The sequence below is a fragment of the Brevibacterium sp. LE-L genome (assembly GCF_050214925.1).
Lineage (GTDB): Bacteria > Actinomycetota > Actinomycetes > Actinomycetales > Brevibacteriaceae > Brevibacterium.
In genome coordinates this window covers 747,256-804,926 of the sequence record NZ_CP189759.1, presented here as the reverse complement: position 1 = coordinate 804,926, position 57,671 = coordinate 747,256, and the positions used below count along the sequence as shown (strand labels likewise).

The following is a 57,671-nucleotide window of genomic DNA, read 5'->3' as shown; positions in this document are numbered from 1 at the left end:
ATCAGCCATTGCCGCGGCGATTTCATCGCGTGCGCGGAAAAGAAACTCCTCGGGAGCTGCCACCACAATTGTGGAGGCGACTCCCGAGGAGAGGGTCGTCTCGAGGCTGCGGGCCAGAAGGCTCCGCCCGTGAAGACGGACGAAGGCCTTCGGCTCATTGCAACCCAGACGCGATCCCGACCCTGCGGCCGGGATGATGACACAGGTGCTCAGGATGCGAGCACTTCGTCCAGCAGCGCTTCCGCCTCGGACTCTTCCTTCTTCTCAGCCAGGGCGAGTTCGGAGACGAGAATCTGACGAGCCTTCGAGAGCATGCGCTTCTCCCCGGTCGACAGGCCGCGGTCCTGCTCGCGGCGCCAGAGATCACGCACAACCTCGGCGACCTTGATGACGTCACCGGACTGCAGCTTCTCCAGATTCGCTTTGTAACGGCGCGACCAGTTCGCGGGCTCTTCGACGAACTCTGCGCGGAGGACATTGAAGACCTTCTCCACGCCTTCCTCGCCGACGACGTCTCGCACACCGACGAGGTCGCAGTTCTCAGCGGGAACCTCGATCACTAGATCACCATGGGCGACCTGGAGCTTGAGATACAGTTTCTCCTCACCTTTGATGGATCGCTTCTTGATTTCTTGGATTGTCGCTGCACCGTGATGTGGATAGACAACAGTGTCGCCGACCTGGAAACTCATATTCTCTTCAAACCCCTTTCGCGGAATCCCAGTTTACCATGAGGCGCGCCACAGAAATCGTTCAGGGTAACGAATCTTCATGCTAGGCTCCGCCTCCCGAGGCTCGCGGGAATCGCCGATCGGCGGCCTCGCCAGCGCGAATATCGGCATCGGGCGCATTGCCGTCATCACGGATCGAGCAGGTGAGCCGATCCCGTCGGGAAATGAACTTCCCATGAACTCGCCCCACGCCACGGCGCCATGAGGCTCCGTTTCCTCAGCAGGCTTTCGTCCGCACCCGGGATGCGGTTCTACAGCGGGTCAAAAACCGGGTAGTATACAGACTGATCTTGTATTGCCACTTCAAGGAGCATAATGAAACGGCACAACCGCGCGGCCCTCGCCGTTGCCGCACTCGCTCTCGTTATCCCCGTCAGCGGATGTGCAAGCCTGCTGTCTCCCCATCAGACCGCCGAATACCATTACAACGGCGGCGATGGAGCCTCGGGCACAGTTGGTGACGTCGAACTCCGTGGGCTCATGCTCATCACGGACAAGTCCGGCAGCGGTCCGGCACAGCTGTTCTTCACTCTGATCAACAAGGGCGAGGACAACGCCAAGGTGTCCATCGATGTCGCCGGCACATCGGTGAGCGAATCGGTCAAGGCGGGCGACACCTTCGTCCAGGACCCGAACAGCCCCGAGACCTCGGCGAAGGAAGTCATCACGGTCGACGGTCTCGATGCCGAGCCCGGTGACCTCGTCGACGTCACTGTGAAGAGCGGCAGCGACGAGAAGACGATCCAAACTCAGCTGCTCAGCGATGTGCTCCCGTACTACAAGGAGTACGTGCCGTCCGAGTCGCCGTCGAGTGTGCCCAGCGAAAGCGCTGACGCCGCCGAAGGAACCGGCAGCGTCAACGGCTGACCTCCTCCCTCCGCGAACACGAAGGAGCCGCTCACTCGAAGTGAGCGGCTCCTTTCGCATTCACTGCCGAATCGCCGACCGAGTGCGGGCCCGGCCCGCCGACCAGGTCCAGCCGGTCCCGGCCCGCCGGCTGGTTCAGGCCTCGAACTTGTACCCGAGTCCGCGCACGGTCGTGAGCAGGCGCGGTTCGGAGGGATTCTCCTCGACTTTCGCGCGCAGGCGTTTGACGTGGACGTCGAGGGTCTTCGTATCGCCGACATAGTCTTCGCCCCAGATCCGGTCGATGAGCTGACCGCGGGTCATCACCCGTCCGGAGTTGCGCACGAGGATCTCGAGCAGCTCGAATTCCTTCAGCGGCATCGACAGCTCCTCACCACGGACCGACACGACGTGGCGTTCGACGTCGATGCGCACTCCCCCGGCTTCAAGCACGGACTCGTCCTCGAAGTCATCGGTTTCGACATTGCGACGCAGCACCGCACGCACTCGGGCCAGCAGCTCACGCGAGGAGTACGGCTTCGTCACATAGTCATCGGCGCCGAGCTCGAGCCCCACGACCTTGTCGATCTCCGAATCCTTGGCCGTGAGCATGATGATCGGCACGTTCGACTTCGCGCGCAGCTCGCGGCAGACCTCGGTGCCGGACGCCCCGGGGAGCATGAGGTCGAGCAGGACCAGGTCGGCGCCGCTGCGGTCGAATTCCGCCAGAGCCCTGAGCCCGTCATCGGCGACCGTCACCTCGTACCCTTCCTTACCGAGCAGATACGACAGCGGGTCCGAGAACGATTCCTCGTCCTCGACAAGCAGAATACGAGTCACGTTGTGAGCTTCCTTTGTTCGCTTTCATCGGTCAGTTCTTCGGGTGAGCCGGTCTTCTCGGCTCGGGTGGCGTCGCCGCCGTTTCCATTATCACCAGCACCGGGCGTCGTGTCGTCCACGGCGTCATTGTGCGCATCGTCGCCGGCATTCGCCGAGGCGGTGCTGTCGTCGGCATCAACCGCCGAGCCTGTCCTGCCCCGCACCGAGGCGGTGCCCGCCGGATTCGCGGAATGTTCGATGAGCACGCCCTCGGGGGCCGAATCGCTCGCCGAGTGCTCGGGCGCGGTTCCGGCCAGCGGGAGCACGATCGTGAAGGTCGATCCCTTTCCGAGCCGGCTCCACACCCGGACTTCACCGCCGTGGGTGGCGATGATGTGCTTGACGATGCTCAGTCCCAGCCCGGTGCCGCCGGTGATCCGCGACCGGGCCGGATCGACGCGGTAGAAGCGTTCGAAGACGCGTTCGGTGTCCTGCGCAGACATGCCGATGCCTTGGTCGGTCACGGCGATCTCGACGCGTTCGTCGACGAGGTCGACCCCGACCCCGACGCGGGTGCCGTCGGGTGAGTAGTTGATGGCGTTGTCGATGAGGTTGCGCACGGCGTTGACGAGCAGTTCGTAGTTGCCCTCGATGAGCAGGTCCCGGGGCGGGGAGATCTCGATGTGGATGTTCTTGCCTTCCGCACGCGTGCGGGCCCGGTCGGCGGCGTCGTCGACCACCTCGGCGGCGGAGATCTTCTCTGTCGTCGCGGGCGCCGCGTGGTCCTGGACGCGGGAGAGGTCGATGATCTCCTGGACGAGCTGGGTCAACCGCTTCGACTCTCGCTGCATCCGCCCGCCGAAGCGTTCGACGGCGGCGGGGTCGTCGGCGAAGTCGGTGACCGCCTCGGCGAGGAGCGCCATCGCTCCGATCGGGGTCTTGAGTTCATGGGAGACGTTGGCGACGAAGTCGCGGCGGACGGCGTCGACGCGTTTGGATTCGGTCTGGTCATCGCAGAGGACGAGGACGAAGGACGTGCCCAAGGGCGCGACGCGGGCGTGCAGGAAGCGAAGCACGGAGTCGGAGTTCTCGCGCTTCTGCTCGAGGTCGATCTCTTCGATGAGGCCCCGGGCGCGGACGCGGCCGACGACGCCCAGCATCTCCGATGATGCCAGCGAATGGCCTCTGACCAGGCCGAATGTGTACGCGGCGGGTGAGGCTTTGACGACGTCGTCGCCGGCGTCGACGACGATCGCGGCCGAGGGCAGGACGGCGAGGACTTCGGCGATGCCTTCGGGCAGGTCGTCTTCGGAATGCAGATCGGCAGCATCGCGGGAGCGTTCGCTGAAACGGAACGCGAGAATGCCCGCTATGCCCAGGCCCAGGCCGACGACGCCGGTCAGGACCGCCACTACTAAGAGATCCACAGTCTCAAGCTTAGGCGCTGTCCATCGTCTCGGTGCACCGAATTCACCGACGCGTGACCTATTTGCCGAGGAATTCACCTTCCCGACAAGCGACGTTCACCCGTCTCTGCGAAGCTGACGTCTGTGTGCCTGCGCTCCCCCACCCGAATCTGCCCGCTTCCGGGCGCAGACCCGAAAGCACAGCACCCGAAAGCACAGCACCCGAAGGCACAGCCCCGGAAGCGCAGACCCGAACGCACAGATCGGGCACGCACACCCACCGACGTTCCGATGAGGAACTCCTCGCACGACCGAGAGTAAGGATCCGCCGCCAATGCGCGAAGTCTTCAGAAACGAACTGGACGATCTGGCCACCCAGCTGGTCGGCATGTCCACCAAGTCCCTCGATGCGATCCGTCTGGCCAACCAGGCGCTGCATGCGAATGACCTGGAGCTGGCTGAGCAGGTCATCGAGGCCGACGCCGTCATCGACAACATGCAGTTCACCCTCGACCAGCAGGCCGCTGAGATGCTCGCCCTGCAGGCTCCGGTGGCCGCCGATCTGCGTGCCGTCATCGGATCGCTGCGGATGTCGGCATCGCTCGAGCGGATGGGCGACCTCGCCCGTCACATCGCTCAGCAGGTGCGCATCCGCTACCCGGAATCGGCGATCCCGGAGGTCTTCGAGTCGACGTTCGCGCGCATGGGCGAGTCCGGTGAGAAGATCGCCGAGGCGACACAGCGGCTGCTGTCGAACCCTGGCCTGACCGATGTGCCCACTATCAACGCCATCGACGAGGAGCTCGACGAACTGCACCTGAGCGTGTTCGCCAAGCTCGCCGAGGTGCCTGCAGGCTCGCTGGCCCCGCGCCACATCGCCGATGTCACGCTGCTCTCGCGCTACTACGAGCGCTTCGGCGATCACGCGGTGTCGGTGTCGCAGAAGGTCGAATACCTGCTCACCGGCAATTGGGAGCCGCATCTGTCGAAGAAGTGACGGCGCCGCGAACGCAAACGATGATCGCCGAGGTGGGGCTTCCACCTCTGCGATCATCGTTTGCGTTCGGGCCGGCCAGGCGGCCGAGACGGCAGGTCTCAGCGGCCCTGGTTGGCCACTTGGCCGATGGCGGCAGCAGCGGCCTCGGGATCGAGGTAGGTGCCGCCGGGCGTGACCGGGGTGAAATCCTCGGTCAGTTCGTAGTGCAGCGGGATGCCGGTGGGGATATTGAGTCCCGTGATATCGGCATCGGAGATTCCGTCGAGGTGCTTGACCAGCGCGCGCAGCGAGTTGCCGTGAGCGGCGACGAGCACGGTCTTGCCGACGGTGAGTTCGGGGACGAGGACGTCGTACCAGTAGGGCAGGAGGCGGTCGATGACATCGGCGAGGCACTCGGTGCGGGGCATCGAATCACCGAGGTTGGCGTAGCGAGCCTCACCGGCCTGCGAGAATTCCGAGCTGTCGGCCAGCGCCGGCGGCGGAGTGTCGAACGAGCGGCGCCAGGTCATGAACTGCTCTTCGCCGAACTCCTCGCGGATCTCCTTCTTGTTCTTGCCCTGCAGCGCACCGTAGTGGCGTTCGTTGAGGCGCCAGCTGCGGTGAACGTCGAGCCAGGACAGGTCAGCGGCCTCGAGCGCGAGGTTCGCGGTGAGGATCGCCCGCTTGAGACGGGAGGTGTGGACGACGTCGGGGATGAGGCCCTTTTCGCGCAGCAGCTCACCGGCGCGCTGGCCTTCTGCACGGCCTTTGTCGGTGAGGGTCACATCGACCCACCCGGTGAACAGATTCTTCTGGTTCCATTCGCTCTCGCCGTGGCGCAGCAGGATGAGGTTATACATCATGGCACCATTTTGGCACGAGAGCGCTCGGGCGTCTCTCGGGCTCGTCACACGAGCAATTCCCGGGCCCGTCGCACGAGCGCTGCGCGGACCTGACCGGTGTCTCATCATTCGGCTCAGTGTCTCGCATCACAAAACGCCGAGAGTAGTCTGAGCGCATGTCTGACGCACCGATACACCAGTCCCCCGCGAGCTCTGACGCTCCCGCCGCCGACCGCAGCTCGATCATCGCGGTCACGGCACTGCCGGTCCTCGTCATCATCGCAGGCGTCCTCGGATTCCTCCTCCCCGAGGCGTTCACGCCTCTTGCGCCGTCGATCACTTGGGCTCTCGGCGTCGTCATGTTCTTCATGGGACTGACGCTGACCCTGCCGGACTTCACCCGCATCGCCAAGCGCCCGTGGATCGCGGTCCTCGGCGTCGTCACGCAGTTCGTGGCGATGCCGCTGCTCGGCCTCCTCGTCGTCACCGTCTATTCGCTTCCCGCCGAGATCGCCGTCGGCGTCATCCTCGTCGGCTGCGCGCCCGGCGGCACGGCGTCGAATGTCGTCACCTATCTGGCCAAGGGCGATACGGCTCTGTCGGTGTCGATCACGACTCTGTCGACGCTGTGTGCACCGATCCTCACCCCGCTGCTGACCCTGTGGCTGGCCGGTTCCTACATGGATGTGCCGTTCTGGTCGATGTTCGTCTCGATCTGTCAGACCGTGCTCGTGCCGGTCATCGTCGGCGTGATCATCCGCATATTCGCCTCGAAGTTCGTCGACCTGATCGCGCCCGTGCTGCCGTGGCTGGCGTCGGTGTCGATCGCCTACATCGTCGCCATCGTCGTCGCCGGTTCGGCCGCTTCGATCGCGACCGCCGGGGTGCTCGTGCTGCTGGCCGTGGTCACACACAATCTGCTCGGACTCGGCGTCGGCTACGGCGTGGCCGCCGCCTGCCGCCTCGACACTCCGACCCGCCGGGCTCTGTCGTTCGAGGTCGGGCTCCAGAACTCCGGGCTCGCCTCGACCCTGGCCACGACCTACTTCTCGCCGCTGGCGGCTCTGCCCGGCGCGGTCTTCAGTGTGTGGCACAACGTCTCCGGTGCCCTGCTCGCCTCGGTCTTCGCCCGCCGCCCCTACGGCAAGCCCCCGGTCGGGGCCGCTCATCGCGAAACGGCGTCGGTCGGCACCGGCCCCACCGAGGAGACCCGGGGTTGAGCACCGAGGCGGCTCCGGGCCGAGGCTTCGACTCCTTCCGTCCCGAGGTCCTCGAGGTGTCGGGACGGACGTTCACGGTCCGTCGGGCCGCCGAATCCGATGTGCCCGCCCTCATCGCGCTGCTGCGCGATGACGTCCTCGGCGCCTCTCGAGAAGCTCCTGCCAGCACAGACGCGGCCGCCTACCATCGCGCGTTCGCGCTCATCGCAGCCGACCCGAATCAGCTGCTCGTGGCCGTGGAGGAGGATTCCACTGTGGTCGGGACCTTGCAGCTGAGCCTCATTCCCAGCCTGTCCAGGCGAGGCACGCTGCGGCTGCAGATCGAGGCGGTGCGCGTCGGTGCGGCCGCGCAGGGAATCGGACTCGGCACGGCGGTCTTCGAATGGGCGCACGCCTGCGGTCGTCGCGTCGGGGCAGGCATCGCACAGCTGACGACTGACCGCTCACGCACCGATGCGCACCGCTTCTATGCTCGGCTCGGCTATGTCGCCAGCCACGAGGGTCTCAAACTCTCCCTCGATTGAGTGAGCTGCGGTTCGGATCGGGCCTGGCCGCTCTCGCCGTCAGCGTCCGTGCTCGTCCTGCGCCCTATCGGATTCCCCGCTCGACTCCGCGCTCTGCTCATCCGCGCCGTCTTCGCTCGTGGTCCGCGGGCTGCCGGCGATCGCCGTCGTCTCGGGCAGCTGCGTCTGAGAATCGTCGAAGGTGCCGAGGAATTCATTGTCCTCTCCGCTGAGCACCTTCTCGAACGCGGCGAGATTCCGCGTCGATTCTCCGCGGCTGACCCGCCACGCCCATTCCTTCTTCATCCCGGTGATGAAGCCGATGAGGAGGAGTTCGTTGAATGAGGAATCCGCCGTCGAGAGCATCGCGGCGAGCAGCGTGTCGAGCTCGTCGAGCAGATGGTCCCTGGGCACGCTCGCCCGCAGATACACATCGCCGAGGCTGTCGATCGCGAAGGCCACCGGTCCGGGCCTGAGGTTCTTCTGCAGCAGCCACCGGTTGAATGCGGCCGGGTTCTCATCGGGGTGGCGGATGACGAAGGCCTGCAGGTGAGCGGTGCGGGCGAAGACGCTGATCGCGACGTTCGTCTTGAGCTTCTTCTCCCCCGGCAGGGTCACGACGATCTCCGCGTCCTCCACCGAGTCGACGGGAACATCGTTGGCCTCGGCCCAGGTGCGCACACCTTCCAGGATCGCCTCGGTGTCGGTGCTCATGCTCTCACGCCTTTCGCTCGGCCTTCATGCTCACCGCCGACTCTAGTCCTTCAGCACGCTCCGAGGGCTTCCGACCGCCGTGATGCCGCTTCGGGCAGCTCGGATCGGCTGGAGCGACCGGTCGATTCGGGCAGTGCGTCGAGGACGGCCGCGACGGTGCGGGACCAGTCGAAGCGTTCGGCGCGCGCCGTGGCGTGGCCGGCGAGTTCGGTGCGCAGATCCGCATCGCGCAGCAGGGTTTCGATCGCCGTCGCCCAGTGGTGCGGGTTGTGGTCGGCGATGAGCAGCCCCGAATGGCCGTGTTCGACGATTTCGGGCAGTCCTCCCACCGCCGAGGCGATCGCCGGCAGTCCCGACGCCGCCGCTTCCGCGGCAACGAGTCCGAACGACTCGCTGCGAGAGGGCACGATGAGCACATCGGCGGCCCGGTAGTAGTCGACGAGGATGTGCGAGGGCACGGGCGGGCGGACTTCGACGCTGGGCTCGGAGGCGATCGCCGAGTTCAGCCCTCGCAGGTACGACGAGGACGCACCGCCGGCCCGCGGCGCCGCGGGCTGCGGCATCGCGGGCTGCGGCTTCGCGGGTTGCGGCGTCGCGGGTTGCGCTGTTGAGATCGTCGTCGCGGGCTGCGACATCGCAGGGTGCACTGACGAGATCTGCGCCGTACGTCCGGTGTCGATCCCGGAGACCGCGCCGAGGAGGATTCCGCGGGTCCGCGCGGCCAGGTGCGGGTCCCGTTCGCGCAGGTCGGCCAGGGCGTCGACGGCGACATCGGTGCCCTTGATGAACTGCATCCGCCCGACGTAGAGGACGATGGCTTCGTCGTCGGAGAAGCCGAGTCGTTCGCGGGCCGCCGATTTCGCTCCGGGTACATAGAGGGCATGGTCGACGCCGGGACGGGCGACGACCACGGTGTCCGGCTCGGCGCGCAGTTCGGTGATGAGGTCACGGCGTTCAACGGGTGTCGCGGCGACGAGCAGGTCCGCCTCCGCGGCGATCCGCTCTTCGGCTTCCAGCCGCTGGGGCCGTTCGTGGCTGGTTTCGGAGTCGCGGTTCTTCACCGCGCCGATCGTGTGCATGCTCACCGCGATGGGGGCTCCACCTGCAGTCCCACCTGTGGCCCCACCTGCAATCTCGTCTGCGACCTCACCGGCGATCTCACGGGTGCGCAGGGCCGCCTCGGCGGAGATCCAATAGTGGGCCCACACGAACTCCGCGGCGCGAAAATCCGGATGGTCGATGAGCAGCTGCGCGAGTTCGTCAATGGCATCGGCGAGCTCGTCCTTCGTCGTCGCGCCGACGGAAAGATGGTGGATGGTGATGGATTCGGAGAGTTCCATCCGCTCTCCCACGGTGCCGGCTGCATCACCCGCGCCCGTGCCGTCGAGTCCGCCCGGGTCGGCGGTGAACACGTCGACACGGTGACCGGCGGCGGAGAGCGCGCGCACCGTCTGGTCGACGTAGACGTTCATTCCACCGGCGTCACCCTGGCCCGGTTGGGCCGCGGGAGAGGTGTGGAGGGAGAGGACACAGATGCGCACGGAGACAGTCTAGCCAACGACCTCGGTCTGGTGACTATCCGAAGAATTCGCCGAGGATGCGCCGCACCTCGTGACGCCCGCGCCACAGGATCGAACCGGCCGGCAGCACCTCGAGGCGGGAGTTCGGGATCGCACGATGGATCGCCTCGGCGATGGCGACCGGATGAGCGGAATCGTCTTCGTGGGTGAGGATCAGGATCTCGCCGGGGAAGGCCCGCAGGTTCTCGGCGGCCTCGGCTGTGTCGTCGACGGCCGTTTCGAGGGCGAGTCCGAGGCCGTCGGACATGTCGGTGCCGATGAGGTTCTCGGCCTTCGCCTTCGTCCACGCCCGGGCGGGAAGCATCTGGGCCACCTCGGCGGGTTCGCGGGAGAGCATGAGATCGACGATGCCGTCGATGTCCTCGTCGGCGACCAAGCCGCGCAATTGCTCCAGGTAGGAGCGGTTGGCGGTGGCCACCTCGGCGGGGAATCCGGTGAACGAGGCGGGGAGGACGAGAGCGACCTTCTCGAGGCCGCGCACGGTTGGGTGGGCGGTGCTCAGCAGGTGGAGCAGACCCCCGGCGGACATCGACACGCCCAGGGCGCGGCTCGCCGAGGTGGTCTCCACGGCTTCGGCGAGGACCCTGCCGATCTGCGGGTAGGTCCACCCGGGACCGGGTGAGGGACGGCCGCCGTGTCCGGGCAGGTGGAGGAAGTGGCGGGTGCCGCTGATACCGGTGCCGAAAGGACGGGTGTCGCGGATCGCGCCGGCGAATCCGTGGCCCAACAGGGTGCGCGGTTCGCCGGATCCGAACGTGGCGATGTAGCCGGATTCGGGACCCGGAAGGTTGAGGTCTGGGCTCATGCGATGCGGGGGCTCAGCGGTTGCGGTAACGCGGGTCGACGGCGCGGACCTTCGGACGCACATCGGTGAGGTACACGATGCCGGCCACGAGGGCGATGATGTTGAGGAAGATCATGCTCATGCCCATCGGCGGGAGTGCGATGAGGGCGAGCGCGAGTCCGACGCCGAGGAGGATGACCCAGAACTTCTTGCTCTGCTTGTCCACGGCGCGGTAGTTCTCATCCTTGAAGCGGAGGCAGTCGATGAACGCCCACAGTTGGACGACGAATGCGGCCACCGTCAGAGCGAGAAAGACGAGACGCTGAAAGCCCGCGATGTATTCCATCCCCACAGCCTAGCAATCGCACTCGTCGAGGTCAGGCCCCGGAGGCGAATCCTCGGCGAGTGCCCACCCGCGTCCCACCGGTCTCTCAGCGCGACTGCGCGTCGATGGGCAGCAGGGCCGCATCTGGGCCGCCTCGAGCTGACCGACGGGGCTGAGGCACAGGTGGACAGCGGGGCAGACAGCCTCAGAGGACGCCGGTCATGCGGATGACCGCGCACACGGCCATGCCGATGGCGACGGCGAGCAGCATCGGCACGCGCACGATTGCGGCGAACACACCGACCCCGACACCGATGAGCCGGGCCGGGTCGGCGATGTCCTTGCCGTCGAAGATCGCGGTGGTCGCGAAGACGGCGCCGATGAGCACGACCGTGGCCCGATCCATCCACTTGGTCACCCGTTCGGTCGAGTCGGCGGGGGCGGCGTTCTCGACAGCGGCAGGGCCCGCGCCTCCGGCAGCGGTGGCGGAGTCTCCACCACCGGCGGCAGGTGCATCCGCACCAGTCGGATCCCTCTCCGCTCCCACCGAGGCGGTCACCGGAGTGCGGCGGCGACCCTTCGTGGCGATGGCCGCGCCGAGTTTCACCCCGGCAAACCGCATGAGGTAGGTTCCGATGCTCAGCGCCGCCAGAGCGATGAGGAAGTCTCCAGCGTTCATCGGCGGTCCTCCCCTGCAGTGCTGGACTGGTCGGTTCCGCGGCTGACGGTGCTGGGCCGATCGGTTCCGGGGCCGGCGGTGCTGGTGGTGGGTTGGGACGGATCCTGCCGAACAGCGGAACGCTCTGCCCCATTGCGGTCACCATCGCGCGCATGTTGTGTCTCACGACGGCGACGCAGCGTCGAACGCACGGCCCAACCGGCCGCGACGAGCACGAACACGGACAGCGAGGTCACCGCGCCCAGGCCGAGCGGCAGCACCGGGGTCAGACAGACCGCGACGAGGATGCCGACGAGAGTCAGTGACAGCGTCGCGCGGTTCTTCAGGTCTCCGCGGATGAGGCAGAAGAGGATGATCGGGAATGCGGCGTCGAGGCCGAGCAGATCGGCGTCGATGACGTTGCCGAGCCACTGCCCGACCATGGCACCGCTGGGCCACATGAGAGCGATCGAGGCGCCCATGAGAAGGAAGGCATGCCATTTCGCACGGTCGTTTCTCCCGGTGCGCGAGATCGCGGTCGACTCGTCATTGATCCAGTGGGAGGCGATGAGGGCGCGCCAATCCTGCGGGAAATAGGGTCCGACGGCGACGCCGAAGGCGAAGTTGCGGGTGTTGACGAGCAGCCCGGCGAGGACCGCGAGGATCGGCGCACCGCCAGCGGCGATGACGCCGACGAAGGTGAATTCCGCGGCACCGCCGAGGGCGAACATCGCCAGCAGAAGAGTCTGCCACCACGCGAACCCGGAGACCGCAGAGATCGCGCCGTACGACAACGCAACCGCGATGATCGTGACGGTGACGATGGCGACGGCCCGATAAATCGAACCCGGAAGCGTCCGCTCGACGCGGCGCGCTCCGAACCGATTCCGAGTCCGCGGAAGCGCCCGCTCAGCCGTACGAAATAATGAACCCATGTTCTATACAGTGCACTCCATGCTGTTGTTCGTCAACCCGAACGATCTTGCCGCTATAGTGAACGTATGAGTTCTCGACGCCACGACTCCACGCCCGATGATCTCTCGGCCGATGTGTCGATCCGTCCGTCGGCCGATGCTCCGGCGGATCTGCCGGATGCGTCGGCCGGTCGGTCGGCAGATCCCGCACCCGGACTGTCGCCGAGTGAACAGATCGCGGCCGCGCTCAAGCGCGAACGCGTTCGTGCCGGGCTGTCGCTTTCGGAGGTCGCACGGCGGGCGGGGATCGGCAAGTCGACGATGTCCGGGCTCGAAACCGGTACCGGCAATCCGAGCTTGGAGACCATGTGGGCGCTGGCTGCCGCACTCGACATCCCCTTGGCCCGCCTGCTCGACCCGCCCCCGCACGAAGTGGCCCTGCAGCACGTCGGCGAAATGCCCAGCCTGCCGTCGACGACGGCGAACTATGTGGCCACGCTGCTGTCACCGTCTCCGGCGCACTCCCGACGCGACATCTACTTCATCCAGGCCGAACCCGGCGAGCCGAGGGAGTCTCAACCGCACCCGCAGGGAACGATCGAGCACGTCATCCTCGGCAACGGGGCAGCGCGCATCGAGGTGCTCGGGCAGTCTTTCGAACTCGGCGTCGGCGACTATCTCACCCATCCCGGTGACCAGCCGCATCGCTTCACGGCACTCGCACCCGGCACGAACGCCGTCTTCGTCGTCGAAAGCACCTGAGGGATCGGACCGCAGGCCGAGCCCGGCTCGGATTTCCGGCGCACCCTGACGACCCGTCGCCGAGGCACGTACGCCTTCTACTCGACGATCGGGCCTTCGTCGGCCTCGGCGGCCGTATCGTCCAGCGGCGGCAGCCGCGACTGGGCCTCGTCTCGAGTCAGCCCGGCCGCTTGGAGCAGGTCGACGGCGACGGTGCGCAGGAGCAGGACGAGGGATTCGTCGTGGATGTCCCAATCGGAGTTCGCACGCGGATCCAGGGCGCCCGCCGCTTCGGACAGGGCCGCCTCGGCGAGGGAGCGATCGGTGCCGCGCCGCAGCGCGATCTCGAGCTTCTTGGCCCCTTCGGCCAAGGAACCGACGTAAACGGCGATGACGGGTTTGTCGACGCCGAGCTCGGTGATGCCGACAACGCGGCGGGCGATCACGCGCATGGTGCGCATCGCGCGGTCGGAGAAGGTATGGGCGCGGGCGAGTCGGGTCACCTCGGCGGCGTGCCGGCGCGCGCGGGCGTTGATCTTCGCGGCTTCGCGGGAGATCCGCAGCGATGACCCCCAGGAGTCGATGATGTTCTGGGTTTCGCGGGCACGTTCGAGGGCGCGGCCGGCCATGGAGGTGTCGGCGTCCTGGAGTGCGCGTTTCATCATCGTGAGGACGTCGTCGATCTCCTCGAGCATGTCCGCGGCCAGACGCCTGGGGACCTTCCTCGCGTCGCGCGGGATGAGGAAGGCGAGCAGGATCGCGCACACCGACCCCGTCAGAGCATCAAGGGTGCGAGGGAACGGCATGGACGTGGCGGTGGCCGGAACCACGACGACGTAGACGGATTGGACGGCGATCTGGGTGATGAAGATGCCGCCGGAGTTGAGGATCGTGCCGATGACCAGCCCGATGACCAGGGTCAGCGCGAGCTGCCAGATGCCGGAACCGTAGAGGTTGACGAGCATCTCTCCCACGAGCACACCGAAGGTGGCGCCGATGCCGATCTCCAAGGCGCGTCGCAGGCGGCGGTCAGCGACGGGGCCGATTCCGACAGCGGAGGCGACCGCGGCGAGGAACGGGTACGGGTGGCCGAGCACATAGACGCAGAAGGTGTAGGCGGCGGTCGCGGCGATGGGGATCTGGATCAGCTGACCGGAGTTCACCCACACGCGCTTGAGACCCAGACGCAGGCGATGGGAGACGACGTCGAACCCTCGCCGAGGCAGTCCGCCGACCCGAATCTCTGCCATCAGTCCCCTCTGCCATTCGCCGGTGCTGTACTCAGAGTACCGGAAATATGGCATGCTAAAGTCTGTCCGCCGAGGAGGCTATTGAATGACAACGAATCTCACCCGAAACGAAGCGCAGAATCGGACACAGCTGCTCGAAGTCGATACGTACACCGTTCACATCGATGTCAGCAACGCCGAGACCGATGACCAGACCTACCTCTCCCGCACCGTCGTCGATTTCACCGCTCGTTTCGTCGATTCGACATTCATCGACCTCATCGCCGATTCCGTCACCTCTGTGCAGATCAATGGTGAGATGCTCCCTCCCGCCGAGGTGTTCGACGGTGCTCGTGTCACGTTCCCCGTCCGCGCCGGCCGCAACAGCCTGACCATCGAGGCGCAGGCTCGCTATTCGACTTCGGGCGAGGGACTGCATCGCTTCACCGATCCTGCCGACGGCAAGGTCTACCTCTATACGCAGTACGAGCCCACCGATGCCCGGCGAGTGTTCGCGAACTTCGATCAGCCCGACCTCAAAGCCGAGTTCATCTTCTCCGTGACCGCGCCCGCCCATTTCCAGGTCCTGTCGAACCGCGGCGAGGCGAGCACGGAACCGGGGCCGGGACCGCGCACGGGACAGACCGGTGACTCCACCTCGGCGGGAGTCGTCACCCACCATTTCGAGCCGACTCTCCCGCAGTCGAGCTACATCACCTGCATCACCGCGGGCCCGTACGAGGGCGCGCGGGACGAATGGAAGGATCCGCGCACCGGGCAGACGGTGCAGCTGGGCGCGTGGACGCGGGCCAGCCTCGTCGATCATCTCGATGCCGACGACATCTTCTCGATCACGAAGTCCGGCCTGAACTTCTTCACCTCCGAATTCGACTACCCCTACCCGTGGGGCAAGTACGATCAGATCTTCGTCCCCGAGTACAACCTCGGGGCGATGGAGAATCCGGGACTGGTGACGTTCACCGACAGCCTGATCTTCCGCGACAAGGTCACCGACGCCCAATACGAATCGCGCGCGAACGTCATCCTCCACGAGATGGCGCACATGTGGTTCGGCGATCTCGTGACGATGAAATGGTGGGACGACCTCTGGCTCAAGGAGTCGTTCGCCGACTATATGGGCGGACTGGCACTCGCCGAGGCCACGCGCTTCACCGACGGCTGGGTGACCTTCGCCCTGCGGCGCAAGGCGTGGGCGTACACGCAGGACCTCTACCCGACAACGCACCCGATCGTCGCCGACATCCCCGATGTCGAGGCCGCGAAGCTCAACTTCGACGGCATCACCTATGCCAAGGGCGCGTCCGTGCTCAAGCAGCTCGTTGCGTTCGTCGGCCGGGAGGCGTTCTTCGCCGGATCCCGCTTGTACTTCAAGCGGTTCGAGTACGGCAACACCGAGCTCGCGGACTTCCTCGAATGCCTCGCCGAGGCGGCTCCCGACCGTGACATCGCCAACTGGGCGGGCGCGTGGCTGGGCACGTCCGGGGTGTCCGAGCTGTCCCTGCAGCTGACCACGTCCGATGCGTCGTCGGCCGGTGATTCCTCGGCAGGAGTGGGAACCCGGCCTGACGCGAACGGCGCGGGGGCTGATGCGTATGGCACGGGGTCCCGAATGCGAGTGTCCTCGAGCACGGGGGCCCGGCTGCGCGGCCCCGGCGATGCCGGTGCCGGCCAAGCCGGTGCGAGTTCGGTCGAGAACGATTCCGGGTCTGCCGGTGCCGGCGTTGACTCGGCGTCCGCGTCCACGGTCGAGCCGCCTCGGCGAAGGTCTGGGTCGGAGACGATCACGGGTGCGATCATCACTCAGGCCGATTCGGCCGAGGGTGCGGCGCTGCTGCGCCCGCATACGTTCGAGATCGCCACGCTCGGTCGGTCGGGGCGGGAGATCGTTCCGCTCGATACGTTCCGGTTCGAGTTCTCCACGGAATCCGCCGAGGTTGAGCCGCTCATCGGGCGCAGCGCCGGTGTGATCACTCTGCTCAACTACAACGATCTCGACTATGCGCGTGTGCGCCTGGATCCAGAGTCGACGGAGGCGGCGGTCACCTCGGCGTCACGGATCACCGATCCCCTGTCGCGGGCCCTCGTGTGGTCGGCTTTGGACAATGCGGTCCGCGATGGGCTCATGCCGGTGCAGAAGTACCTCAAGGCCTATGCTCGCAGCCTCGGCAAGGAGAGCCATGCGGGGATCATGGCCGGGCTCAGTCAGACGGCTCTGACCTGCATCGATCAGTGGGTGGCGGATCGGAATTTCGATGCCGCGATCACCGGCCTGCTGGGAGCGGCGCTCGATGCTCTGGCCGCGGCGAAGGCCGGTTCCGACGCTCAGCTGCATTTGGCGAACCTCGTGCTGGCGTTGACCTCGCGGACGGCGCGTTGCGCGAGCGACAGTTCGGCCGTGGCCATGGGGCGCGGATTCGCCAGTCAGATCCTCGCCGTGCCCGTCGGCGAAGAAGTCGATCGCATGTACCCGGAGGCTCCGGTCCAGGCTGATGGCGATGCTGGTGGTGCTGGTGATTCTGGTGACGCTGGTTTCGCCGGTGATGCCGGTGGTGCTGGCGGTTCCGGTGGTGCCGGCAGTTCCGGCGGCGCCGTGCATTCGACGGCGACGCTGCCGTTCCGCGGTCTCGTCAACGATCATGCGCTGCGGTGGAATGCTCTCACGGCGCTCGTATGCCTCGGTTGGGCGGATCAGACGGACATCGCGCGGGAGAACCAGTCGGATCCGAGCTCTTCGGGCCGGCTCCATGCCGAGACGGCCAGTGCTGCGCTGCCTCTGCCGATCGTCAAGATCCGCGCTTGGGAGGCCATCCGCGAGGCGGGTGCGCTGAGCAATGACGTGCTCTCAGCCATCATCTCCGGGTTCGTCGCGCCGAGCGCGCTGCCGCTCATCGAGGGCTATGTCGACGCGTATTTCGCGGGTCTGCTCGGTTTCTGGATGGACAATTCGATCGAGATCGCTCGGCGCCTGGTGCTCGGTCTCTACCCGAAGTGGTCGATCGACGAGGAAGCCGTCGTAGAGAAGACCGATGCCTGGCTGGCGGCCAACCCGGGTGCCCCCGCGGCTCTGCGCCGTCTGGTCATCGAACGCCGCGACGATCTGGCCCGCGCGGTCTTCCTCAAGTCGACGCAGAGTTCCCGTCACTGATCCACGGGTCCGCTGCGGGCCGCGGGTTCCTGCTCACGCTCGTGCAGCTGTTCTCGCCGAGGCGGCCGTTCGCTCTCCAGCGTCGATGACATCCGTGCGTTGGAAGTGCACCGGTTCCGCGCGTTCGATGCCTACCAGCTCCGCGCGTTCATTGGACACCAGTTCCGCGCGTTCGTTGTACACCGGTTCTGTGTCTTCGTTGCGCACCAGTTCCGCGCGCGTTCGATGGACACCAGCTCCGCGCGCTTCCTGCGCAGCAGACCGGTGCACTCGACATGGACGCAGATGGCCGGTGCCCCATCGCGGGGCACCGGCCATCTGTGAGCCTGTCAGCAGCACCGAACCGTCCGGCTGCTGGCTTCGGGGTCAGAGGATCCTGCGGGCTCCGGAGAATTCGTTGCCCGTATCCCACTTCTTCCAATCGGTGACGTAGACGTCCTTCGACGCGTTCGGCGAGTGGATCATCTTGCCGTCGCCGACGTACATGCCGACGTGGTGGACGGTTCCCGTAGAAGTCGAGAAGAAGAGCAGGTCTCCGGCCTTGAGGTTCGACGACGACACGGCCTTGCCGGCCTTCGCCTGGTCTCCCGAGTCGCGAGGCAGGTCGATGCCGTGGGCTTTGTAGATCGAGTAGGTGAATCCTGAGCAGTCGAATCCGTATGCGGAGACTCCGGCCCACAGGTAGCGGAGGCCGTCGAACTGCTTCGCGGTCTTCACGAGGTCTTTGCCGCTGGGCTTCTCAGGCTTCTCACCGACGTCGTAGACGTCAACATCGTCGATATCGATCCAGGCAGCCCCTCCCCCGGGGAGAGCGACACGAACATCGTCGACGTCTTGGGCGATGAGCGGCAGGTCGACGTTGAAGCTGACGTCGGCTCCGGCGTCCTTGGTGAACTCAATGCCTTCGAGTTCGCTCTTGGGCGTGGTCACAACGGCGCGGGGCTGCGCATCGCGGAGCTTTCCGAAGCGGTCGTTCTCGACCAGTTGCTTCGTCGGCAGCCAGCCGGGGTATCCCTTCTTGTTCTTCGGGGTCTTCTGGTCCTTGACGCTGACCTTGGCCCAGCTGCCCTTGATGTCGAGGACGGTGACTTCCGAACCGTAGGTTGCCTGCGTCTCGGTCTTGCCTGTCAGGCCACGCCGCACCTCGGTGGATTTGAGGTTCTTGTTCCACTTCTTGAGGTCGACCGGATGGCTGAGGGCAGGCTTGTCCACTTTGCGCGGTGCCTTCGGGTCGGTCCACAGTGTCGCCACAGTGACATCGACGTAGGCCGTTTCGCCCTTTTCGATCTTTCCGTCGGTGATCGGTTCGAGTTCCTGGCCGGGAACGACATCAGCCGAGATGCCTGATGATTTCGCGGCGTCGGCCGAGGACAGATTACTCGACAGTGCGGGAGCACCGGCGCCGAAAACCAGTCCGACCCCAAGTGCTGCCGAAACAGCAATTTTGGTACGCATCATTTCTCTTTCGGTCTGCGGGCTGCAGGCCCGCGTGGGGGAAGTCTCCGAAGTTGCGCGAGCGCCCTCGGCGTACTGCTTTCGCTGCCGGAGCGGTCTCCCTCAAGAGGGTGATCGCACTGGCTTCGGGTCACAGCACGGTGACAATTCTACTGACTGTCTGATGACGGCCAGCATTCATGACACTGTGACAGGATAACGCGATCGGCCTGCGGTTTGAAGCCCACTTGCTCGAATCGATGCGGAGCCGAGACTTCGGCCCCGCATCGAATCGCCGGATACCACCGGATCGAGCTGCTGAGGAGGCTCTGCTCCGGTCAATACAAGTCCAACAGTTTCAGGGGCCAGGCATCAGCCGTCGGGCGCAAGGCATCGGAGGTGAGGGAGGTGAACCGACCGGCACAGAGCATCGGACGTGAGGGACGTGAGCCGACCGGCGAAAAACCTCAGGCTGCATCCGTTTCGTCCTGGAATCAGGTTTCGGCTGCTGTGTCGAGCAGTTCTGCGGCAAGGAGCTCGATCGTCTCGATTCGACCGGGATCTTCGCGCACGTCTTCGCCTTCCATTGCTCCGGCGATCGGCTGGATCATGATTTCGTCGACTTCGAAGCGCGCGGCGAGTTCCTCGAGCTGCGCGGCTGCAGATTTCGGGTCACCGATGATCCAGTTGGTCGACAGTTCTTCGCCGACCATCCGCTCACGGTCGGTCATGACCGACCGGACGTCGTCGCCTGCCAAGTGCAGTTTCTCCATGGGCCCTCCGGTGCGCAGGCGCGACATCTGGAGCAGGAATGGCTCCGAGCGCAACTGGGCTTCTTCTTCGGTGGGTGCGACGACGACGTTGGCGGTGACGAAGGTCTGCGGCTGGTCTCCGTAGCTGCCGGGGGTGAAGTTGTCGCGGTAGATCTTCATGCCGGTCGTTGCTCCGGAGGCGAAGTGGTTGGCGAAGACGTAGGGCATGCCGAGTTCGGCGGCCAGTCGAGCCGAGTACCCGGAGGAGCCGAGCAGCCACGGCAGCGGCTGGGTGCCGGGCACCGCGGCGGGGGTTGCTTTGAGTACATGTTCGCGTCCGCCGTGCAGCGGAACTCGCATCCCATCAGGCTGCATCAGGCTGAGGGTATCGATGACGTGCTGAGGGAACTGCTGCACCGGATCGATGGTGTTGCCCTCACGGTCGACCATTCGTCCTTCACCGAGGTGGCCGCGCATTGCCGCAGAAGTGACCGGGTCGGTTCCGGGCGCCCGGCCGATTCCCAGGTCGATACGATCGCCGTAGACTGCGGAAAGCAGAGCAAAGAGTTCAGCCACGGCCAGGGGCGCGTGGTTGGGAAGCATGACTCCGCCGGATCCGAGGCGGATGCGTTCGGTTCCCTGACCGAGATACATGAGCTCGGGCCCGGGCATCGTCGATGCGATGGATGGCATGTTGTGATGCTCGGCAACCCAGTAGCGGGTGAACCCGAGCCTGTCGGCAGTTTCGATGATCTGCTTCGACGCGGCAAAGGAGTCTGCGGTGGTCTGTCCCGTGCGAACAGGGATGAGGTCAAGGATGGAAAGCTTCATATCGAAGCAACAGTGTCCGCTGCGGGTTCATTCCGCTCGTGGGCAGGAGCACACATCGGCTGCGCGGACGAGCACTCGAGTGGTCGAGCGGACGAGCAGTCGAGCAGCCCAGCGGTCCAGCGGTCGCCGTTTCCGGCAACGCCCCCGGGGCGGATATCGGCCGACGCGAAGGCAGGCGTCCGGCCGACTCGCCGCCGGCGCTCACCCGAAGAGGGTCTCTCCGATCTCGCGCGCGATGAAGCGGGCGTGGAGGATCGGTTTTCTTTCGGGGTCGAATGAAGCCGGCGGCACCCACGCCGGTCGCCCATCCAAGAGCGTTATGCAGAACCAATCGGATTTGTCGATCAGGTGGTGGTGAGCCGAGCAGACCAAGGTGAGGTTGTTGACGTCGGTCTTGCCTTTGTCGGCCCACGGGACGATGTGGTGGGCTTCGCACCAGCCGGGAGGAGTGTCGCATCCGGGGAAGGTGCATCCTTGGTCGCGACTGGCGAGGACAGCCAGCTGTTTCTCAGTTGCCAATCGTCGTTCGGTTGCCAGCGCCATCGACTTGGCCTTCTCTCCCATGAGGTGAAAGAAGACCGAGCCGTTGAGCCCTTCGAGTGCCGCAGAGGTGATCGGGAATGGCGCTTCGGCTCCGGTCACCGCTTTGCCGGTCTGCTTGGCAAGGTCCTCGGCCTTGGCCGTGACGACCAGGGCGTAGGCAGCGCCGGCCTTGATGCGGTTCATCTCGATTCCGCCGATGAGACTGGAGAAGCGTTCGTAGATGCGGCGACGCACGCTCGGCTGCTGTTCGGCCATTGAGACTAGTGAGCCGTCTTCGCGCACTCCTGCTCCTTTGGGGGCTTCTCCGGTTTCGCTGACCTGCGGCGGCGAGAAGTCGAGCGAGGGGTCTCGGCAATCGGAGCGGTCTCCGCGCAGAACCTCGGTGAAGGTGTCCACGATGGACTGGTCGCTGTCGGGTGTGTCGGCGTCGCCTCCGGTCGCGACGCCGCCGTTGTCGGTCTCGGTGACGCCGTCGTTGTCGGTGGCGCCGTCGTTGGACGTCGCGTCGTCGCCTCCGGTGGCCTGCCCGTCGTTGTCGATGTCCGACTTGTCGTCGGTTTTGATCCGCGAGGTGAGCAGCCCGTTGAGGACTCCACCGGTCTCTGCGTCGAGGCGACCCTTGAGAGTCCAGGTTCCGTCCTTGAGCTGGCGCAGGTTGACGTTGAAGTCCTCCCGGTCGATTGTGTCTTTGGGTTCCTGCCCGTCGGGGTCGATCCAGCCGAGGATCTCCTCGAAGAGAGCGTGGATGTCGCGCACACGGACGGACGGCGCTTTCTCCACGAGCAGGCGTTCGGCCTTGAGCCGATCGTCTTCGGAGATCCTCGGCGACAGACTCTTCAGGCATTTGATGATCGTCGACGCTTGGTTGGAGGACAGGATGCCATCGCGCAGAGCCGCCGATAGCGTCGGGAACTCAGGCTCGATCGATTCTCCGCTCATGGCAGTGCGCTTACCGAGGTGTTCGGCAAGGTGGGTGCGGCGGTAGGCCTCCTGGGAGGACACGTTCAGGCGGTGCTGGACCAGCGCCCGTGTCGACTTGGCTCCGTAGTCGCGGGGAGTCCCGACCCGCTCGAATATCGACAGTGTGACGACCGACAGCGATTCGGTCAGGCGATTGAGCGTCTCAAGGCCGTCGAGCATGATCACGGCGTCGTCAGGACCCATGGGACGGGTGAAATCATGGAGTTCGCCCAGCAGGCTCTGCAGCATTTCGGCGCTGTCGGTGACTTCAGGAGCAATGTGTTTGAGGTCCGACCAGCGATAGTCGTCGAGCAGAGGGTGCGGGTGCGCTGCCCCGCCGGAGTTCACGGTCCCTGTGTCCTCGGCTCCCGTGGCCTCAACCGCTGCGTTCTCCACCGCCAGGCTTTCTGCCACGGCCCTGTGTCGCTCGGCGCGCTCCGCTTCCGCCGCGAGATCGGCTTCCTGTTCTCGCAGCTTCTGTTCGTCGAACCGCGCGAAACGAGCGTCCAATTCCGCGCTTTCGCGCTCGAGTTCCTCCCGAAGCCGCTCCGCTTCGAGCTCCTCACGCGCCTCGCGCTCTTCTCGCGCTGCACGCTGCTCTGGGGTCTCCCCTTCTTCGCGTTTCTTCTTCATCCACGCAGCCTGGCGCGCTTCGATCTCCTCGATGCACGCTTTGACCTCCGCTTCGGTCTGGGGTCGGCTGCGCCTGCGTGTCCACAGACCTTCTCCTTCGCGGAAGTCGCTTCCCTGCAGCGTCGACTGGCTCGAGGCCGAGGCTGCGTCGTCGGGATCGGACTCATCCGGCTCTTCGGCGATGGCATCGAAGCGGTCGGCAAGCGGGTGTCCGGTCAGGTCGAGACCGGCCTGCTCAAGAAGCTCCCGATAGGTCTGGCCGGAGGTGCTCTTCTCTCCAGGGGGTGTGGGTGCTGGGGAATCGGATTTGTGCGCGTCAGAGGCAGCTGGTTGAGCTGCATCGTCGCTCTGATTTTCGTGCCTACGGTCGGGGATGAGAGCCATGTTCTCTGTGTCCGTTCATCATCGTTGATGTCTTCGGCTACTTATATTCTAATCCCGGAATCGAACGGAGTCCATAGTTAAGTACGATTTATTTGAGATTATTTTCTTGATGTTCGAGTATGTCCGATTTCAAACGCGTCAGCGATGTTCATGTGCGAAGCAGTCGTGAGACCTGAGATTCGTGGATCTTGCTGTCATTTCACCTCAGCCGCTGCTCACCGTCGCCCGTTGCTGCTCATGACCGCCCATTGCCATGGTCCACCGTCGAGCGAGTGGCTTCAGCCTACGGGTCGCTCCTGACATGAGAACCCCAGCCGCCAACCACAGCAATCGCTTCGTAGCCATCCAGCCACAGCAACCGCTCCGCATCTCGCCAACCACAGCAACCGCCCCGTACCCATCCAGCCGCGGCCCCGCCGCAGGAGCTTCCACCAGTCGCTTCCCGGTGCGAGCCGCGCGATGTTCCCGTTGGCTCACGGTCACATGCATCGCAGAGTTTGCCGTTTCTGCAAATTGTCTTGCGCACCGGAGAACAAGAGGACCACACTCAAGTTGGCATCAAACTGGGGTGTCATGATTTGAGTAGACAGCAGAACCCGATGAAAGGAAACTGCTGCACATGACTACCAACCAATCCCCGCGGCGGCCCCGCAGAGAGTTCACCTCGGAGTTCAAGGCCGACGCCGTCGCGATGGTCACCGACCTCGGGAAGTCCCGAGCCGAAGTCGCCCGCGACCTCGACATCAACGAGTCGACGCTGGGCCGGTGGGTCGCGAAGGCCACTGGCACTGAAGGAACCGGCTCCGGATCAGCTCGACGCGCTCCCGACGCCAACAGTGATGACCCGGCCGAGATGGCCAAGGAAATCGCTCGTTTGAAGCAGGAGAACGCGTTCTTGAAAAAAGCCGCGGCCTTCTTCGCGAAGGAACAGCCGTGAGCGCGAAGTACGAGCTGATCCACACCGAAGAAGGCGCCTTCCCCGTCACCTTGATGACCCAGATTCTGGGAATTGAGCGCACCGGCTACTATGCGTGGAAGAACCGGCAGGACACCGAACCGGACCCTGAGTCCAGGCGTGGTCGCCGCCAGATCGTCGCCGACCGGGTCTACGCCCTGTGGTTGGCGTCGAACAAGGTCTACGGCATTCGCCGGATCCACAAGGATCTCGCAGCCGAAGGGATCACCGTTTCGCTGGGGTTGGTCGCTGCGATCATGCGCGAGCTCGGGATCGCGGGTGTCCAACCCCGGGCAACGAAGCGAACCACGATCCCTGCCGCCGATGCCCAGGACAGGGCGGATCTGGTGCGGCGGGAGTTCAACCCGCCGGTACCCACGACGCATCTGGTCAGCGACATCACTTATCTGAAGACGGGTGAGGGGTGGTTGTTCCTGGCCACGGTCATCGATCTCACGACCCGGATGGTGGTGGGGTGGGCGACGGCGAAGCATATGCGCACGAGTCTGATCATCGATGCTCTTAACCTTGATCCACCGATGTAAGTAGCCGGATCAAGCCGTTCGTGGAATGGAAATGCCCCTCCTGAGCTGGGAAAATGGTGATGTTCTAAGTCAACATTCCCGGCCAAGAAAGGGGCACCTCTCAGGTGCTATTCAATCACACGCCCACGGCTGTGTCTCATTCCTTCGATGATGAGAACCTCACCGCGACCACCGGGCTGGTCCCGATCATGGGCCTCGCCCAGAAAGCCGGCCTGCCAGACCTCGCCGACGACAGGTTGACCGTGTCGACCACCGGCGCTGATAAAGGCGCGAACCCAGCAGCGAAGCTGGCCACACTGGTCGCGGGGATGGCCGCCGGGGCTGACTCGATCGATGACATGAACCTTCTCCGCCACGGCGGCATGACACACCTGTTCGACCGTGTCTACGCCCCTTCGACGCTGGGTTCGTTTCTGCGTTCGTTCGCCTTCGGCCACGTTCGGCAACTCGACGCGATCTCCTCCCGCTTCCTGACCAACCTCAACGAACACACACCACTGCTGCCCACCAACCAGGAGTCGGCACAGACTTCGATGATCTTCGTCGATGTCGACGACACCGTCATCGATGTTCACTCCGCGTCGAAGCAGGGAGCCGGGTTCGGCTACCAAGGCAGTCGTGGACTCAACACGCTGTTGGCCACAGCCTCGACCCGCGACTCCAGCCAGATCATCGTCGGCCAGCGTCTGCGCAAAGGCTCGACCTCGTCAGCCCGGGGTGCTGACAAGTTCGTCTCCGACGCTTTGGCCACCACGGCCCGAATCAACTCCGACCTCCCGGTCCTGGTCAGGGCTGATTCGGCGTACTACTCCTCAAAAGTGGCCAAAGCCGCCCACGATGCCGGGGCTCATGTGTCGATCACCGTGCGTATGGATAAGAAGGTCAAAGCAGCGATCGGAACGATCAGCGACGACGCATGGACTGGCATCGAATACCCTGAAGCAATCTACGACGAAGACTCCAGGGCCTGGATCAGCAAGGCTGAAGTCGCCGAGGTCCCGTTCACCGCATTCACCTCGAAGAAGAAGTCCCTGCACGCCCCCGGACGCTTGGTCGTCCGCCGCATCCCGGAGCTCAACGAGACCAAACGCACTGCCGGACAGGACCCCTTGTTCGACTTGTACCGGTACCACGCGTTCTTCACCACCATCGACCGGGATCGTTTCGACACTGTCGCTGCTGACCAGATGCACCGCAGGCACGCGATCATCGAGCAGATCAATGCGGAGTTGAAGAACGGGGCGCTGGCGCATATGCCCTCCGGGGTGTTCAACGCCAACGCCGCCTGGGTCGCGATCGCAGCGATCACTCACAACCTGATGCGGGCTGCGGCCGGACTCATCGGTGGCAGGATGAGCAAAGTGCGCGCCCAGACGCTGCGGACACGGATCATCGGGGTTCCGGCTCGGATTGCTCACCGGGCCAGGAAACTGATCCTGCACCTGCCCAGAGCCTGGCCGTGGGCGACGGAGTTCTCCCGGTTATGGCAATCGGCGTTGGGACCACCCCGGACAATGTCGACCTGACCAATTCGCCCTTGAAAGGGGGCCCGAGACCGCAGTCATGGAGGAGGCTCTGGGAGGCTCAATGTGGAAGAGACCGGTGAGAGACCGGGACACTACCTCCTGCCCACTCATCGTGCCCAAGCTCAAATTCGAGTGGGCCACCGGACATCAAGCAGATCGGTGGATCAAGGCTTAAGGTCGCCTACCAGGGCGGATACGTTGCCGAGGGCGCAATAGCGCATTCGGATCGAGGCAGCCAGTACACCTCTGCGGAGTATGCGGAAGTCGCACGATTGATGCAGGTTCGCTTGTCAGTGGGCAGGACTGGGGTGTGTTGGGACAACGCGGTCGCGGAGGCGTTTTTCGCTTCGTTGAAGAATGAGATGTTCCATCGTCAGCGATTCGCTACTCGCGCAAGGGCACGGCTGGCGGTCGCGGAGTATATCGAGGTGTTCTACAACCGGAAGAGGCGTCACTCGGCGTTGGGCTATGAGATCCCTGCCCGGGCGATGGAGTCGTTCTTCGATCGCACCGAGACGGAATCATCGGCAGCCGACCGGGCTGCTTGAGGAAATAGTGTTCTCCTGTCGAAACAACTTGACACAGTCCAAACCTCGGCCGAACCGCCTCGGCGTTTCGACCACCCACCACCGTTCAGGAGCATCATGTCTGCACCGACCTCACCCGAGAATTCCCGCCCGTCCGACCCAACTTCCCCCGCCATGTCCGCCCCAACTTCCGCCGCCATGTCCGACCCAGCATCCCCCGCCATGCCCGTCCCGAACTCCCCCGCCGCATCCTCCCCGAGCGCTCAGTCCGCATCTGCAGCACAGTCCTTCGACATCGCCGTCATCGGCGGAGGCGCAGGTGGGCTCGCCGCATCGATCGCGTTGGCCCGATCTCTGCGCTCCGTCGTCGTCATCGACGCAGGTCAGCTCCGCAACGAGTCGAGCGCTCATGCTCACAATGTCCTCGGGAATGAGGGCATCAACCCGCGCGATCTCATCGCAAAGGGCCGCGCCGAAGCGGAGGAATACGGGGTCACCTTCATCGACGCGACCGTCGCCGACGTGCGCAGGCTCGAACCGACCGACACCGCGACCGGAGAAGCCGATCGCCTCAACGAGGCGGCCCCGGGCCATCGCTTCGAACTGACCACCTCGGCGGGGGCACAGATCTCGGCCCGCCGCATCATCATCGCGACCGGGTCGAGCGATGAACTGCCGGACGTCCCGGGCCTCGCAGAGGGCTGGGGCGAAACAGTCCTCCACTGCCCCTACTGCCATGGCTACGAGGTGCGCGGGCAGCGCATCGGCGTCATCGGATCGACCGCCATGTCCTACCATCAGGCGATGCTGTTCTCCCAGCTCAGCAACCGCGTGACCTTCATCCGCCACGATGCGCCCGCACCCGATGCGCAGCAGACAGCGATGCTCGAATCGCTCGGGATCGAGTACGTCGACGCAACCGTCACCGAGGTGGCCCGTGTCGGTGCCGAATCCGTCGTTTCGCTGGAGCCGGCAGATGCCTTCGCCGGGTCCGACACCGCAGACAACGACGACATCGTCGGCACCGTCGACGTCGCCGGTGCGGCCACCACCGGCACCGTCGATGCGGCGGAGACAGCAGACGCTGCCGCGGCAGGCGCGACAGACGCGGCGAACGAAATCGTCTTCGACGCGCTCACCGTCGGCGCATATGCGCGGGCGAATGCCGAACTGTTCACCCAGCTCGGCGGCGAGGTCGTCGAACATCCCAGCGGAATGGGCAGCTTTATTCCCACGCAGATGGGAGGCCAAACCGATGTTCCGGGCGTGTGGGCTGTGGGCAACGGCGCGGACATTTCGGCGATGGTCGTCGCCAGTGCCGCCAGCGGCGTGCTCACCGGTGCTCAGGTCAACGCCGACCTCATCATGGAATCGCTCGACTGACCCACCGGCCCGGCGGAAACAGCAACGACGCGCGGAAACGTGCGCGGCGAAAACCGGAGCCGCATGCAAATACGCGCGGAAACGTGCACGGCGGAAGCCGGAGCCGCATGCAACGAGCAGACATTCGCGCCGTGCGGCCCGCGCTCGGGCGCACGCAAGCACCCGCACGGCCGACACATCGGTCGCAGGAGCCCAACGCCCCCTGCCTATGACCTCAGTGTGCAGCTTTCACACAGAGCACGGGCACCGCAGCGTCGAGGATGACCTTCTGAATCGTCGATCCGAGGAGGAACTTCCCGACCGGGGTCCGCTTCCTGGTTCCGAGCACGATCAGCTCGGCGGCCACCTCGGTGGCGGTGTCGAGGATCTGCTCGGCCGGATCGTATTCGCTGCCGAGGGTCAGCACCCGAAATTCCACGCCCGACTTGCTCAGGTAGTCCTTGACCGAAGCGAGCTCACCATCGCCGAGGCGGTAGGAATCATTGTGCTGCACCGACCGCGACGCATTGACGACGACCAGCTCCTTGCCGTCCTTCTTCGCCTGTGCGATGCCGGCGTCGAGGGCGGCATGTCCGGCGGGGTTGTTGACGTAGCCGACGAGAACAGTCATTTTTCACCTTCGTTGGGTTGAGCTGAACAGATCCGAGCGTGCAGGTCGGTAACCCACCATCCCAGGATATCGAGTCACCATGACACAGTCCGCAACCGCGCCCGCTCTTCGATGATCACGGCGACCGTCGAGGGCACGATCACCGCTCCCGACCGCCGAGGTCACGGCCCCACCCGACGTCGTGGTCTCGGCGATTCGGGACGGCGGGGCCGCCTCGACGATGCGGGACGGTGGGGCCACCTCGGCGAAGAGGTGGATTCACGTCAATTCTTCGGGATTGCGGAACCGGGTGCTCGTGCCCGTCGTCGAACGGTTCCACAACCAGGTCACGACCCACAGAACGACGCCGATGCCGACGAGCGCCACGGCGATCTGATATTGGATGAGGTCGTCGAGGCGGGCCCACGGACCGACGAGGAACGCGCAGGTGATGATGCCGATCCACGGCAGGATCGTCGGCGCTGTGAAGTGGTCGTGATCGACCGGATTCCGGCGCAGGACGAGCACGGCGACGTTGACGACCGCGAACACCGCCAACAGCAGCAGCGAGGTGGTACCGCCCAACGACGCGGTGACGGACTCGGGAAGGATCGTGCTGACCGCGAAGATGAGCGCATAGGCGATGAGCGTCGTGAAGATGATCGACACCCACGGCGAGCGACGGCCGGCCATGACCTTCGCGAATACGGGCGGCAGCACATTCTGCTTCGCCATTCCGTAGAGCAGACGGCTGGCCATGAGCATATTGATCAGCGCCGAGTTCGCTACGGCGAACATCGTCATGAAAGGGAAGATCGTGTCGATCGGCAGCCCCGGGGCGCCTTCGCGGACGACTTCGAGCAGCGGAGTCTCGCTCTCGGTGAGCACACCGATCGGCACGGCCGCGACGGTGACGATGGAGACCAGCACGTAGATGATGCCGGTGATCGTCAGACCCGAGAGCATGATCTTCGGGAACACCCGCGGGTCCTTCGTCTCCTCGACCATGTTCACCGAGTCCTCGAAGCCGACCATGGAGAAGAAGGCGAGCGCCGTGGCGCCGGTCACTGCAAGGAAGACGCTCTTGTCGCCGGCGGTCTCGAAGATCATCACGCGGGAGAAGTCCGCATGCCCCGAACCGAGAGCGAAGAATCCGACGACGATGACCAGCAGCAGACCGGAGAGCTCGACGAGGGTGAGGAACACGTTGAACCACACGCTCTCGCCGACACCGCGGAGGTTGATCAGTGCGATGAGGGTGAGGAAGGCCAAGGCAATCCACATCACCCCTGTGCCCGAGATGTCCCAGCCGAAACCGGCCACGAGGTTCGCGGCGAAGACATTCGACGCCGTCGACGCCGAAGTGATTCCGGAGCTGAGCACGGCGAAGGCGACGAGGAACGTCACGAAATGGATCCCGAACGCCTTGTGCGTGTACAGCGCGGCACCCGCGGCATGCGGATACTTCGTCACGAGCTCCATATAGGAGAACGCGGTGATCAGCGCGATGAGGAAGGCGAGGATCACCGGCGCCCAACCGGCACCGCCGACCTGCCCGGCTACTTTGCCGGTCAGCGCATAGACACCGGTTCCGAGGATGTCACCGACGATGAACAGAAGCAGCAGCTTCGGCCCCATGACCCGTTTGAGAGTCTCGGGTTGGGGGCCGTCACCGGGGTCGATTGTGGTCGTGGGTTCTTTATCGCTCACGATTCCTCCGTGTCCGCTGCGGCCACTGTGCCGCAGATCTGGCTGCCCTGACTCTGGCCAGGACCTCGCCTAGTATGCCTAATCACGGACCACAGTGAGAAATGCCGAAAACAGAGCCTTGGCATCGCGTTCGCTCTCCGGCCCCAGCTCCCGCGCCTCATCGAGCAGTGTGTCCTTGTCGAAGCCCAGATCTGCCAGCTTCTGCGCATCCCAGCGTTCGATATTCGCCCGAGTCGACTCCGGATGGAACTGCGTCCCCCACGCCCGGCCGAACCGGAAGGCCTGGAACTCACACGCCGCGCTCGTGGCCAGAAGCGTCGCCTCCTGCGGCAGCGCCACGATCCGATCGACATGGCTTTCGACGAACGACGTCTGCTCCCGGATCTCCGAGAACACGGGGTCGGCGGCCGCCTCGGTGGTGGTGTTGATGCGTGTATAGCCCTTTTCCGGGGCTCCTGTCCGGGCGCGCACATCGGCGCCGATGACGTGGGCGATGAGCTGCCCGCCGAGGCAGATCCCCAGCTGCGGCAGATCCGTGTCCAGTGCATGCCGGACGAGCTCGGCCTCATCGGTCAGCCAGGGCGCGCGGTCCGTCTCATCGGGCATGTACCCGCCGCCGAGCATGATGAGCCCGTCGTAGGCATCGAGGTCGGCCGGCCGCGGCAGGGACGAGACCCCGCCGATGCGCAGATCGAATTCGACGTTTTCGCTGATCATCCATTGTGTCAGCAGCCCAGGTTGGGATTCGACGTCATTGACGATGATGAGCAGCCGAGTCATGATTCGACCCCCGCCGAGGCGGCCGGACCGTTCGTCTCCGAAGAGGCGGTGTCGGCGACGCTTCCGCCTTCCTTCGCCGAGGCGGCCGTTCCGTTCGTCGCCGACGGTGCCTCGTCCGCGGAGCCGAGGAAGGCCGTGTACGCGTCCTCGTGCGCGTCGAGGACGCGCATCGCATTGTCGAAGCCGAGCTTGCGCAGGTCGGTCTGCGACCACCCGCGGGAGGTGAGTTCGGCGAACAGGTTCGGGTACTGGCCTGCGTCGCCGAGTCCGGTGGGCAGTTCGTCGACTCCGCAGATGTCGCCGCCGAGGCCGATGTGATCGATGCCGATCCTCTCGCGGACGTAATCGCAGTGGTCGGCGACCTCGGCCACTCCCACCTCGGGGGCGGCGCCCTGTTCTCCGGCGTCGATCCATTCGCGTCGGGCGTTGGAGACGAAGGAGGGCACGAAGGTCATCATCGCCACTCCCCCGTTGCCTGGCACACGGTCGAGGACGTCATCGGGGATGTTGCGCGGGTGCGGGTTGAGCCCGTAGGCGCAGGAGTGGGTGAAGAGCACCGGCAGGGTCGACTGGTCGAGCGACTGGTGCATGACGCTCGGCGCGACATGGGAGAGGTCGAGGATCATGCCGATCCGGTTCATCTCCGCCACGACCTCACGGCCGAATTCGCTCAGGCCCCCGTGCTGCGGTTCGTCGGTCGCCGAGTCGGCCCACGAATGCGTGGTCGACCATGTCAGCGTCATGTATCGGGCCCCGGCACGGGCGTAGGAGCGCAGCACTGCCAGCGACTCGTCGATCTGCTGCCCGCCTTCGACGCCCATGAGTGAGGCGACCTTCCCAGCGGCGCGCGCGGCACGGACGTCGGCGGCGGTGCGGGCGAAAGCGAGACGTTCGGGGTAGGCGCTGACCACGCGCTGGATGGCGTCGATCTGCTCCCACGTGGCCTTGACCGCGTCCGCGCCGGTGATCGAGGAATGGACGTAGACGGACCAGTACTGCGCAGCGACGCCGCCGGCACGCAGCTGGTCCATCGTCGTGAAGGGCGAGACTGACGGATCGTTGAGTCCCTCCACGCTGTAGTCGCGTTCCTCGCGCAGGAACCACGCGAGGTCGTTGTGCCCGTCGAAGACGTCGATGACTGCGCTGCTCGAGGCGCCTGCGGAACTGCCGGCGGCGGCGTTGGTGGAATCTGTTACGGTCACGATGCTGATCCTTCCGATGAGGCGTGAGTGAGGTGCGGAGCTTGAGTGCAGGTCTGCGTCGAAGCCATTATCCGAGTCCAGAGAGCAGCTGTGCCGACCACAGACCCAGGAACGTGCCGAGGAACGTGCCCATCAGCGCGAACAGCACACCGACCGGGACGAGCTGCCGGTTGAAGGCACCCGCGACGACCGGCGCCGAGGCGATGCCGCCGATGTTCGCGGTGCTGGCCACGGCGATGCTGAAGAGTTCGGTGCGAGTGAGTTTCGCGTAGACGAGCATGATGGCGATGTGGACGACCAGGACGATGATTCCGGCCACCAGGTACAGCGGTGCTTCCGCCAGAGACGTGAAGTCCGAGCCGGAGGCGATGATGCCGATGATGAGGTAGAGCAGGATCGTCGCCAGCTCATTGGACCCGGAGGTCTTGCCGAACCGAGTCGATCCGATGACGAGGCCGAGGACGCTGACGATGAGGATCGTCCACGCAGTGGCGTTGATGACCACACCGACCTCTGGAAGCAGTTCGCCGAGGCGGATCGCCAGTGCCGAGGCCAGGAGCGCAAATCCGATGAGCCCGAACATCGACGACAGAGTCATCGGCTTCTCCTCCTCCGCGTCGACCCTGTCGGTGAAATCGAGCTTCGACATATCGGCCTCCGTCCACCGGTTGAACGCGTCGGAGACCGTGACGGAGGAGAAGATGAGCAGCAGCCAGAACGAGTAGAGCACCGTGTCGACGATGAGGACGTAACCGAACACATCCTCGGGAGCATGGAGGACCTCCTGCACCGCAACCATGTTCGCCGAACCGCCCGTCCACGAGGCGTTGAGTGCGCCGAGGGCCTTCCACGCTTCGGGGTCGAGACTGGAGTGCAGGATCAGATAGCTGATGATGAACCCGGCGATGATGCTCGCCGCGGTCACGGCGAAGGTCAGCAGCAGCTTCGGACCGAGCTTGATGATCTGCCGAATATCGCATTTGAACAGCATGAGCAGGATCATCGCGGGCAGCAGCGCCGTGCGCAGAGTATCGCCGACGTCGTCGATATCCCCGCCGTTGTGGTCGAAGACGCCGATGGTGTTGAGCAGCGCGGCCACGATATAGAGGATGACGAAGCCGGGCACATACTTGAAGAGTCTGAAACGCCCGCTCCGGTCCGCAACGACGAGCGCTGCGGAGATCGCCAGAAGCAGGCTGATGAATAGATAACCGTCCGTGATCACAAACGACACTTCCTCATTGAATTCGTCCACCCCGACAGCGACACCGTCGGCGGCACCGGGGATGAAGCAATGTGCAGTTGTCGATCGGATCCGGTCCGGTGAGGGACCGGGCAATCGCGGTGGTCGGACGCGCTACTGAGCGGCAACCTCGCGGTACTTCTTCACGGCGTTGTTCACTGCTGTGATCAGGGCCTTCTGCGAGGAGCCGTGGTAGCGGCGCTGGATGCGCTCTATCAGTCGACCGGGGTCCGTGATGTCGGCATCGACGAACAGGCTCCGAATGAAGTTTCGAGTCAGAGCCAACGTCGCCGTGCAGTCCACATCGAGGATGCGGTGGGTGCCCGGATCGATCTCGAAAGCCACGTAGAACAGACCGAACTGGCTGGTGATCGGGTTGTTCGACGGAGCCTTCGCTTCGCCAGTGAGGTAGATCGTTTCGGACATCGCCCACCAGACTACCCCACGGTTCTCCGCGCCGGGGGTGGTTCAGAGGGAGTCGAACTTCGACCAGACGCAGTCGAGGGTCGTGCGGCTGACGACGAAGGTCGTGCGTTGCAAGGCGAGGTCGCATCGACGGCAGTCACGGTCATAGGAACCGGTGGATGGCGTCGCCGGCTTCGCGCATGATCGGCATGACGTCGACGACGCGGTCGGTGCCCGGCTCCCAGTTCGCGAACACCGCATAGGCGACACGGCGGGTGCGCGTCATGACGATCCCGGCATCGGCCCTGATCGTCCCGTTCGTGCCTGTCTTGTTCCACACCCACACGTCGCGCTGGTAGTTGTAGTGCGCAAGCGGGTCGAGGTCGAACGCCGAGGCGACCATCGAGGTGTCCGCACCGGCCCCCAACCAGCGGCGGAAGACCTCGTTCGTCGATTCGTCCCAGAACTCGTCCTTGGCATGCCTGGCCATGAAGTCACTGATCTCCGCGGCCGTGCCCGTCGACAGGGTCCGCGGGGCCTTGGCAGGTCGCGGCCAGCGCAGGAAGTCGTGCAGACCCGAATTCCGGTACCCGAGCTTGTCCACCTGCTCCGCGACATTGGCCAAACCGACCCGGCGGATGAGCACGTTCGTGGCGAAGTTGTCGCTGAACGCGCCGATGAGCAGAGCGACGTCGAAGATGCTCAGGTCGTCCTGCTCCATGAGGTACCAGATCCCGGATTCGTCGACTCGTTCCGACGGCCTGCGGTGCAGGCGTTCCTCCAGGTCAAGCGTGCCGTCCTTAGACATCTGCAGTGCCGTGTGGAGCAGGAAGACCTTGCCCATGCTGGCGGTGTCGAGTTCGTCGTTCTCTCTGTGAGCGAACACCCGTTCCCCGCTGTCGACGTCGAAGGCCAGAGCACTGAAGCGCACTCCGGGCAGTCCATCGAATTTCAGTTCGCTCATCGTTGAGCCGCTCCTTCCGCTGTTGTGTTCGCTGCCGCATCATGCCCGTCCGCTCGGTCCACCCACAGCCGCGGCACCTCACCGGCCGGAGCGTCGAGGGTGACGTCGACACCGAGCGGGACGCTGGGCGCATCCGGGTCGTGCCCGAAACCGAGCTCGGACACGATCGGAATGCCCGCATCGCCGAGGTAGTCGATGACCAGCGCCTCGACCTCGTGCACCTTCGCGCAGTCCTCCCACGACCCGAGCACCACGGCATCGGCCGAGGCGAACCATCCGCCGCGGACCAGCTGCACCAGCAGGTTGTCGAGCCGGTACAGTTCCTCGTCGACATCTTCGAGCATGAGGACGCTCGGGCCGTACTTCTGCCGACGGTCGCGGACATCGGCGAGCTCGGGACTGCCCATGCCTGCGGCGATGAGACTGAGATTTCCCCCGCCGAGGCGGCCCCGCGCTCGCCCGGGAACCAGAGTCTGCGCCCGGCTGAGAGGACGATTCGCATCCCCCGCGACAGTGTCCGGCAGAAAATTGGTCACTTTCGGAGACTTTTCGGCGCCAGAAATGTCCGATGGTGACCTATTCTCCGTGTCTGCGTCCTCCGCGGGGAAGCCGAGTTCGCGGCCGCCCCAATGGTCGAACAGCCAGGAGGCCACCTCGTCGGGCACGACGGCCGAATTCTTGAACGGATCGTTGCCGACCATCGGGCAGAACAGCGTCGCCACCCCCAGGTGATGCTCCCACGCCTGGTGCAGCGCGGTGATGTCCGAGGACCCGGTGAGCAGCTTGGGCCGACCGTCACGCCGCCGCATGTGCCTGCGCATGAGGTCGAAGTCGATGCCGTCGAGCAGCCGCATCGCCCCGAAGCCGCCGCGCAGTGCGATGACGGCATCGGTGCCCGGATCGCACCAGGCGTCGACGAGGTCGTCGCGCCGCTGCCGATCGGTGCCGGCCAGATAGGTCACCCGCGGGTGACGGGCACGGATGTTCTCACCAGGCACGACGCGCAGACCCCAGGATTCGAGCTGCGCGATCGCGCGAAGCAGCGACTCCTCATCGGTCGGGCCCGAGGGCGCGATCAGGCGGACGGTGTCCCCGGCCTGCAGCGGCGCCGACTCAAGATACGAGCTCGAGATTTCCGTTCTACTCATTCCTCACCAGACTCTGACTTCCCAGTCGCGGAACCGCGGCCAGCAGTTCCTGCGTGTATTCGTGCTGTGGATTCGACAGCACCGTGTCGACTTCACCGTATTCCACAATCTCACCTTTCTTCATCACGGCCACGGTGTCCGCGATGTTCCAGGCCAGCCCGAGGTCGTGGGTGATGATGAGGGCACTCATCCCGAGGTTCTTCTTCAAAGCGAGGAACAGCGACAGGATCTCTCCGCGCACCGAGGCGTCCAGCGACGCCACCGGCTCATCGGCGATGAGCAGCTGCGGTTCCAGAGCCAAGGCGCCGGCGATGACGACACGCTGCCGCTGCCCTCCGGAGAGCTCCTGCGGAATCGATTCGAGGTAGTCCGCGGCGGGAGTGAGCTCGGCGGCTTCGAGTGCCCCGATGACCCTCTCGTACTGACGGTCCCTGATCCCCTGCACCCGCAGTCCTTCGACCACGGCCTCGTAGACGCTGCGCTTGGGGTTGAGCGACCCCGAAGGATCTTGAAGGATCATCTGCACCTTCCTCCGGAACGTTCGCAGCGCCTTCGCCTTCCGTGGCAGGGGCGAGCCGGCGAAGGCCAGCTGCGAGCCCGGCTCCACCTCCTGCAGTCCGAGCAGCGACCGTGCCAAGGTCGTCTTCCCCGAACCCGACTGGCCGACGACGGCGAGGATCTCGGCCCTGCGCAGCTTGAGGTCGACCCCACGCACGGCGCGTTCCCGTCCTCTGCGGGTATCGAAGGAGACGCTGAGGTTCTTCGCCTCGAGCACCACCTCCTCGCTCATGGCGAACGGTTCGGCCCGGTGCACCTCGGCGGGTTTGAGAGTGCGCGGATGCAACCGTGATTCGGGGTCCCCGATCTGCGGGAACGCACCGGCCAGCTGCTTCGTGTATTCCACTTGCGGCTGCAGGCACACCTCGTCGCTGGGCCCGTATTCGACGAGCTCACCATGGCGCATGATCGCGAGATTCGCGCAGACGGCCGAAAGCACGGCGAGGTCGTGGCTGATCATCAGCAGCGATATGCCTCGGTCGGCCACGAGGTCGGCCAGTCCGGACAGGATCTGTTTCTGCACGATGACGTCGAGGGCAGTGGTCGGTTCGTCGGCGATGATGATGTCCGGTTCGCACGCGAGCGCCATGGCGATCATGATCCGCTGCTTCTGCCCGCCGGAGAGTTCGTGCGGGTAGGCGCTGGCCTTCGCTCTCTCGAGGTCGACCTCATCGAGGAGTCCGAACATCCGCTCCCGGCGCTTCTCCGGAGTCGTCCACGTGCCCTTCGCATGGTGTTCGAGGGCTTCGATGATCTGCTTGCCCACCTCACGGACCGGGTTGAGCGAATGCAGGGCACCTTGGAAAACGATCGAGGCCTGCGCCCAGCGGACCGCGCGGATCTCGCCGAAGCTCAGCTCCTTGATGTCCTTCCCGCCGAGGAGGACCCGCCCATCCAGCCGAGCCGACTTCGGCAGCAGGCGCAGGGCCGACATGATCAGCGTCGACTTCCCGGAACCGGATTCGCCGGCGATGCCCAGCGTGGCCCCTGCCGGCAGGTCGAGGCTGACGTCGCTGACGGCGATGACATCGCCGCGGTCGGTGGAGGAGCGGTAGGTGATCGAGACGTTCTCGAAGCTGAGATCGGTCATCAGCGACTCCTCAGGGCCGGGTTGATGATGGCTTCGAACGCGCGCCCGACCATCGTGAACGCAAGCACGACGAGGAGGATCGCCACACCCGGGGTGAGCACGTACCACCAGTATCCGGAGGTCGCGGCCGAGACATCCATCGAGTTCTTCAGAATCGTTCCCCATGATTCCTTGCTCGTATCGCCGAGGCCGAGGAACGACAGCGTCGATTCGGCGATGATCGCACCGCCGACGGTCAGCGTCGTGTTCGCGAGCACGAGCGGCATCACTGCCGGCAGCAGGTGCCGGAACAGAATATGCCGATGACCGGCACCGAGGATGCGCGCCCGTTCGATGTAGAGCCGAGATTCGACGCTCAGGGTCTGCGAGCGCACGATCCGTGCGGTCGAGGCCCAGGAGGTCAGTCCGATGGCGATGACGATGGTGAGGACTCCGCGTTCGAGGACGGAGGAGAGCACGATCGCCAGCAGCAGGGACGGAAGGACGATGAAGAAGTCGACGATGCGCATGATGACGCCGCCGAACAGTCCGGTGAAGTGGCCTGCGGCCAGGCCCATGATGGTGCCGATGACCATCGACATGACGGTCGCCGCGACACCGACGAGGATGGATACGCGGGCACCCCAGAGGATGCGCACCCACAGCTCTCGGCCCAGACCATCGGTGCCCAAGGGATGGTCGAGGCTCGGTGGGGCGTAGCGAGGGGCATCGAGCTGCTTCGTGACGTCGAGCATCGATTCGGGAGCGATGATCGGGGCGGCGACCGCGATGACGATGAAGAACAGGAGGACGACCGCGCCGATGAGCGCGGGCACGTCCGCGCGGAACAGCGCCCAGTTCTTCTTCGCATTGTTGAGCCGACGTTCGCGGATGAGTTTGGCGCCGTCGATGGCGGGCGTTGATCCCCGTGTTTCCGATCCACGCGGATTCGGTTCGTTCGATGAGGGGCCGGGAGCCGCCTCGGCGGGGGTGTTCGCGCTCATCAGGCCCTCCTGACGCGGGGATCGAGGAATCGGTAGACGATGTCGGCGGCGAGGTTCATCAGGATGATGATCGCCGAGAACACGACGAATGTGCCCTGCAGAAGCGGCAGGTCTGGGCCGCGGATCGCTTCGAAGGTGAGTTTGCCGAGGCCCGGCCAGGAGAACACCGCTTCGACGGTGACGGCGCCGGCGATGAGTCCGCCGATGTGGAGGAAGACGACGGTGACGGTCGGCAGCAGCGCGTTGGGCACGGCATGTCTGCGGCGGACTTCGTCCTCGTTCAGGCCCTTGGCTCGAGCGGTGGTGAGGTAGTCCTCGTTCATCTCCTCGAGGAGGGACGCGCGCATGACCATGAGGAACTGCGCGTAGACGACCGCGACCAGCGAGATGACGGGCAGGATGAGGTGTTTGATGACGTCGATGATGCCGGCGGGCGACCACGGGTCGAGTCCGGGGGTGATCATGCCGCCGGTGGGCAGCCACTGCAGGGTGCCGCCGAAGATCATGAGCAGGATGAGGCCGAGCCAGAACGTCGGCACCGACCAGAACACCAGCGAGGTCGAGGAGGCGAGTTTGTCGAAGAGCGAATTGCGCCGCCAGGCCGAGAGCTGTCCGAGCCACAGGCCCAGAGCGATCGCGATGACCGCTGCGGTGGCGGTCAGCAGCAGCGTCGGTCCGAGGTAGTCGCCGATGAGCGAGGACACGGATTTGCGGTAGACGTAGGACTCGCCGAGGTCACCGGTGACGATGCCGACGAGATAGTCCCAGAACTGGACGATGACGGGTTTGTCGAGACCGTATTGGCTGCGCAGTTCGGCGATCTGCGCCGGACTCATCGGCCGTTCCTTGGCGATCTTGAGCACCGGGTCGCCGGGCAGCATGCGGAAGGCGAAGAAGCCGAGGAGGATGACGAGCACCATCGATGTCGCGGCCCCGCCGATCTTGCCCAGCAGGTAACGGGCGAATGATCCGCCCGCAGGTGGTTCGTCCATGTCGGCGGTGCCGACGGATCCCGGCGCCGAGGCGGCCGTCGAGTTCTCCGGAGATGCGTCCGGGGCCGCGGGGCCTCCGGGTCGGGATTCCCCGGGTCGGGGGTCCCCAGGTCGGGATTCCCCGGGCTGGGGATCGTCGTGGGTGGGTGTGCTCACTGTGGTGCTCCAGATCATGGGGGCCGCGTCCGGCCCCGTTCAGGCTGGTCTGCCGGTCGGGTCTGCCGTGCCGTCCGAGGCTCCGGGCGCCGCATCGCATGCGGCACCCGGATCTCGGCGGAGAGGACTATTCACGGTCGTCGGACTTCTTGCGACGGCTGAGCAGCCAGCCGCCTCCGCCGAGGACGACGATCACGGCTGCCGCGATGCCGATCCAACCGCCGGCGCCGAGCCCACCGCCACCTGCAGCGTCTTCTTCGCTGACCGGTTCGACCGAGGCGTAGCCCCAGTAGCCGACCTGGTTGGCGATGGCACCGCCGTCCGTGGGCTGCTTCGTGAAGTTGTCGAACCGGTCCGAGCGGGAGGCTTCGAGCTGGTTCGGGTACCACAGCGTCACCGAGGGGGCTTCCTCGTAGTGGATGGACAGGGCCTTCTGGACGAGCTCAGCCCGCTTGGCCTTGTCGAGTTCGACGTGCTGAGCCTGATACAGCTTGTCGAATTCCTTGTTGCACCAACCGTCCTGGGTGGTGCCGCCGTTGCCGTCGGCGTCGGGGCGCTGACCGCAGGTGTTGATGCTCAGCTGGTAGTCGGGATCGGGGTTGATCGACCAAGCGGAGAAGTACATGTCGTAGTCGCCCTTGGTGGTGCGTTCGGACACGGTGTCGACATCGGTGGATTCGTTGTCGAGATCGATGCCGATGTCCTTCATCCACGGCTTGATGAACTTCGCTGTGTTCTCTTCGATCGGGTTGTCGGCGTCGGTGAGGAAGCGCAGCTTGAGCTTCTTTCCGTCCTTTTCGCGGATGCCGTCCGAACCTTCCTTCCAGCCGGCGTCATCGAGCAGCTTCTTCGCCTTGCTCACATCGAAGCCGCTGATGACCTTGTTGTCGGGTTTGAGTGCCCACGTCGGGTAGACGGCGGGGATGAAGCTCGTGGCCGGCTGCGCGTAGTCCTGCATGACCTGTTTGCGCAGGGTCTCGGTGTCGATGCCGGCCCGGATGGCCTGGCGGACCTTCTTGTCCTTGAGTGCCTCGTTGCCGGTGCCGAATTCCTTGCCCTTGGCGTCGGCGACTCCCGGGTTGATGGAGATGCCGTTGAAACGGCGGCCGTGGCCGTCGTTGAGTTCGACGTTCTTCGCCCCCTCGAGGGCAGTGAACTGATCGGGGCTGAGCCCGGTGATGAAGTCGACCTCGCCGGAGCGAATCGCCTGCACCTGGGCGTCGGAATTCGTGTAGTAGCGATACTGAATCTCGTCGAGCTTCGGCTTGCCGCGCCAGAAGTTCGGGTTGGCCTTGAGCGTGATCGACTTGTTCGCTTCATAGGACTCGAGCTGGAACGGTCCCGAACCGACCGACTGCTCGTCGTTCTTGAAGTCGCCGGGTTTGTCGATCTTCGACCACACGTGTTCGGGAACGACGGGGATCTCCTGGCCGGGGTTGTTCGCCTGCGGCTTCTTCAGGGTGATGACGAGGGTGGAGTCGTCGGGGGCTTCGACCTTCTCGAAGTTTTCGACGAGGCTGCCGTTGGCCACCGCCATCTCGTCCTTCTCCATCATCTGGTTGTAGGTCCAGGCGACGTCCTTCGAAGTCAGCGGTTCATCATCGGACCACTTCATGTCCGGTCGCATCGTGTACGTCCAGACCTTGCCATCGGAGTCCGTGGTCCACTCGGTGGCCAGTCCTTCTGTGACGGAGCCGTCCTTCGCGTCGTTGGCCACAAGGTTCTCGTACATGTACCGGAACGTGTTGGTCGGGACCAGATAGAAGGAGGTGAAGGGATTGAACGAATCGACGAAGCCGTCGGTGGCGATCCGCAGGACGTTGTCGTCGGCCGGAGCCTCGGAGGTGGCGGCCTGGGCCGGCGCGGTGGCCAACGACCCGGCCAGTGCCAGTGCTGCGGCGCCGGCCAGGCATCGTTGCCAGCCTTTGCGCAGTGTGCCGTGTCTGCGCGGCGTGTGGTGAGTGAACATCATTGTCCTTCTGCTCGTGCGGTGATTCATTTGTCACTCCCCGACCGGGACGAATGGGTCGTTCGTCGGACTCAGGGTGAGTGTGTTCCTTATCACTCTACGTTCGAAGTGACGTGTTTTCGGCGCAACACCACACAAAGATGCTTGTCAGCGACTGTGCAAACACCACAGCGGTCGTGGAGCGACCGCCCTCTCCGCTTCTCAGGCCCTCTGCGTCGATCGGTCGACGCTGCGGTGGGCGATCTGTTCGGAGGTCTCGGCCTTGCGCAGCCTCTGCACGATCGCGATGCCGACGAGCACCGCCAGGCCGATGAGCGAGATCCACAGGGCCGGGTAGACCAGCGCGATCCCGCCGGCGACCAGCAGCACTCTCTCCACCACGTTGGTGACGCCGAAGAAGTAGCCGGCCATTCCCGCGGCCACGCCGACCATCCCCAGGCACAGCGTCACGAGGGCCGTGACCATGTCCTGCCAGGTTCCCTGCAGCAGCAGCGCCGGCTGGAGAATGAAGACGTAGGGGATGAGGAATCCGGCGATCGCGATGCGCACTGCAGTCATTCCTGCCTTCATCGGGTTCGCGGCCGCGATGCCGGCACCCGCATAGGCAGCGAGGCAGACGGGCGGGGTGATGTCGGCGAGGATGCCGAAGAAGAAGACGAACATGTGCGCGGCGATCAGCGGCACATCGAAGTTGTTGTACAGGATCGGCGCGGCGACCGTGGCCGTGACCACGTAGTTCGCGGTTGTCGGAAGCCCCATGCCGAGGACCAGGCAGGCGATCATGACCATGAACAGCACGATGAAGAAGTTGCCGCCGGCCAGGTTGACCAGACCCTTGCCCAGCTGACCGCCGAGACCGGTCACGGTCACCGTGCCGGCGACGATGCCGGCCGTGGCACAGGCGGCGATGACCGGCAGCGCCGTGCGCGCTCCCGCGATGAGGACGTTGACGAGCGCCCTGGGGCTGAGACGGGTCATCTTCCGCAGGAAACTGAGGAGGAAGGCTGTGCCGATGCCGAACAGCGCCGCGCGGATCGGAGACATGCCCGAGAGCAGCGTGAGCACGATGACCACCAGCGGCAGCAGCAGGTCGAGCCGCTTGAGCAGTTCGCGACCTTCCGGCAGGGCGGATTTCGCCATCCCGAGGATGCCGCTCATCTTCGCTTCGAAGTGGATGGACAGGAACGCACCGAGGAAGTAGAGCAGTGCCGGGATGATGGCGATGACGATGAGGCCGTTGTATTCGAGGTCGGGCACATTCTGGGCCATGATGAACGCGGCAGCGCCCATGATCGGCGGCATGATCTGACCGCCGGTCGACGCCGTGGCCTCGGTGGCGGCGGCGAAGTGGGGCTTGAACCCGGCCTTCTTCATCAGCGGGATGGTGAACGATCCCGAGGCGACGGTATTGGCCACCGAGGATCCGGAGACCATTCCCTGGAGCCCGGAGGCGACGACGGCCGCCTTCGCCGGTCCTCCGGTGTAGCGTCCGGTGAGCCGGAAGGCGAGGTCGTTGAAGAACTGACCGATGTTCGTGTGCACGAGCATCACGGCGAAGAACAGGAAGAGGAAGATGAAGTTGGCCGAAACCTGCACCGGAGTGCCGAAGATGCCGGAGCCGTTGGACAGGAACATGTTCGTCGCGAGGTCCTCGACGCTCAGCCCGGAGTGCCTGAAGACAGGGCTGTGGTTGCCGAAGAGCCCGTAGAGCAGCGCAACCCCGGCGATGACGACGATGGGCAGACCGACGCAGCGACGGGTGGCTTCGAGGATGAGCAGCACGCCGAGGATCGCCACGACGAAGTCGAGAGTCGAATAGCCGAGGATCTGGACGGAGTTGCTCACCAGACGCGAGTAGTCGAAGAAGACGTAGAGATTGCAGAACAGCCCGGCGAGGCCGAGCAGCACGTCGTACCAGGGGACACGGCTGCCGCGGCCGATGAGGAAGTCAGCGACGCGGTTGCCGGTGGCGGGAGCGTCGAGGAGCCTCCTGCCGGCCGGGTAGAGGAAGAAGATCAGCGCCGTCGCCCCGGCCAGGTGGAGTGACGAATGCATCCACGTGTTGAACGGCCGTTCGAGTGCGGCGTAGAGGTGGTAGAGGGTGAAGACGACGGAGACACCGCCGATCACCCACGCCCACCAGCCGAGGTCCGTTCGGAACCGACTCGAGGAGTCGACGTCGCGCAGGGCCTTCTCTCTCGCCTGATCGGCCGCCACCGTCGGCGCGGCAGCCGTCCCGGCCGAGGAGTCCCCCGGCCGGGGTGCTGTCGTCTCGTCACTCACGGCAGGTCGACGCCCTCTTCCTCGAAATACTTCTTGGCTCCGGGATGCAGTGGGACGTCTCCGATTCCCTGCATCGCGGTGTCCTTCTCGATGAGCTTGCCGACGTCGAGGGTGATGCCGTCGGCGTTCTCGAACACAGCCTTGGTCAGCCCGTAGGCCGTGTCTTCGCTGACTTGTTCGGTCGACGCCACCAGAGCGGCGAACACGGAGACCGTCGGCACGTCCTCGTCGAGGAAGTCGTAGGCCTCGGCAGGGATGTCATAGGACTCCGCGCCCGTCGACTCCTCGATCGCCGAGACGACGTCATCATCGAGCTCGAGCAGCCTGACGTCGGTCGAGGCGGCCAGCTGGGTCAGACCGGCGACCGGCGTGCCCACGACGAAGATCGTCGCGTCGATCTGCTTGTCGCCGAGCATATCGGTCGATGCCCCGAAGTCCGTGACCTCGGGGGTGTAGTCGGACTCGCCGATGTCCGCGGCTTCGAGGATCGCATCGGAGATCGCCCGCGTTCCCGATCCGGCGTCGCCGACGGCGATCTTCTTGCCCTTGAGGTCATCGACGGACTTGATGTTCGAATCATCGCGGACGATGATATGCGCGGCCTCCGGGTAGAGGGAGGCCAGCCAGCCGATGTTGTCGAGCTTCGTGCCGTCCAGGTCCTCGAGCTCACCGTTGACCGCATCGTTCGCAGTATCGCTCTGGGTGAAGCCCATCTGCCATTCGCCCTGGTAGATCTTTCCGAGGTTCTCGGCCGATGCTCCTGATTCGACGTAGTTGACGGTGACCCCGTCGACGTCGTCCTCGAAGATCGAGGCGAGTTCACCGCCGAGCGGATAGTAAGTGCCCGAAGTGCCGCCGGTGCCGAGGGTGAGGTCGTCCGTGGTTTCGCCCCCGCCCCCGCTGCCTCCGGATCCGCAGGCTGTCAGGCTGAGAGCCAAGGCGGCGATGGCCGCGATGGTCGCGCGTCGGAATGTCATGTCGTCCTTCCTGGTACGTCGTCGTCACCAGCTGCTCTGCTGGATACTCAGTGAACTCCCTAGAGATTATGCGGACACAGGGAGCTTTTGGCCACTTGACCTGAATGTTTGCTGAATCGTTAGACGCCGCTCCCTTCGACCTTCCGGCCCAGATTCCGCAGCTCCGCCTCGCCCGCCTCGGCTAGGACGTCGTCGATCGTCTGGCCCTGCCGGATGAGGAAGAACTGGAGCGTGCCTTCTCCCTCTGCTTCGATGCCGACCACAGCGCGATATCCGTACACGGGCACCCGCGGGAGCAGGTTGTAGGAGAACGGGTTCGAGAAGTAGTAGGCACCGGTCTCGGGCACGGCCACGAGGTCGCCGACGTCGAGGCGCGGCAGCAGACGATCACGGACGAGGAGGTCACCGGAGAAGCAGGCGGGGCCGGCGACGTCGGTGGGGACCGCCTCGGCGATCTTGGGCTCACCGGCGGCGGTGAACGGCAGGACCCGCAGCGGCCAGTCCGCGGGGGCGTAGGCGGTGCGCGTGGCGACCTGGACGCCGGCGTGGGTCATGGCGATGTGTCGCCCGCCGGTGGTCTTCGCGTATTCGACGCGGGTGAGGATGGTGCCGGCCTTCGCCAGCAGCGCGCGGCCGAATTCGGTGACGACGTCGAAGTCGAACAGCTCCGGCACTTCCTCGTCGAGTACGGAGCGGTAATCAGCGAAGGTCGGGGTGACGTCCTCGCTGTCGAAGTTCACCGACAGTCCCCCGCCGATGTCGATGCGCGTGATCTGGCGGGTCGCGGCGCGCGCATTGATCTCCAGGGCGAGGTCGACGGCGGCGCGGATGCCGGCGGCGGCCTTGTCGAGGCTGATGCCCTGAGAGCCGGAATGGACGTGGATCTGATTGAGCCAGGGACGGCGAAGATGAGCCTCGATGAGCGCCTCACGGATTCCCGGGTCGGCGAGTCCGACGCCGAATTTCGAGGTCTCGGTCGCTGTGCTCAGAGCACCGATCGCGCCCGTCCCCGATTGCGGATTGATGCGGAACCCGATCCTCGCCGAGGCGGAGCCGGAGCTGTGGTCGCCCAGGAGGGTATCGAGGCGGGCGAGTTCATCGAAATTGTCGACATTGATCGAGACCCCGAGCTCGACCGCGCGACGCAGCTCCATCCAGGTCTTGGCCGGAGAGTCGAAGACGATCCGATCGGGTGCGAAACCGGCGGCGAGCGCGAGTTCGAGCTCTCCGGGGCTTGCGACTTCGCAGCCCGCGCCGGCCTGCGCGTAGCGACGCAGCAGTGACGGCAGCGGCGCAGCCTTGCAGGCCACCGCGTGCAGGACCTCACGATCGGATGCGAAAGCAGAAGTCAGATGCTCGAAAGCGGCGTCCACTGCGTCGAGGTCGACGAGTCCGAGCACGGGCGACTGATCCGACAGCGCGGGAACGTCATCGCGACCAGCGGCCCCGAGGCCTCCGGGGCCGGAGGTGCCAGCGGGTCGCGTGCCAGCGGGTCGCGTGCCAGCGGGTCGCGTGCCAGCGGGTCGCGTGCCGGTGACTCCGAGACCGGCCGCTCCGAGGCCGACGTGGTCGGTCTCGGAGGCGGCGGAAGGGGCGCTGTTCTCGGCGATCGCTCTGATCGCGTGTGCGCGACTGTCCGCGATGGGCTGCTGGCTGCGGGGCATGACGTCCTTTGTTCGTGATCTGATGTCACTTTAGGACGACTGACCTCGTGGAACCGACAAATCCGCACCAAACTTCACCAAGGTCGATTGTAGGTTTCACACCATGACTGAAGACCGGCCAGCGACGCTCAGCCGCCGGGTCGACAACCGTCCGACTTCAGATGCCGGGTCTCAGCCGCCGGCCCGGTCGTGAGCGAGCACCGCGAGTTCGAGCCACAGCCGCTCGGCCGGTTCTGCCGTCGACAAGCCGGTGATCTCCTCGATCCGACCGAGCCGGTGCCGCAGCGAATTCGTATGCACGTGCAGCCTGCGGGATGCCTCGGCGGAATTGCCGACCGTGGCGAAATAGACTCGCAGGGTTTCGAGCAGGCTGCCGGTGTGGGCCGCATCGTGCGCGGCCAGTGCCCGAGCCGGCCACACCACGCTTCCGACGTCTGTACCCGGGGCTCCGTCATCGGCACCTGCCGCATCGCCCTCGGCAGCGAGCAGGGCATCGGCGACGCGCAGTCCGATGACCTCGGCGGCAACGTCTTCAACGGTCGCTCCGATGATCGCCTGGGCCGCCTCGGCGCTTCCCTCCCCCCGTCTCGCCTTCGCAATGCCCTGACCGCCCCTGTCCGCGTCGCCGTCAGCTCGACCGCCGTCAGCTCGACCGCCGTCAGCACCACCGCCGTGAGCACCACTGCCGGCCGCGTGCTGTCCGCTGTTCAGGGCATCGACGACGTATGCGGCTTCCAACCAGGAACGATGAACCCGATCGAGGCGGTCGACCGGAGCACCGACGCCGAAGCTCAGCCTCTCAGCACCCGGCAGCGAACGCCGCAGCGTCGACAGCACACGGTTCCGAATCTGCGCGGCATCCGCTGGTGCGCTCATCTGCACGAGAGCCGCAAGATGCTCCCCCGTCCCCGACTCGACCTGCGAGAGCACGGCATCGGCGAAAGCGGCCCGCAGATGGAACCGCAGGACGGGCTCTCGTTCGGGGGCCACCTCGGCGAAGGCAAGGACACAGTAGTGCCCGGCGAACGGGAGGGCGAGCAGGGTCGCCGAGGGGCCGAGTTCGGCGGACCCGGCGAGGATCGCGGCGAGCGCCTCCCGCCGGATGCGCTTCTCGAACGGTGAGCGCCGCAGCGTCCGCAGCATCACCGGCAGGGCGGCACGAGCGGCATCGCGCAGCACCTCCCGCAGCGGAGTCGGGTCGAGCTCGGCCGGGTAGGCCGCCCAGATCGTGCCGATGAGTTCGCCCTCGCTGCGCAGCGCGATGACGGACCGAGCCGGCGATGTGCCCGCGGCGGGACGCTCGACGACATCGGTCGATCGCCGGACCGTGTCGAGGAAGCCGGACTCCTCGAGCTCGGCGATCCGCCAGCCGGGTATGGCCCCGGACAGAATCGTCTCGCGCCGAATCTCATCGATGTCATCGCCGAGGTTGGCGTGGGCAAGCACACGCGAGGCCGGGTCCTCGATCGTGATCGATGCCCCCGTGGAATCCGCGATGACCGCGGCCAGAGAACTGAGATCGTCGGCATCGGGCCAGGCCAGAGCGCTCGTCGCACCTTCCGTGAGCTGCCGCAGGTGGACAAGGACCTCCGACCAGGTCACGTGCGGCGACCGTTCGAGGAGCACCGGAGCCTCGCCCCCGCTTGCTGGAGCATCGTCGGCGGTGTGCGCACCCTCGCCGAGGTGGGTGTGGGATCCGGGTGGAAGGACCAGTGCCGCTGCTCCCGCATAGTCGGCCAACACCGTGCCCAGTCCCGCGCGACTGTGCACCTCCTCGGTGACGAGGACGACGGTGCCCGACCACGGTCCGCGGTCGCGCCGATACGAGCCGCGGTAGGAGACCACGGTGCTGCGGCTGCGATCGGCCGCCTCGGCGCGGGACTCATTCGTCGTCGGCAGGTCGAAGCCGAACTCGACCCGGGTGATGACGACATCGTCGGCCACCTCGGTGAGCGGCAGGAGGAGGCCTTCGGTGTCCCGGATGAGGCGGGACAGGCGCGGGCTCGCGGTGTCGGTCATATCCCCACTGTAGTCAACCGCCGGTGGGGCCCGCGCGGTCGAGTCGGTTGCTGCGGAACAGGGGGCGGCCGCCTCGGCGCGGGAGGTCTATTCCGGGGAATAGAACTTGAACTGGAGGGCCCGGACGACGAGTTGGGCGAGGTTCTTCGCCTCCAGTTTGATGCGCAGGTTCCGGGAGTGCGTTTTCATCGTGTGCATGCTCAGGCCCAGTGCCTCGGCGATCTCGTCGTACCCGAAGCCCTGGCAGAGCAGGATGAGCAGCTCCAGCTCGCGCTCCGTCAGCTGCGGGGCCGATACCGGAGCCTCGGGCAGATATTCGCCGCTGATGGCGATGTCCTCGGCCAGGCCTTTGAGCAGTTCGGGCGACTCCCCCGCCGAGGCGGCACGCACGACCGCGACGAGCTCGCTCTCGCCCGCGGTCTTGTTGAGCACGGCCAGGGCACCGGCCTCGAGGCCGCGGGCGATCCCCGGACCCGGCGCCACCGTGGTCAGCAGCACCACATGGGCCCGCGGATCGTGGTCGATGATCGCCGCCGTCGCGTCGACCCCGGTCATGCCCGGCGGCATGTTGACGTCCATGAGCACAAGATCGGGGCGACTCGCGACGAAGACATCGACGGCGTCCTCACCGGTGTGGACCGGGTCGAGGACGCGGAATTCGCCAGCGTCACGCAGCGCCGCAGTGATCGCGCGCGTCGTCCAGGAATCGTCGTCGACGACGAGGACGGAGGGGGCGGCTGCGGCTTCGACGTCGGCAGCGGTGGGCGGGTGCGGGACGGGAGGGGTCAAACGTCGACCTTGTCGTGGTCGTCCGTCGACTCGGTCCGTGCGGGGACGGTGCCGGATGTGGTGGGACCGGTGGTTGTTTCGGGCCTGCGGCCGGTCTCGCGATCGGTTCCGCCGGTTGTGGCGGATCGGGTCTCGGCGGTCGCGCCGGGTCGGGTGTCATTGGTCGCGTCGGAGCGGGTCTCACCGGTCGCGTCGGATCGAGGGTCGATGACGTCGATCATCTCGCTGGTCTCGGCCTTTTCGCTGGTGTCGGCCCTGTCGGCGGAGTCGGCTTTGTCGGCGGTGTCGGCCGTTGCGGTCGGCGACATGAAGCGGACGGGCAGGGCCACCTCGACGATGGTGCGCTTCGCCTCGTCGGAGCCCACTTCACAGGTTCCGCCCACGGCGGTCGCGCGGCTCGACAGCGATCGCGGCACCACGGTCAGCTCAGTCGGCGAATCGTTCGTGCTGCGGCATACGAGCTCGGCCCGGTCGCCGCTCTCACCGCGGATTTCGACGGTCAGGCTCGCGGGCGTGTCCGGGGTGGAGTAGCGGATGACATTCGTGGCGAGCTCAAGCAGGATCGCGCGGAAATGACGGGCGAGCGTGCTCGAGGAATAGCTCGGCAACGACGCGAGCTGCACGTTCAGCGGCACGGATCCGGCAGCGCAGCCGTCCTCGATCGCACTCGTCAGCTGCTCCGCCTCGGCGCGGAACCGGATGCGGGCGTCGCGGGTGCCCGCGGAGCTGGTCTCAGCCTCCCATGTGCTCAGGCTCCTCACGAGCTGGCGCAGGCGTTTGGTCGCTTCGGCGTTGACGAGGGCGAGTTCGGCGAGGAGCCGGTCGGCATGAGCCGGGTCGGTCTCCTTCGCGAGCGTGCGGATGATCGCGGACTCGGTGGTCAGGGAGTGCGAGATCGTGTCGTGCATGTCGCAGGTGAACCGGGTCCGCATCGCGTCGAGGCTGCGCTGATGGTCGACGGCAGCCCGCTCGCGGCGGGCGATCTCACGGTTGATCCGTGCTTCGACGAAGCTCGCGCACAGTCCGAGGAGCGAGTAGGTCAGCCATCCGTAGCCGAGGTCGGTGAACCCCTCGAAGCCCGCGTCGTAGGATCCGACCCAGGTCGAGAGCCCGAGGTAGCCGCCCAGCCCCGCAGTGCCGACGGCGAAGCCGATCCAGCGACGACGACTGATGAGGACCGCCGTGGCCAGCAGCAGCGCCTCGGGGAACATGTTCTCCAGGTCCGGGTAGAGCGGCGAGAAGAGGATGCCGAGGCCGGTCGAGGCGATGACGGTCGTCAGCGGCACGAAGGCGGCGAGGAGGATGAGCGCATAGGCCACGACGAGGAACGTCGCATAGCGCGGTTCGACGATTTCGAACGCCCCGGGCACGAAAATAGTCAGGCTCATGATGAGCGCAAGCAGACGGATCGGCAGGTCGATGAAGCGCGGCCCCCTGAGGAACCGCCAGACCCGGCCAGGCGCGCTCATGGCGGAGTCGTCGATCGCTGAAGTCATGCGTTCTATTCTGCTACAGTTCCGGCGAACCAGAAACGCCCCCTCCAAAACACCTGACGGCGGCCCAGCAACCTCGCGCGAGGTTGCTGGGCCGCCGTCAGGTAGTAATTGTTAGGGGAGGAGTTCGGCGAGGGCTGCCTCGATGACGTCGAAGGCGTCGTGGAGCAGCTCGTCCGAGATCGTCAGCGGCGGCAGGAAGCGCAGGATATTGCCGAAGGTTCCCGTGGTGAGCACGAGGACACCGTTCTTCGCGCAGTAGTCCGCGATCTTCTTGACCAGGTCCGCGTTCGGTTCGATCGAATCGTGCTCGACGAACTCGGCGGCGATCATGGCGCCGCGGCCGCGGACGTCGCCGACCTCGGGGTACTTCGACTGCAGCTTCGTGAGACGGTCGACGATGATCTCACCGATGTGTCCGGCCCGATCGGCCAGTCCGTCCTCCTCGTACGCGGCGATCGCGCCGAGTGCGGCAGCACAGGCGATGGGGTTGCCGCCGTAGGTGCCGCCGAGGCGGCCCGGTCCGACCGAGTCCATGATGTCGGCGCGACCGGTCACGGCCGACAGCGGCAGACCGCCGGCGATGCCCTTGGCGGTGGCGACGAGGTCGGGGACGATGCCCTCCCATTCGGAGGCGAACATCTTTCCGGTGCGGGCGAATCCGGCCTGCACCTCATCGGCGACGAAGACGATGCCCTTCTCGCGGGCGTAGTCGACGAGCGTGGGCAGGAAGCCCTCGGCCGGGACGATGAAGCCGCCCTCGCCCTGGATCGGCTCGATGACGATCGCGGCGACGTACTCGGAGCCGACCTGCTTCTCGATCATCGAGATGACGCGCTTGGCGGCATCCTCACCGCTGAGCTTGGTGCCGGCCGCATCGTTGTCCCGGAACGGGTAGGACATCGGCGCACGGTAGACCTCACCGGCGAAGGGGCCGAAGCCGGCCTTGTAGGGCGCGGCCTTCGCGGTCATCGCCATGGTCAGGTTGGTGCGGCCGTGGTAGGCGTGGTCGAAGACGACGACGGCGTCGCGACCGGTGTGGGCACGCGCGATCTTCACGGCGTTCTCGACCGCTTCGGCACCGGAGTTGAGCAGCACGGTGCGCTTCTCGTGGTCTCCCGGGGTCAGCCGGTTGAGCGCTTCTGCCACCTCGACGTAGCTCTCATACGGATTGACCATGAAGCAGGTGTGGGTGAAGGCCTCGAGCTGAGCCTTCGCGTTCTCGACCACGCGCGGGTTCGCGTTGCCGGCGGTGGTCACCGCGATTCCCGAACCGAGGTCGATGAGCTGGTTGCCGTCGGCGTCCTTGAGGATGCCGCCGCCAGCCGCAACCACATAGGCGGGCAGGCTCGAACCGACACCGGTCGCCACGGCAGACTTGCGACGCGTCTCGAGTTCACGGGACTTCGGTCCCGGAATCTCGGTGACGATTTTACGTTCCTGCGGCAGAGCTTCGCCGCCAATCTCGAAAGCTGTCATAAGGGGAACAATAGGGGTTCGCAACGGTTTTTGTCACTTACCGTCCGCAGGCTGAGCAGTACGTCACGCCCAGGGCATCGAACGATCACGATCGGAGCGTTTTCGGTACGGAATCCGTTGCGCCGCTGAGACGGATTTCGCGGCGGTGCGCTGAGGCGCAGTCTTGCCCGCCGGCGCCCCGGTTCGGCACGGATGCCGCTTCGCGCGCGGCCGCCCGCAGACCCGTCGATCAGGGTCGCGAACCGGCGCGATCAGCGGTGCTGATTGCGGGCGTCGACGTCCTTGTTCCGCGCAGGCAGGACCCGTTCGTGTTCGCGCACGGGCACGACGATCGTCTCCTGCGCGCCGACCACGCGGTCGCCGTCACTCATTTCGAAGCTCAGCTGCGCCTCGGGTGACAGATTGCGTTTGACCACGGCCAGACCGATCGGTCCGAGCTCCCAATGCACGGTCACCGAGGTCAGGGTGCCGACGCCGCGTTCGGACCCACGGACCTCCGCGAGCGCCTCGGTGCCGGGGTCGGGGGCGATGTGCCCGGACCCGTCGAGGTGGACGAAGGCCAATCGCCGAGGCGGCTGACCCAGATTGTGCACACGGGCCACGGCCTCCTGGCCGCGGTAGCAGCCCTTGGCCAGGTGGACGGCGGTGCGCAGCAGGTCGAGTTCGCCGACGAGCGCCTTGTGGTCGACCTCGTTCCTCCCCGGCCGCCACGCGGCGATCCGCAGCGCTTCCCAGGCGTCGAACCCGGCCATGTCGAAGTCTCGGACCGACAGTCCCTGCAGCTCGGAGCGTTTGACGATGCCGATGACGAACGGGGTCTCGAGCCCCGGGTGTTCGGTGCCGGCGACGGACTGGCCGAGGTCGACCTGAGCGTAGGAGGCCGAGCCGGGGCCGATGTGCGGCCACGGGTCGGCCCACAGCTGGGTCACCGGCAGCTTCTCAGGAAGCGCTGTCACGGCACCGAAGCACTGATAGTCGTCGCTGAGATCGTCGATCTCAACGCGCATCATGAAGACCATCCTGCGCAGGAAATCCAGCGTCTCATCGGTGGCCAATTCGCTGATCGCCCACAGTGCCTCGCCGTCGTCGACGATCTTCAGCCACCCTTGGATGCGGCCGTTGGGGTCGAGGACCAGCGTTTCGGTGGACACTCCGGGAGCCAGAGCGTCGATCTTCTGCGTCGTGATCGAGTTCAGCCAGGTCAGCCGGTCGGGTCCGCTCAGGCGCAGCACGCGCAGGTGGGCGAGGTCGACGAGGCCGTCCTTGTCCTCGAGCACCCGCTGCTCACGCAGGGACGCTCCGTAGTGGATGGGTGTCTGCGACAGTTCGCCCGCGCCCAGGACTGCAGTCGAGCTCAGCCCACGGGCGAGCGAGGACCGGCGCACCGCCTCGGCGGGGGTGTCGGTGTTCTCCGGCGACGGCGAATCGGAGGGAACGGCATTCGGCGACACAGGATCAGTCATCTTAAGACAGCTTCTTCAATCTGGCAGAGGAATGGGAGGCGAGTTCGTGGCCCATGGCGGCCATGTCCCAGGCCCACATGAGTTCGCCGCCGACGAGGCCGTACATCCGCGTCGAAGCGGAGTACTCCTTCGCGGTCTTCGTCCGGGCCACGACGTCGGTGGCCAGGTCGATGCGCGGGCCTTTGACTGTGCCGGCATAGAGTTCCATGACGCCGTGGGGGTGGACGATCTCGGCTTCGATCTCGAAGGCGTCGTCGTTCGTGCGCAGGGTTTCGACCGCGGCGGCAGAGGTGAAGCTCTGTTCGGCCGTAGGCACCATCATGCCCGGTCCGACGTCACCGTCGTCGTGCTGACGCACGAGCTGCCAGATCCCGGTCTCCAGGGTCAGGGTCGATTCGAGTTCACCGGACTCATCGAGCAGCCATGCATGCGCGGTGTACTGGAGGAACGGGGTGCCCTCATGGGCGACGAAGTCGATGCGTTGGCCGAACTGCTTCTCAGGCGTGTCCGCATAGCCGACGACACCGACGCCTTCCCAGGACCCGATCAGCCAGGACAGGGGGACGAGCTCAGGATGGACCGAGGCATCAAGTTCGATCATGAGGGATCAGCGGTTGTCTTTGAACAGCGCGGTGACGACCTTGACTCCGACGCCCAGGGCACCGAGAGCGGCGAGGCCGACGAGGCTGGAGAAGACGATTTCGAGGGCAAGAAGATTTTCCATGCTCCCAGTCTACATTTGCTCAGAGTGCGATGCGTTCGAGGGCGTAGACGACGACTCCGCCGAGCGCGATGGGAGCGGCACCGAGGGCCAGCTGCACGGCGAAGCTGCGAGCCTTCTCGACGTTCTTCTTCACCTCGATGTTCTGCGAGGCTTCGAGGTTCGCCGCCTGGAACTTCGCATACGCGATGAGCCCGAGCATCCGGTCGACAGCGGCCACGAGCAGACCCATGATGATGCCGAGGATGAGAGCGGTGGGCCAGGTGATCGAATCATCGAACACGAGCACGGACAGGATCCCGGCCACGGCGGTCGACATGGCCAGGGCCAGCGGCGAGGTGTAGATCGCCGGCCATGGCAGAGCGGTCATGCACTGCGCCGTGATGAGTGCGATGAGGCCGATGATGATGGCTTCCTTGTCGCCGGGCACCGTGATCGCCGCGACCCAGGTGCTCGCCGACAGGACGATGACGAGGCCGGAGACCTGCGCGGAGACATTCGCCACCGCGTAGGAGGCGCCGATGCCGCGGGTGAGGTTCTGCACGAAGGTCCACAGCAGTCCCAGGCCGGCGAGCACGGGCAGCCAGTCGAGATACGGAGCCGACTCGTCCTGCCACGCTGCGAACAGTCCCGCCATCCCGAAGAGGGCGAGCATGATCGACGTCGCCCGCGGCTGCGGGGAGTCCGTCAGGCGCGGCCACCCGTAGGCGACGCCGAGGACGATGAGTCCGGTCGCCAACAGGAACACTGAATAGCCCCAGTACACGGAGGTGCTGAGGGCCAGCACCAGTACCAGGGCGACGGCTACTCGAATCCATCTGATCACAGCACTATCGTGCCTCATCTCATTGCACGCACGCGATTTCGCCCCTGCCCCACCCGTCCCCTTCAGCCTCGGCGGACGCCGTCCCGCGCATTCCTTTCACCCTCGCCGGCCCCCGTCCCACCCCGGACTCACACGGCCGAGCACCCGCCGTTCCCACCGGTCCGCCGTCGGGAACGGCGCACCGGTCTCGCTATAATCTGCACAGACGACGGGTGCCGAGGAGGTGGATGCAGCACATGCGGATTCTGCACATCTGCCCCACGGACAGACTCGAGGCCCCCATCGCGCCCGAATCCCTGCAGTACCTCGGCCATCACATCGACCGCCGCGGCGCAGATGAGATCACGCACGCGCACCGCGAATCGCTGACCGCCGACGTCGTCATCGCCGACGCCTGCCTCGACCTGTCCCTGGCCCCGCGCATCGCCGAGGTGCTCACCGCGCGGAAGGTCACCGCCCCGATCATCGTCGTCCTCGGTGAGGGCGGACTGGCGACCGCCTCGGCGAAATGGAACGTCTCCGACCTCATCCTCACCACCGCCGGCCCCGCCGAGGTGGAGGCACGGCTGCGCGTGGCCCGTGACCGTCACCTCGACGCGCAGCGGTCCGCCCCGCCCACCGGCCGGCAGGGCTGGGCCGGCCCGACCGCGGCCGAGAACCGAAGACTGTCCGGAAACCGAGGATTCTCCGGCAGCCGAGGCTCGGCCGGCTACGCCGGGGGCAGCGGCACGAACCGCACCGGTCGGCGCCGCTATGGCGATGACCCGTGGAACGCCGACGGCGAACCGCTGGTCGTCGTCACCGGCACCCTGCGCATCGACGAGACCGCGTTCACCGCCGACCTCGGCGGACGCAGCCTCGACCTGACCTACCGCGAGTTCGCACTGCTGAAGTTCTTCGCCATGCATCCCGAACGCGTCTTCACCCGCGACGAGATCCTCCTGGCCGTGTGGGGCGAGGACTACTTCGGCGGCACCCGCACCGTTGACGTGCATGTTCGCCGCCTCCGTGCGAAACTCGGCAAAGACCTTGAGAACGCCATCCACACCGTGCGCAACGTCGGCTACCGTTTCAGCGCCGACAGCGTCACCGAACCAGAGGACGTGAAGGCATGAGAATCCAGGCCAGCGGAGCGACCGCGAACACCCCGATCGACACCCTCACCGAGGAGGAGCTGTCCTTCCTCGACCGTGTGGCCGCCGCCGACGGAGCGCCCGAGATCTCCGGCGGGCTCATGGCCATCGCCACCGGAGAGGACACCGCCCACGCGGCGCAGACCGCCTCGTCCGTGTGGCGCGTCTTCGACGGACAGACTCTCATCGGCTTCGGCATCCGCGCCCTGCAGGGCGACCGTCACGCCGCCGAATTCCTCATCTCCCCCGACCACCGCGGGCAGGGCCTCGGCGCAGAGCTGCTGGCCCTGATCCTCGCCGAGGAGCCCGAATCCTGGTGCTGGTCCCACGGCGACCATCCGGCCGCGGCGCACCTGGCGAAGAAGCATGGGCTCGGCCGTGACCGCGTGCTCTATCAGATGCGCACCGAGGCGGGGCTGAGGCTGGCCGACCTGCCTGCCACGCAGGCGCCCGAGGGCGTCGAGCTCCGATCCTTCGCCCCCGGTGACGAAGCCGGCTGGCTGGCTGTGAACAACGCGGCCTTCGACTGGCACCCCGAACAGGGCTCCCAGACCCGCGCCGATATCGACACCATCGTCACCGCGGCCGACTTCGATCCCGACACCGTCGTGCTCGCCGTCCGCGACGGCGAGGTCATCGGCTTCCACCAGATCAAACTCACGGACACGGACGGGCAGGGCCGCCTCGGCGAGGTCTATGTCGTCGGTGTCGATCCGACCATCCACGCCAAGGGTGTGGGCAAGGCGCTGACGATCGAGGGGATGCGGCGGATGGTCGCCGCCGGCGCCGAGGTCATCGAACTCTACGTCGAATCCGACAACGCCCCGGCGCTAGGCTTGTACGAGCGGCTGGGATTCCATGTCGCGGTCGCGCACGTGTCCTATGCACCGGCATCTCAGCCCATCGGTGCCGAGAGCACGAGCCCAGCGACGACGAGCGAGAAGGAGTAGAGCGTTGTACGACATCGCAGCAGCCGGCCAGGAGCTGGGTCTGCCCGATCCCGCGGACCGCTTCCTCGATCGGGAACTCAGCTGGCTGGCCTTCAACGAACGAGTCCTCGACCTCGCCTCGGATCCGGAGATCCCGCTGCTCGAGCGGGTCCGGTTCC

General features: G+C 65.6%; 51 protein-coding genes and 1 pseudogene (2 of these 52 only partly in view). 14 read left to right on the top strand and 38 right to left on the bottom strand.

Features of this window, described 5'->3' with window-relative positions; all coding sequences use genetic code 11:
- Both ACQE2J_RS03535 and ACQE2J_RS03530 read right to left on the bottom strand, forming a co-directional pair.
- Positions 1 to 168 carry the 5' end (the start) of an IspD/TarI family cytidylyltransferase gene (locus ACQE2J_RS03535; protein ID WP_240689724.1) on the bottom strand. The gene continues 531 nt to the left of window position 1, outside the view, so only the first 168 of its 699 coding nucleotides appear in the window; the start codon lies at positions 166 to 168; the stop codon falls past the left edge of the window.
- A 41-nt stretch (positions 169 to 209) separates the two neighbouring features.
- Positions 210 to 692, bottom strand: a complete 483-nt coding sequence (locus ACQE2J_RS03530; protein ID WP_135539215.1) for a CarD family transcriptional regulator — start codon at positions 690 to 692, stop codon at positions 210 to 212.
- A 354-nt stretch (positions 693 to 1,046) separates the two neighbouring features.
- On the opposite strand from ACQE2J_RS03530, the gene ACQE2J_RS03525 reads away from it, so the two are divergent.
- A complete protein-coding gene (locus tag ACQE2J_RS03525; protein WP_205683335.1) occupies positions 1,047 to 1,598 on the top strand; it encodes a hypothetical protein in 552 nt (183 codons plus the stop codon).
- 135 nt (positions 1,599 to 1,733) lie between these two features.
- Here ACQE2J_RS03525 and ACQE2J_RS03520 read toward each other — a convergent pair whose 3' ends face one another.
- Positions 1,734 to 2,417 carry a response regulator transcription factor gene (locus ACQE2J_RS03520; protein ID WP_135539217.1) on the bottom strand — a complete coding sequence of 228 codons (684 nt, stop codon included), beginning with the start codon at positions 2,415 to 2,417 and terminating at the stop codon, positions 1,734 to 1,736.
- On the bottom strand, positions 2,414 to 3,823 hold the full coding sequence (locus tag ACQE2J_RS03515; protein WP_426937080.1) for a sensor histidine kinase: 1,410 nt from the start codon (positions 3,821 to 3,823) through the stop codon (positions 2,414 to 2,416). Before ACQE2J_RS03515 ends, ACQE2J_RS03520 begins: the two co-directional genes overlap by 4 nt.
- A gap of 313 nt (positions 3,824 to 4,136) precedes the next feature.
- On the opposite strand from ACQE2J_RS03515, the gene phoU reads away from it, so the two are divergent.
- Positions 4,137 to 4,799, top strand: a complete 663-nt coding sequence (gene phoU / locus ACQE2J_RS03510; protein WP_135539221.1) for a phosphate signaling complex protein PhoU — start codon at positions 4,137 to 4,139, stop codon at positions 4,797 to 4,799.
- A 98-nt stretch (positions 4,800 to 4,897) separates the two neighbouring features.
- Here phoU and ACQE2J_RS03505 read toward each other — a convergent pair whose 3' ends face one another.
- The gene (locus tag ACQE2J_RS03505) at positions 4,898 to 5,641 is read right to left on the bottom strand and encodes a phosphoglyceromutase (RefSeq protein ID WP_426937079.1); all 744 of its coding nucleotides are present in this window, start codon (positions 5,639 to 5,641) and stop codon (positions 4,898 to 4,900) included.
- 155 nt (positions 5,642 to 5,796) lie between these two features.
- Between ACQE2J_RS03505 and ACQE2J_RS03500 the strand changes: the two genes are divergently transcribed.
- Positions 5,797 to 6,840 carry a bile acid:sodium symporter family protein gene (locus ACQE2J_RS03500; RefSeq protein ID WP_135539223.1) on the top strand — a complete coding sequence of 348 codons (1,044 nt, stop codon included), beginning with the start codon at positions 5,797 to 5,799 and terminating at the stop codon, positions 6,838 to 6,840.
- Positions 6,837 to 7,364: a GNAT family N-acetyltransferase gene (locus tag ACQE2J_RS03495; protein ID WP_240689711.1), complete on the top strand. Its 528-nt coding sequence runs from the start codon at positions 6,837 to 6,839 to the stop codon at positions 7,362 to 7,364. Before ACQE2J_RS03500 ends, ACQE2J_RS03495 begins: the two co-directional genes overlap by 4 nt.
- Positions 7,365 to 7,403: 39 nt before the next feature.
- Here ACQE2J_RS03495 and ACQE2J_RS03490 read toward each other — a convergent pair whose 3' ends face one another.
- The 6 genes from ACQE2J_RS03490 to ACQE2J_RS03465 all read right to left on the bottom strand — a co-directional run bounded on the left by ACQE2J_RS03490 (position 7,404) and on the right by ACQE2J_RS03465 (position 12,339).
- Complete coding sequence (locus tag ACQE2J_RS03490; RefSeq protein WP_135539225.1) at positions 7,404 to 8,057, bottom strand: YbjN domain-containing protein; 654 nt, start codon at positions 8,055 to 8,057, stop codon at positions 7,404 to 7,406.
- 50 nt (positions 8,058 to 8,107) lie between these two features.
- Positions 8,108 to 9,598, bottom strand: a complete 1,491-nt coding sequence (locus ACQE2J_RS03485; RefSeq protein ID WP_240689713.1) for a glycosyltransferase — start codon at positions 9,596 to 9,598, stop codon at positions 8,108 to 8,110.
- Between the two features lie 34 nt (positions 9,599 to 9,632).
- Positions 9,633 to 10,442 carry an alpha/beta fold hydrolase gene (locus tag ACQE2J_RS03480; protein WP_426937078.1) on the bottom strand — a complete coding sequence of 270 codons (810 nt, stop codon included), beginning with the start codon at positions 10,440 to 10,442 and terminating at the stop codon, positions 9,633 to 9,635.
- Positions 10,443 to 10,455: 13 nt separating this feature from the next.
- Positions 10,456 to 10,767 (bottom strand): DUF2516 family protein, encoded by a 312-nt coding sequence (locus ACQE2J_RS03475; protein WP_092010787.1) that lies wholly within the window; start codon positions 10,765 to 10,767, stop codon positions 10,456 to 10,458.
- 184 nt (positions 10,768 to 10,951) lie between these two features.
- Positions 10,952 to 11,425 (bottom strand): AzlD domain-containing protein, encoded by a 474-nt coding sequence (locus ACQE2J_RS03470; RefSeq protein ID WP_135539229.1) that lies wholly within the window; start codon positions 11,423 to 11,425, stop codon positions 10,952 to 10,954.
- Entirely contained in the window at positions 11,422 to 12,339 is a 918-nt protein-coding gene (locus tag ACQE2J_RS03465) for an AzlC family ABC transporter permease (protein WP_135539231.1), read from the bottom strand. Before ACQE2J_RS03465 ends, ACQE2J_RS03470 begins: the two co-directional genes overlap by 4 nt.
- Before the next feature lie 66 nt (positions 12,340 to 12,405).
- Between ACQE2J_RS03465 and ACQE2J_RS03460 the strand changes: the two genes are divergently transcribed.
- A complete protein-coding gene (locus tag ACQE2J_RS03460) occupies positions 12,406 to 13,080 on the top strand; it encodes a helix-turn-helix domain-containing protein (RefSeq protein ID WP_426937077.1) in 675 nt (224 codons plus the stop codon).
- Positions 13,081 to 13,157: 77 nt separating this feature from the next.
- On the opposite strand, the gene ACQE2J_RS03455 is transcribed toward ACQE2J_RS03460, so the two are convergent.
- Positions 13,158 to 14,309 carry an FUSC family protein gene (locus ACQE2J_RS03455; protein ID WP_135539233.1) on the bottom strand — a complete coding sequence of 384 codons (1,152 nt, stop codon included), beginning with the start codon at positions 14,307 to 14,309 and terminating at the stop codon, positions 13,158 to 13,160.
- Positions 14,310 to 14,394: 85 nt separating this feature from the next.
- Between ACQE2J_RS03455 and pepN the strand changes: the two genes are divergently transcribed.
- Positions 14,395 to 17,454 (top strand): aminopeptidase N, encoded by a 3,060-nt coding sequence (gene pepN / locus ACQE2J_RS03450; RefSeq protein ID WP_135539234.1) that lies wholly within the window; start codon positions 14,395 to 14,397, stop codon positions 17,452 to 17,454.
- Between the two features lie 33 nt (positions 17,455 to 17,487).
- On the opposite strand, the gene ACQE2J_RS03445 is transcribed toward pepN, so the two are convergent.
- From ACQE2J_RS03445 to ACQE2J_RS03430, 4 genes are all read right to left on the bottom strand, one after another.
- Positions 17,488 to 17,661: a hypothetical protein gene (locus tag ACQE2J_RS03445; protein WP_167854397.1), complete on the bottom strand. Its 174-nt coding sequence runs from the start codon at positions 17,659 to 17,661 to the stop codon at positions 17,488 to 17,490.
- 159 nt (positions 17,662 to 17,820) lie between these two features.
- On the bottom strand, positions 17,821 to 18,912 hold the full coding sequence (locus ACQE2J_RS03440; RefSeq protein WP_240689716.1) for a C40 family peptidase: 1,092 nt from the start codon (positions 18,910 to 18,912) through the stop codon (positions 17,821 to 17,823).
- A gap of 470 nt (positions 18,913 to 19,382) precedes the next feature.
- Complete coding sequence (locus ACQE2J_RS03435; protein ID WP_135539236.1) at positions 19,383 to 20,471, bottom strand: MsnO8 family LLM class oxidoreductase; 1,089 nt, start codon at positions 20,469 to 20,471, stop codon at positions 19,383 to 19,385.
- A 201-nt stretch (positions 20,472 to 20,672) separates the two neighbouring features.
- Positions 20,673 to 22,991: a DUF222 domain-containing protein gene (locus ACQE2J_RS03430; RefSeq protein ID WP_426937076.1), complete on the bottom strand. Its 2,319-nt coding sequence runs from the start codon at positions 22,989 to 22,991 to the stop codon at positions 20,673 to 20,675.
- Between the two features lie 619 nt (positions 22,992 to 23,610).
- On the opposite strand from ACQE2J_RS03430, the gene ACQE2J_RS03425 reads away from it, so the two are divergent.
- From ACQE2J_RS03425 to ACQE2J_RS03405, 5 genes and pseudogenes are all read left to right on the top strand, one after another.
- Positions 23,611 to 23,928: a transposase gene (locus ACQE2J_RS03425; protein ID WP_426936732.1), complete on the top strand. Its 318-nt coding sequence runs from the start codon at positions 23,611 to 23,613 to the stop codon at positions 23,926 to 23,928.
- Entirely contained in the window at positions 23,925 to 24,491 is a 567-nt protein-coding gene (locus tag ACQE2J_RS03420; RefSeq protein ID WP_426937075.1) for an IS3 family transposase, read from the top strand. Before ACQE2J_RS03425 ends, ACQE2J_RS03420 begins: the two co-directional genes overlap by 4 nt.
- 131 nt (positions 24,492 to 24,622) lie before the next feature.
- Positions 24,623 to 26,017, top strand: a complete 1,395-nt coding sequence (locus ACQE2J_RS03415) for an IS1380 family transposase (protein ID WP_426937074.1) — start codon at positions 24,623 to 24,625, stop codon at positions 26,015 to 26,017.
- A 170-nt stretch (positions 26,018 to 26,187) separates the two neighbouring features.
- A pseudogene (locus ACQE2J_RS03410) lies at positions 26,188 to 26,565 on the top strand (IS3 family transposase); the annotation flags it as partial.
- A 201-nt stretch (positions 26,566 to 26,766) separates the two neighbouring features.
- Positions 26,767 to 27,927: an NAD(P)/FAD-dependent oxidoreductase gene (locus ACQE2J_RS03405; RefSeq protein WP_135540107.1), complete on the top strand. Its 1,161-nt coding sequence runs from the start codon at positions 26,767 to 26,769 to the stop codon at positions 27,925 to 27,927.
- A 214-nt stretch (positions 27,928 to 28,141) separates the two neighbouring features.
- Here ACQE2J_RS03405 and ACQE2J_RS03400 read toward each other — a convergent pair whose 3' ends face one another.
- From ACQE2J_RS03400 to ACQE2J_RS03295, 22 genes are all read right to left on the bottom strand, one after another.
- Positions 28,142 to 28,537 carry a universal stress protein gene (locus ACQE2J_RS03400; protein WP_135540072.1) on the bottom strand — a complete coding sequence of 132 codons (396 nt, stop codon included), beginning with the start codon at positions 28,535 to 28,537 and terminating at the stop codon, positions 28,142 to 28,144.
- A 258-nt stretch (positions 28,538 to 28,795) separates the two neighbouring features.
- Positions 28,796 to 30,226 (bottom strand): APC family permease, encoded by a 1,431-nt coding sequence (locus ACQE2J_RS03395; protein ID WP_240689821.1) that lies wholly within the window; start codon positions 30,224 to 30,226, stop codon positions 28,796 to 28,798.
- Positions 30,227 to 30,304: 78 nt separating this feature from the next.
- Positions 30,305 to 31,006 carry a type 1 glutamine amidotransferase gene (locus ACQE2J_RS03390; protein WP_135540070.1) on the bottom strand — a complete coding sequence of 234 codons (702 nt, stop codon included), beginning with the start codon at positions 31,004 to 31,006 and terminating at the stop codon, positions 30,305 to 30,307.
- The gene (locus ACQE2J_RS03385) at positions 31,003 to 32,208 is read right to left on the bottom strand and encodes a dipeptidase (RefSeq protein WP_135540068.1); all 1,206 of its coding nucleotides are present in this window, start codon (positions 32,206 to 32,208) and stop codon (positions 31,003 to 31,005) included. Before ACQE2J_RS03385 ends, ACQE2J_RS03390 begins: the two co-directional genes overlap by 4 nt.
- A gap of 67 nt (positions 32,209 to 32,275) precedes the next feature.
- The gene (locus tag ACQE2J_RS03380; RefSeq protein ID WP_135540102.1) at positions 32,276 to 33,433 is read right to left on the bottom strand and encodes a DUF819 domain-containing protein; all 1,158 of its coding nucleotides are present in this window, start codon (positions 33,431 to 33,433) and stop codon (positions 32,276 to 32,278) included.
- Positions 33,434 to 33,565: 132 nt separating this feature from the next.
- The gene (locus ACQE2J_RS03375) at positions 33,566 to 33,877 is read right to left on the bottom strand and encodes a DUF3870 domain-containing protein (protein WP_135540066.1); all 312 of its coding nucleotides are present in this window, start codon (positions 33,875 to 33,877) and stop codon (positions 33,566 to 33,568) included.
- Between the two features lie 142 nt (positions 33,878 to 34,019).
- Complete coding sequence (locus ACQE2J_RS03370; RefSeq protein ID WP_135540064.1) at positions 34,020 to 34,820, bottom strand: serine hydrolase; 801 nt, start codon at positions 34,818 to 34,820, stop codon at positions 34,020 to 34,022.
- A complete protein-coding gene (locus ACQE2J_RS03365; RefSeq protein ID WP_135540062.1) occupies positions 34,817 to 35,968 on the bottom strand; it encodes a S66 peptidase family protein in 1,152 nt (383 codons plus the stop codon). Before ACQE2J_RS03365 ends, ACQE2J_RS03370 begins: the two co-directional genes overlap by 4 nt.
- Positions 35,961 to 37,616: an ATP-binding cassette domain-containing protein gene (locus ACQE2J_RS03360; RefSeq protein WP_135540060.1), complete on the bottom strand. Its 1,656-nt coding sequence runs from the start codon at positions 37,614 to 37,616 to the stop codon at positions 35,961 to 35,963. The genes ACQE2J_RS03365 and ACQE2J_RS03360 overlap by 8 nt, the downstream gene beginning before the upstream one ends.
- Positions 37,616 to 38,599: an ABC transporter permease gene (locus ACQE2J_RS03355; protein ID WP_135540058.1), complete on the bottom strand. Its 984-nt coding sequence runs from the start codon at positions 38,597 to 38,599 to the stop codon at positions 37,616 to 37,618. Before ACQE2J_RS03355 ends, ACQE2J_RS03360 begins: the two co-directional genes overlap by 1 nt.
- Positions 38,599 to 39,747: an ABC transporter permease gene (locus tag ACQE2J_RS03350; RefSeq protein ID WP_426937073.1), complete on the bottom strand. Its 1,149-nt coding sequence runs from the start codon at positions 39,745 to 39,747 to the stop codon at positions 38,599 to 38,601. Before ACQE2J_RS03350 ends, ACQE2J_RS03355 begins: the two co-directional genes overlap by 1 nt.
- A 127-nt stretch (positions 39,748 to 39,874) precedes the next feature.
- On the bottom strand, positions 39,875 to 41,719 hold the full coding sequence (locus ACQE2J_RS03345; RefSeq protein ID WP_426937072.1) for an ABC transporter substrate-binding protein: 1,845 nt from the start codon (positions 41,717 to 41,719) through the stop codon (positions 39,875 to 39,877).
- A gap of 198 nt (positions 41,720 to 41,917) precedes the next feature.
- Positions 41,918 to 43,999 (bottom strand): TRAP transporter permease, encoded by a 2,082-nt coding sequence (locus tag ACQE2J_RS03340; protein ID WP_426937071.1) that lies wholly within the window; start codon positions 43,997 to 43,999, stop codon positions 41,918 to 41,920.
- Entirely contained in the window at positions 43,996 to 44,976 is a 981-nt protein-coding gene (locus ACQE2J_RS03335; RefSeq protein ID WP_425119872.1) for a TAXI family TRAP transporter solute-binding subunit, read from the bottom strand. Before ACQE2J_RS03335 ends, ACQE2J_RS03340 begins: the two co-directional genes overlap by 4 nt.
- A gap of 119 nt (positions 44,977 to 45,095) precedes the next feature.
- Complete coding sequence (locus tag ACQE2J_RS03330; protein WP_426937070.1) at positions 45,096 to 46,640, bottom strand: diaminopimelate decarboxylase; 1,545 nt, start codon at positions 46,638 to 46,640, stop codon at positions 45,096 to 45,098.
- A 171-nt stretch (positions 46,641 to 46,811) separates the two neighbouring features.
- On the bottom strand, positions 46,812 to 48,659 hold the full coding sequence (locus ACQE2J_RS03325; RefSeq protein ID WP_426937069.1) for a PucR family transcriptional regulator: 1,848 nt from the start codon (positions 48,657 to 48,659) through the stop codon (positions 46,812 to 46,814).
- A gap of 87 nt (positions 48,660 to 48,746) precedes the next feature.
- Positions 48,747 to 49,448: a response regulator gene (locus ACQE2J_RS03320; RefSeq protein ID WP_426937068.1), complete on the bottom strand. Its 702-nt coding sequence runs from the start codon at positions 49,446 to 49,448 to the stop codon at positions 48,747 to 48,749.
- Positions 49,445 to 50,944, bottom strand: coding sequence for a hypothetical protein (locus ACQE2J_RS03315; RefSeq protein WP_426937067.1), 1,500 nt, complete (start codon positions 50,942 to 50,944; stop codon positions 49,445 to 49,447). The genes ACQE2J_RS03320 and ACQE2J_RS03315 overlap by 4 nt, the downstream gene beginning before the upstream one ends.
- Positions 50,945 to 51,055: 111 nt before the next feature.
- A complete protein-coding gene (gene gabT / locus ACQE2J_RS03310) occupies positions 51,056 to 52,420 on the bottom strand; it encodes a 4-aminobutyrate--2-oxoglutarate transaminase (protein ID WP_135540044.1) in 1,365 nt (454 codons plus the stop codon).
- 251 nt (positions 52,421 to 52,671) lie between these two features.
- Positions 52,672 to 53,883 carry a YgfZ/GcvT domain-containing protein gene (locus ACQE2J_RS03305; protein WP_426937066.1) on the bottom strand — a complete coding sequence of 404 codons (1,212 nt, stop codon included), beginning with the start codon at positions 53,881 to 53,883 and terminating at the stop codon, positions 52,672 to 52,674.
- 1 nt (position 53,884) lies between these two features.
- On the bottom strand, positions 53,885 to 54,484 hold the full coding sequence (locus tag ACQE2J_RS03300; RefSeq protein WP_135540041.1) for an FABP family protein: 600 nt from the start codon (positions 54,482 to 54,484) through the stop codon (positions 53,885 to 53,887).
- Positions 54,485 to 54,626: 142 nt separating this feature from the next.
- Positions 54,627 to 55,430 carry an ammonia permease gene (locus tag ACQE2J_RS03295; protein WP_426937065.1) on the bottom strand — a complete coding sequence of 268 codons (804 nt, stop codon included), beginning with the start codon at positions 55,428 to 55,430 and terminating at the stop codon, positions 54,627 to 54,629.
- 236 nt (positions 55,431 to 55,666) lie between these two features.
- On the opposite strand from ACQE2J_RS03295, the gene ACQE2J_RS03290 reads away from it, so the two are divergent.
- The 3 genes in view from ACQE2J_RS03290 to ACQE2J_RS03280 are tightly spaced (at most 4 nt apart) and all read left to right on the top strand, a layout consistent with a single transcriptional unit that may run on beyond the window.
- Positions 55,667 to 56,545: a winged helix-turn-helix domain-containing protein gene (locus tag ACQE2J_RS03290; RefSeq protein ID WP_426937064.1), complete on the top strand. Its 879-nt coding sequence runs from the start codon at positions 55,667 to 55,669 to the stop codon at positions 56,543 to 56,545.
- Entirely contained in the window at positions 56,542 to 57,513 is a 972-nt protein-coding gene (gene mshD / locus ACQE2J_RS03285; protein WP_426937063.1) for a mycothiol synthase, read from the top strand. Before ACQE2J_RS03290 ends, mshD begins: the two co-directional genes overlap by 4 nt.
- 4 nt (positions 57,514 to 57,517) lie before the next feature.
- Positions 57,518 to 57,671 carry the 5' portion of an RNA degradosome polyphosphate kinase gene (locus ACQE2J_RS03280; protein WP_240689816.1) on the top strand. It continues 1,991 nt past the right edge of the window, so the window shows 154 of its 2,145 coding nt (coding positions 1–154); its start codon is at positions 57,518 to 57,520; its stop codon lies off the right edge, out of view.

Coding starts and splice junctions, on each gene's coding strand:
- ACQE2J_RS03475 (WP_092010787.1), bottom strand. CDS start 10,767: ATGGAATACATCGCGGGCTTTCAGCGTCTCGTCTTTCTCGCTCTGACG.
- ACQE2J_RS03365 (WP_135540062.1), bottom strand. CDS start 35,968: ATGAGTAGAACGGAAATCTCGAGCTCGTATCTTGAGTCGGCGCCGCTG.
- ACQE2J_RS03500 (WP_135539223.1), top strand. CDS start 5,797: ATGTCTGACGCACCGATACACCAGTCCCCCGCGAGCTCTGACGCTCCC.
- ACQE2J_RS03480 (WP_426937078.1), bottom strand. CDS start 10,442: ATGAGCCCAGACCTCAACCTTCCGGGTCCCGAATCCGGCTACATCGCC.
- ACQE2J_RS03405 (WP_135540107.1), top strand. CDS start 26,767: ATGCCCGTCCCGAACTCCCCCGCCGCATCCTCCCCGAGCGCTCAGTCC.
- pepN (WP_135539234.1), top strand. CDS start 14,395: ATGACAACGAATCTCACCCGAAACGAAGCGCAGAATCGGACACAGCTG.
- ACQE2J_RS03435 (WP_135539236.1), bottom strand. CDS start 20,471: ATGAAGCTTTCCATCCTTGACCTCATCCCTGTTCGCACGGGACAGACC.
- ACQE2J_RS03470 (WP_135539229.1), bottom strand. CDS start 11,425: ATGAACGCTGGAGACTTCCTCATCGCTCTGGCGGCGCTGAGCATCGGA.
- ACQE2J_RS03505 (WP_426937079.1), bottom strand. CDS start 5,641: ATGATGTATAACCTCATCCTGCTGCGCCACGGCGAGAGCGAATGGAAC.
- ACQE2J_RS03455 (WP_135539233.1), bottom strand. CDS start 14,309: ATGGCAGAGATTCGGGTCGGCGGACTGCCTCGGCGAGGGTTCGACGTC.
- ACQE2J_RS03425 (WP_426936732.1), top strand. CDS start 23,611: ATGACTACCAACCAATCCCCGCGGCGGCCCCGCAGAGAGTTCACCTCG.
- ACQE2J_RS03345 (WP_426937072.1), bottom strand. CDS start 41,719: ATGATGTTCACTCACCACACGCCGCGCAGACACGGCACACTGCGCAAA.
- ACQE2J_RS03360 (WP_135540060.1), bottom strand. CDS start 37,616: ATGACCGATCTCAGCTTCGAGAACGTCTCGATCACCTACCGCTCCTCC.
- mshD (WP_426937063.1), top strand. CDS start 56,542: ATGAGAATCCAGGCCAGCGGAGCGACCGCGAACACCCCGATCGACACC.
- ACQE2J_RS03430 (WP_426937076.1), bottom strand. CDS start 22,991: ATGGCTCTCATCCCCGACCGTAGGCACGAAAATCAGAGCGACGATGCA.
- ACQE2J_RS03440 (WP_240689716.1), bottom strand. CDS start 18,912: ATGATGCGTACCAAAATTGCTGTTTCGGCAGCACTTGGGGTCGGACTG.
- ACQE2J_RS03335 (WP_425119872.1), bottom strand. CDS start 44,976: ATGACATTCCGACGCGCGACCATCGCGGCCATCGCCGCCTTGGCTCTC.
- ACQE2J_RS03530 (WP_135539215.1), bottom strand. CDS start 692: ATGAGTTTCCAGGTCGGCGACACTGTTGTCTATCCACATCACGGTGCA.
- ACQE2J_RS03325 (WP_426937069.1), bottom strand. CDS start 48,659: ATGACCGACACCGCGAGCCCGCGCCTGTCCCGCCTCATCCGGGACACC.
- ACQE2J_RS03305 (WP_426937066.1), bottom strand. CDS start 53,883: ATGACTGATCCTGTGTCGCCGAATGCCGTTCCCTCCGATTCGCCGTCG.
- gabT (WP_135540044.1), bottom strand. CDS start 52,420: ATGACAGCTTTCGAGATTGGCGGCGAAGCTCTGCCGCAGGAACGTAAA.
- ACQE2J_RS03315 (WP_426937067.1), bottom strand. CDS start 50,944: ATGACTTCAGCGATCGACGACTCCGCCATGAGCGCGCCTGGCCGGGTC.
- ACQE2J_RS03375 (WP_135540066.1), bottom strand. CDS start 33,877: ATGTCCGAAACGATCTACCTCACTGGCGAAGCGAAGGCTCCGTCGAAC.
- ACQE2J_RS03400 (WP_135540072.1), bottom strand. CDS start 28,537: ATGACTGTTCTCGTCGGCTACGTCAACAACCCCGCCGGACATGCCGCC.
- ACQE2J_RS03460 (WP_426937077.1), top strand. CDS start 12,406: ATGAGTTCTCGACGCCACGACTCCACGCCCGATGATCTCTCGGCCGAT.
- ACQE2J_RS03525 (WP_205683335.1), top strand. CDS start 1,047: ATGAAACGGCACAACCGCGCGGCCCTCGCCGTTGCCGCACTCGCTCTC.
- ACQE2J_RS03290 (WP_426937064.1), top strand. CDS start 55,667: ATGCGGATTCTGCACATCTGCCCCACGGACAGACTCGAGGCCCCCATC.
- phoU (WP_135539221.1), top strand. CDS start 4,137: ATGCGCGAAGTCTTCAGAAACGAACTGGACGATCTGGCCACCCAGCTG.
- ACQE2J_RS03390 (WP_135540070.1), bottom strand. CDS start 31,006: ATGACTCGGCTGCTCATCATCGTCAATGACGTCGAATCCCAACCTGGG.
- ACQE2J_RS03355 (WP_135540058.1), bottom strand. CDS start 38,599: ATGAGCGCGAACACCCCCGCCGAGGCGGCTCCCGGCCCCTCATCGAAC.
- ACQE2J_RS03300 (WP_135540041.1), bottom strand. CDS start 54,484: ATGATCGAACTTGATGCCTCGGTCCATCCTGAGCTCGTCCCCCTGTCC.
- ACQE2J_RS03465 (WP_135539231.1), bottom strand. CDS start 12,339: ATGGGTTCATTATTTCGTACGGCTGAGCGGGCGCTTCCGCGGACTCGG.
- ACQE2J_RS03490 (WP_135539225.1), bottom strand. CDS start 8,057: ATGAGCACCGACACCGAGGCGATCCTGGAAGGTGTGCGCACCTGGGCC.
- ACQE2J_RS03330 (WP_426937070.1), bottom strand. CDS start 46,640: ATGCCCCGCAGCCAGCAGCCCATCGCGGACAGTCGCGCACACGCGATC.
- ACQE2J_RS03370 (WP_135540064.1), bottom strand. CDS start 34,820: ATGAGCGAACTGAAATTCGATGGACTGCCCGGAGTGCGCTTCAGTGCT.